The sequence below is a fragment of the Streptomyces deserti genome, assembly GCF_054782695.1.
Genome location: NZ_BAAGRZ010000001.1, coordinates 681461 through 737752, shown reverse-complemented (window position 1 = coordinate 737752; position 56292 = coordinate 681461). Strand labels below are relative to the sequence as shown.

Here is a 56292-nt window from a genome sequence, read left to right as displayed (position 1 = left end):
GGTTCCGCGACGGACGGCTGCTGCTGCGCGGCAACAACGGCACCGGCAAGTCCAAGGTCCTCGCCCTCACGCTCCCGTTCCTGCTGGACGGTGACCTGTCCGCGCGCCGCGTGGAGCCGGACGCCGACCCGAACAAGCGCATGGAGTGGAATCTGCTGCTCGGCGGGGAGCATCCGCACCCCGAACGGCTCGGCTACACCTGGATCGAGTTCGGCCGCGTCGACGTCGACACCGGGCAGGCCCGCTTCCGCACGCTCGCCTGCGGGCTGAAGGCGGTGGCGGGCCGGGGCATCGCCCGTCACTGGTACGCGGTCACCGACCAGCGCATCGGCGAGGAGCTGAGCTTGCTGGACGCCACCGGCACCGCGCTGTCCCGGGACCGGCTCGCGGACTCGATCGCCGGACGCGGGATGGTGTACGACACGGCCACGGCGTACCGCAGGGCGGTCGACGAGGCGCTGTTCGGACTCGGCGAGCGGCGCTACGCCGCCCTGGTCGACCTGCTGATCCAGTTGCGCCAGCCGCAGCTGTCGAAACGGCCCAACGAGGCCGCGCTGTCCCGGGCGCTGACCGAGGCGCTGCCGCCGATGGACCAGGCGGTGGTCGCGGACGTGGCCGAGGCGTTCCGGTCCCTGGACGAGGAGAAGGAGGAGCTGCGGGCCGCCGCCGAGGCAGAGCGGGCCGCCTCCGCGTTCCTGGACCACTACCGCCGTTACGCCCGCGTCGCGACGCGGCGCCGGTCCCGGCTGCCCCGCAGCGAGCACGCCCGCTACGAGCAACTGCACCGCGACCTGGCCCAGGCCCGTGCCCAGCGGGAGGACGCCGAACGGGACCGGGCAGCGGCCGCCGAGCGGATCGCCGAGCTGGAGGAGACCGCCACCCGTCTGAAGGCGCGGGAGGCGGCCCTGCGCGAGGGCCCCGAGATGCGCAGCGCCCGGGAGCTGGAGCAGGCGGCGGCCGACGCCCGCCGCACCGCCGGAGAGCTGGCCCGCGCCCAGGCCGACCGGGACGAGGCGGCCCAGGCGCACACCCGGGCGCTCGGCCGTCTGGAGACGGCGCGGCGACGCCTCGACGCGGCCGAGCAGCGGGTCGCCGACACGCTCACCCGCGAGCGGGAGGCGGCAGCCGCGGCCCGGCTCGACGGCGAGCTGCGCACCGACGGCGTACCGGAGAGCCAACTGCGGCGTGCGGCCGAGGAGTCCGTGGCGCGCAGGCGCCGCACCGTCGAGCACGTGGAGGAGCTGGCGGCCCGCGCCGACGAGGCCGCCGCCGAACGGCGGGCCGCCGTCCGCCGCCTGGACGAGGCCGAGACCGAGGTCGGCCACACCGTGGGGCGACAGGCCGAGGCCGAGCGGCTGGCCGCCGAGGCGGGCCGGGACCTCGTGGCCCGCGTCCGCGCGCATCTGGACGCCTGCCGGGAACTGGCCGTCGCCGACTCCGCCGGGCTGCTGGACGAGCTCCAGGACTGGGTGACGCACTGTCAGGGGCAATACTCCGCACGGGCATACGCGGCTCACACCCATCGCGAACGGGCGGCACAGCTGGCCGACCGGACGGCGGCCCTCGGGCAGGAACTCGCCGGGCTCCGGGCCCGGTCCGCCGAGGCCGAGAGGGAACTGGCCGAGCTGGACGCGGGCGGCCAGCGCGGCCCCACGGCACCGCACACCCGTACGCCCGGCGTCCGCGACCAGGCGCCCGGGGCGCCGCTGTGGCGGCTGGTCGACTTCCGCGAGCATGTGCCGGCCGGTGAACGGGCGGGCCTGGAGGCCGCGTTGGAGGCCTCGGGTCTGCTGGACGCCTGGGTGTATCCGGACGGCACCGCTGTGCACGCGGACGGGCACGACGTTCTGCTGTCGCCGGGTGCTCCCTTGAGCGGGCCGACTCTCGCCGACGTGCTCCGCGTGGCCGTCGACCACGGCGACGCCCGGGCCCTGGCAGTGGGCGAGGACACCGTCTCCCGCCTGCTGGCGGCCGTGGGCCTCGGCTCCGGCGGCCCGGGTGACACCTGGGTGGCGGCCGACGGCCGTTTCGGCGTCGGCGCGCTGACCGGCAGCTGGTCGAAACCGGCGGCCGGGTACGTCGGCGAGGGCGCGCGGGAGGAGGCGCGCCGGGCCCGGATCGCTGCCCTGCGTGACGAACTCGGTGCCTTGGCCGGCGAGATGGACCGGTTCGACGCCGAGCGCGCCGACGTGGACCGGCGCCGCAGCACCCTCGATACCGAGCTGGCCGCCCTTCCCGACGACGCGGCCCTGCGGCACGCGCACGCGCTCGCCGCCGCCGCTGCCGATGCCGCCCACCGGGCCCGTGCCCGCCGCGACGGACACGCGGCCGAACTGGCGGCCGTGTCCCGGCAGGAAGCCGAGGCCGCCACCGAACTCGCCGAGACCGCGGCGGCGGTCGACCTTCCTGCGGACCGGGGCGGCCTGGCCGTCGTCCGCCAGGCTTTGGCCGACTACGGTGCCGTCCTCGCCGCGCTGTGGCCCGAACTGCGTGAGCGCGCCGACGCGGCGCGCGCCCTGGCCGACCAGCGGACCGAGACCGAGCGGGCCGGCGCCCGAGTGGCCGAACTGTCCCTGCGCAGCGAGGACTCGGCCCGGCTCGCCGCCGCCGCCGACACACGCCACGCCACGTTGCGCTCCACCGTCGGCACCGCCGTGGCGGAGCTTCAGCGGCGCCTCGCCGAGACCGCCGACGCGCTGGCGGCCTGCGAGGCCGGCCAGCGGCGGGCCCGCGAGGACCACACGGCCGCCGACCGGCGCGCCCACCTCGCTCAGGGCCACACCGAACGCCTGGAGGTGGACGTCCGTGAGGCGACCGCGGCCCGCGCCGAGGCCATCGCCGCCCTCCAGCGGTTCGCGGCCACCGGTCTGCTGTCCGTCGCCCTGCCCGAGGCCGCCGTACCCCCGCTCGACGCCGGGCCGTGGGCAGCCACCCCGGCCGTCGCCCTCGCCCGCTCCGTCGAGGCCGAATTGTCCGGCACCGACGATTCCGACGGAGCCTGGGAGCGGGTGCAGAAGCGGCTCAGCGAGGAGTACAAGAAGCTCCAGGACGCCCTCTCCCGCGGCGGCCACAGCGCCTCGGCCCGGATGGCCGAGGAGGGCATGGTCGTCGAGATCGTCTACCAGGGCCGTCAGCGGGCCGTCCCCGAGCTCGCCGAGGCCCTCGCCGCGGAAGTCGCCGAGCTGACCCGCATCCTGTCCGCGCACGAACGCGAGGTCCTCGAAACGCACCTCCTCACCGAGGTCGCCGGCACCCTGCAGGAGCTGATCGGCGCCGCTGAGCGTCAGGTGCGGGCCATGAACGACGAGCTCGAGGAGCGGCCCACCTCCACCGGCATGAGGCTGCGCCTGGTCTGGCGACCCTCGCGCAAGGCCCCGGCCGGGCTCGCCCAGGCCCGCGAGCGGCTGCGCCAGTCCGCCGACGCCTGGACGCCCGGGGACCGGGCCGCGGTCGGCGAGTTCCTGCAGGCCGAGATCGCCCGCAGGCAGGCCGACGACACCGCGGGCAGCTGGCTGGAGGTGCTTACCGCGGCCCTCGACTACCGCGCCTGGCACGAGTTCGGCATCGAACGCCACCAGCACGGCAAGTGGGTCCCGGCCACCGGGCCCGCCTCCGGCGGCGAACGCGTCCTGGCCGTGAGTGTCCCGCTGTTCGCGGCGGCCTCCTCGCACTACGCCACGGCCGCCCCGCACGCCCCGCGCCTGGTCACCCTGGACGAGGCGTTCGCCGGCGTGGACGACGACTCCCGCGCCAAGTGCCTGGGCCTGCTGCACGCCTTCGACCTCGACGTGGTGATGACCAGCGAACGCGAATGGGCCTGCTACCCGCAGGTTCCCGGCATCGCCATCGCCCAGCTCTCCCGCGTCGACGAGATTCCGGCGGTCCTGGTGACCCGATGGGAATGGGACGGGGCCGAACGGATGCGGGGTACGGAACCGGGCCATGCGCTCGTGTCCCTCCCGGCGCAGGCCACCGCCTCCGCCTCGGAGCACGAGGACGCCCTGTGGCCGTGAACGACGGGCGGCCCCCGGCGCCCGTCGACCGCGACCGCCTGGTCCGCCTGCTCGGCGGTCCTGATCTGGCCTGGCTGGTCGACCGCGTACGCCGCCGCATGGCACGGGAGGAGCCCCTGACCAACCCGGTCACCCTGACCGACCCCACCCCCGCGCAGCGCGCCGCCGTCGAACGGCTGCTGGGCCGTGGCCCCGGCGCCGGACGCTCGCTCAGCGTGCGCCTCGACGCGGTGGACGCCGTCCTGCGCCGCTCCGGCGTCAGCCCCGGTGGCCTGGGCGCCGCCGTCACCGCCCTCACCGGACCCGTCGCCCGGGTCGCCGACGTCCGCGAGCGGGAGGAGCAGGCCTGGCGCGACGCGTACGAACCCCTTGAGACCCTGATCCGCACCAGTCGGCCCCAACTGGCCGACTGGGCCGATCGGTTGCGCCGCGACGGCCTCGTACGCCGCCTCGCCCGCACCCCGCACCAGGCGAACAGACTGCTGGGCGACACCGCCGAGGTCCTGCGCAGGCTGCCCGCGGACCCGGCCGTCTCCCTGCCCGCCTTCGCCGCCGCCACGGTCGGCGACGCCCACGCCCTCGACGACGGCACCCCGCTCGCCACCCTCGTCCTGTCCGGCGTCCGCACGCTGACCGGCTTCCCGGACGGCAGCGGAGCCGAGTGGCGCCGCGAGGCCTGGGCCGCAGCCGGGCTCCTCAAGGACGCCCTGTCCGCCACGGTCCTGACCCTGGGCCTGCGCGGCACCCCCGCCCTCGACTGGGCGGCTGACGAGGGCGAACCCGCGGTCCTGACGCTACGGCAGCTCACCCGGCACCCGCCGCGCACGGCACCCCCTGTCGTCCGCGTCTGCGAGAACCCGGCCGTCCTGGCCACCGCGGCCGACACCCTGGGCGCCGCCTGCCCGCCGCTGGTCTGCCTCCAGGGCCAGCCCTCGGCCGCCGCCCTCACCCTGCTGCGCCACCTGCACGCCCGGGGAACCACGCTGCGCTATCACGGCGACTTCGACTGGGGCGGTCTGCGCATCGCCTCCGCCCTGCTGCGACGCGTCCCCTGGCACCCCTGGCGCTACACGGCCGCCGACTACCGCGCCGCCGTCGCCGCCACCCCCCTGGCCCCGCCTCTGACCGGCACGCCGACCACCGCCGCGTGGGACCCGGACCTGCCCGCGGCCCTCACCGAACTCGGTGTGCGCATCGAGGAGGAGACGGTACTCGATGACGTGCTGGCCGACCTCGAGCACTGAGACGGCACCGTGGCCGTCTCACGGGGTGTGCAGCTCCTCCCGAGCTGAGCTGCCGCGGCACTGGCGCGATCGGCCGCGATCAGCCTCATTCGGGTGAAGTGGGCCCGCGTGTCGTGGGACAGCGACTGCATCTGGTGATCCTCACGTACGTCGGTCGGTGACATCGAGAGGACTGGGGACCGTTCATGAGTCCGGATGCGCGGGGTGCCGAAGGGGCGGACACAGCTGACTTCCGGCGACGCGGGCTGACGATCGCCGGCGGACTCATGCTCGGGGGTTTCCTTCTCAATGTCATTCTGACCGCGGCACTGCATCCTTCAGGGGAGGAAGACGACCACCCCGCGATCTTCACCGAGTACGCGGAGAGCAGCAGCTGGGTCGCCGTTCATCTCGGCCAGTTCATCGGGGTCCTGGTGACGCTGAGCGGCCTGCTCGTGCTGTACCGCGTGCTGCGCGGGGCGGGCGGGCCTTTCCTGGTCGCGCAGCTCGGGGCGGCAGCAGCTGTCGCGACTGCTGCGATCTGGGCTGTGCTGCAGGGGCTGGATGGTGTGGGGCTGAAGCAGGCCGTCGACTCGTGGGTCAGCGCGTCGGGCACAGAGAAGGAGATCCGCTTCGCCAACGCCGAGACGGTCCGCTGGCTGGAATGGGGGTTCCAGAGCTACTTCCGGATCATGCTCGGGCTGACCCTTGCGCTCTTCGGGGCTGCGATTCTCGTCAGTCGCCGGATCCCTGGCTGGCTTGGCTGGACGGCCCTTGTCGCGGGCGTGTGCTCTGTGATCTTCGGCGTCGACGTGGGCTACAGCGGCCTGGCCAGTGGACTTCAGGACGTCCTCGGTATCGCCACCTTCATCCTCGTCCTGGTCTTCGCGGTGGGAGTGCTCGCCACCGGAATGCGCGAGCACGGCCGGAATCACCGCTGATCGAAAGCATGCGCGGCAGCGGCCGCTGCGCACATGAATGAATCCCTGATCGATCGGCACTGCAAAGACCCGGCCGGCTGAGGGGTGGCTGAGTCCCTTACAACCGGCTGTTCTCGACGCCGCCGGTGTTCGTGGCTGCGCCGTGAGCTGGAGCGGCGTTTTGAAGGTGGCGCCCTCGACGCTCCTGCGCGCGCCGCTGAGGGCGTTCTGGGCAGCGCCCGATCCGGCCGTAGGTGGGCCGTAGGTGCGAGCGAGGAACCAGAGGGGGCTCGCGGTCGTAGCCGGATGTCCCTGTCTCCACCCTCTTACATACCCCCCATGGGTATGTTACCGTGCAGCCGTCAGATACCCCCAGGGGGTATGTATGGAAGGGGATGGAACCAATGTCAGCCATCAATCCCAGGCGTTGGTGGGCGCTGGTAGTGCTCGCCGCCGCCCAGTTCATGGTGATCATGGACACGTCCATCATCGGGGTGGCGCTCCCCGAGATGCAGAAGGACCTGGGCTTCTCGCAGGGCGAGCTGCAGTGGGTCTTCAACGCCTACGTCATCGCTTTCGGCGGACTGCTCCTGCTCGGCGGACGCCTCTCCGACCTGCTGGGAGCGCGCAAGGTCTTCAACACCGGCTGGGTCGTACTGATCGCCGGCTCGATCGTCGCGGCCGCCGCGCAGACCGCGTGGGTGGAGGTCCTCGGCCGTGCCGTCCAGGGCGTGGGCGGTGCGCTGATCGCTCCCTCGGCCATGACCCTGCTGATGATGCTCTTCGCACACGACCCGAAGGAGCTCGGCAAGGCCATGGCGCTCTACGGCGCAGCCGCACCCGCGGGAGGTACAGCCGGTGTCTTCCTCGGCGGTGTGTTCACCGAGTGGCTGAGCTGGCCGTGGATCTTCATCATCTACGTCCCGATCGGCGTCGCCACCCTGGCGGCCACCAAGCTGCTGCCCGCCGTCGGCAGTCGCCGCGGTGCCGTCGACGTGCTCGGAGCCGCCGCGGTCACGGCAGGCCTGGCGCTCGCCGTCTTCGCCATCGTCCGGGCGCCGGAGGTCGGCTGGGCCTCCACCGGCACCGTGCTCCAGCTGACCGGTGCCGCCGCGCTGCTCGTGCTCTTCTTCGTGATCCAGAAGACCGTGCGCGAGCCGCTGATGCCGCTCGGCATCTGGCGTGTCCCGCGGCTCGGCTCGGCCAATCTGGCGATGACCCTGCTCGGTGCCGCGTGGATCCCCATGTGGTACTTCCTCAACCTGTACCTCCAGCAGGTCCTCGGCTACGGGGCCTTCGCGTCCGGCGCCGCCCTGTTGCCGATGACCGGCCTGCTGATGATCTTCATGACGGCGATCACGGCCAGGCTGATGGCAAAGTTCGGCGCCAAGCCGATGATCGGCGGCGGTCTGCTGGTTCTCGCGGCAGGGCTGCTGTGGCTGTCCGCTGTCGGGCCCACGGGCACCTTCGTGGTCGACGTCCTGCCCGCCTCGCTGGTCGCGGCGCTCGGCATGTCGCTCGCCTACATCCCGGCGATGATGGCCGCGATGTCCGGGGCGCCGCAGGAGCAGGCCGGTCTGGCGTCCGGCATCGTCAACACCACCTACCAGGTGGGGTCGGCGCTGGGTCTCGCGGCGCTGACCGCGGTGGCCACGTCGCAGGGCGCGGGTCAGCTGGGCAACCTGCCCGCGCTGACGGACGGGTTCAGTGCGGCCTTCGTCTGGGCCGCAGTGATCGCCGCAGCCGGCGGACTCATCACCCTGCTGGTGATGCGGAGCGACCAGGCGGCGGCCGCCCCGCAGACCGACGCCACTTCGACGGCACAGGGCGAGCGGGCCGGCGTCTGAAATGCGGTGTCCGCGCCTGGTGCGCAGGTGGAGCAATTGCCGCGACGCCGCATTTCACCAGGACAAGCAGGGAAAGAGAACCGTCGAAGGGCCGTCCGGCACCGGGCAACCGGTGCCGGACGGCCCTTTGTGCTCAAGCCGGACGCCCGTCCGTTCTCAAGCAGGCCGTGGTTGAGCCGAGCCGCTGTCGATTCCGCCTGTCCACCCCTACGGCCGGCTGGTACCTGAACCCCTCGTTCACCGGACGGGGGCTTCCTCTTGTCGGTCGTCTGCTGTTCCGGCTCGTCGCCCAACGGCATGCTGAGCTTCAGGGCGCAGGCCCGCGACGCGGGCGCAGGTCGCCTGGCCAGTGTCGTAGGTGAGCATGGTCACCTCGCACCCGACAGCGGCTTGATGGCAAGTGCCCTGTCCACGATCTCATCGTCGTTGATCGGCAGGCGCACATGCTCTGGCGGGTCGAACATGAGCTGTACCGTCACCTCACCGCGTCGGAGGCCGGTTCTTCGCAGCTCCTCGTCACTGGGGGCGCGCAGCACGGCCTGCTCGGCAAGCGATTCAACGGGCTTCGTGAACGCCGTGGTTCGCTGTCGAAGCTCAGCATTGACCAGCTGGTTGACGAGGCGTTGAGTCGTCCCGATGGTGAAGTTGTCCAGCCCGGCGAGCATCCCCGTTCTGTCGCACTTCGTAGTAGTCGGGCTTACGAGCATCCCCGTTCTGTCGCACCTCATGGTCGTTACCCGCACGTGGATTCGGCCGGCCATCGGGCCCGGGCCGGCTGGTGACCGACCCCCACGGAATCCACAAGGGCGATGAAACAGCGAACCGGGCCCGAGCGGAATGATCCGCTCGGGCCCGGAAGTTCGGTGGTCAGGCCCGTACGAGCCGGGCTATCGCCTGGGATGCTTCACTGACCTTTGCCTGGGCTTGCTCGCCGCCCTCCACGATCGCCTCTGTGACGCAGCCGTTGAGGTGCTCCTCCAGCAGGGCCAGGGCGCAGGACTGGAGCGCGGCGTTGGTTGCGGCGACCTGGGTGAGGACGTTGATGCAGTAGGCGTCCTCTTCGACCATGCGCTGCAGTCCTCGCACCTGGCCCTCGATCCGGCGCAGCCGTCGGACTATGTCGTCCCGTTGGGCGTGGTGTCCGGGCACGGTGGTCTCCCGTTCCTCGTCGGCGGTTCAGCGGTCGGTGGGCTGGAAGCCGCGCAGTCGGAGGCTGTTGCCGACCACGAAGACCGAGGAGAAGGCCATCGCGGCGCCAGCGATCATCGGGTTGAGCAGGCCGGCGGCGGCGAGCGGCAGGGCGGCGACGTTGTAGGCGAAGGCCCAGAAGAGGTTGGATCGGATGGTGCCCAGCGTCTTGCGGGAGAGGCGGATGGCGTCCGCCGCGACCCTCAGGTCACCCCGCACCAGCGTCAGGTCGCCCGCCTCGATCGCGGCGTCCGTGCCCGTTCCCATCGCGAGACCCAGGTCGGCCTGGGCGAGTGCGGCGGCGTCGTTGACGCCGTCGCCGACCATGGCGACCGAACGGCCCTGGCTCTGCAGGCGCTTGACGGCGTCGACCTTGTCCTGCGGCATGACCTCGGCGATCACGTGCTCGGAGGCGATGCCCACCTCCGCGGCGACCGCTTCGGCGACCGCCGTGTTGTCGCCGGTCAGCAGGATCGGGGTCAGGCCGAGGGCGCGCAGGCGCTTGATGGCCTCCGGGCTGGTCTCCTTGACGGCGTCGGCGACCTCCAGGACCGCGCGGGCCTCGCCGTCCCAGGCGACCGCGATGGCGGTACGACCTGCCGCCTCGGCCTCGGCCTTGGCGCGCTGCAGCTCCTCCGGCAGGGACATGGCCCATTCGGCGAGCAGCTTCTCGCGTCCGACCAGGACCGCGTGGCCCTCGACGATGCCTTGGACGCCGAGTCCGGCGATGTTCGCGAAGTCCTCCGGAGTGGGGAGCGTGCCGACGCGTGCGGCGGCGCCGGAGGCGACGGCCTGGGCGATGGGGTGCTCGGAGGAGTGCTCCAGGGCGCCGGCGAGACGCAGGACGTCGTCCTCGTCGGTGCCGTCGGCGGTGTGCACGGCGAGCAGGGTCATCTTGCCGGTGGTGACGGTGCCGGTCTTGTCCAGGACGATGGTGTCGACCTTGCGCGTCGTCTCCAGGACCTCCGGGCCCTTGATGAGGATGCCGAGTTGGGCGCCGCGCCCGGTGCCGACCATGAGTGCGGTCGGCGTGGCCAGGCCCAGGGCGCACGGGCAGGCGATGATCAGGACGGCGACGGCTGCGGTGAAGGCGGCGGTCAGCCCCGCGCCGTTGCCGAGCCAGAAGCCCAGAGTGCCGAGCGCCAGGGCGATCACGACCGGGACGAAGACCGCGGAGATCTTGTCGGCGAGCCGCTGGGCGGCGGCCTTGCCGTTCTGCGCGTCCTCCACCAGCTTGGCCATGCGGGCGAGCTGGGTGTCGGCGCCGACGCGGGTGGCTTCGACCACGAGGCGGCCACCGGCGTTGAGTGTGGCGCCGGTGACGGCGTCTCCGGTGCCGACCTCGACCGGCACGGACTCGCCGGTGAGCATGGAGGCGTCGACGGCGGACGAGCCCTCGACGACCACGCCGTCGGTGGCGATCTTCTCGCCCGGCCGGACCAGGAACCGGTCGCCGACCTTCAGATCACCGACGGGGATGAGTTCTTCGCGTCCGTCACGCAGGACGGTGACTTCCTTGGCGCCCAGCTCCAGCAGGGCCTTCAGCGCCGCTCCCGCCTTCCGCTTCGACCGGGCCTCGAAGTACCGGCCGGCCAGGATGAAGGCGGTGACACCGGCCGCGGCCTCGAGGTAGATGTTCCCGGCGCCGTCGGTGCGGGCGATGGTGAGCTCGAAGGGGTGGGTCATGCCGGGCGTTCCGGCCGTGCCGAAGAACAGCGCCCACAGCGACCACAGGAACGCCGCCGACGTGCCGACCGAGATCAGTGTGTCCATGGTGGCGGCGCCGTGCTTGGCGTTGGTCCATGCGGCCTTGTGGAAGGGCCAGGCGGCGTACGTCACCACAGGTGCCGCCAGCGTGAGCGAGAGCCACTGCCAGTACTCGAACTGGAGCGCCGGAATCATGGCCATCGCGATCACGGGGATGGCGAGTGCGACCGCGGCGGTCAACCGCTGCCGCAGGGGCCGCAGTTCGTCGCTCTCGTCCTGTGCGGGGCCGCTGTCGGCTTCTGGGTCGGTGCGTACCGGCTCGGGCTGGTGCGCGGTGTAGCCGGTGGCCTCGACCGCAGCTATCAGGTCCGAGACGGCGACGTCCTCGCGGTAGGTGACCTTGGCCTTCTCGGTGGCGTAGTTGACGGTGGCCTCGACCCCGTCCAGGCGGTTGAGCTTCTTCTCGATCCGGGCGGCGCACGAGGCGCAGGTCATGCCGCCGATGGCGAGTTCGACCTCGGCGGCGCCGGGCGTGGTGGTGGTCATGTCTGCTCCTCGGAGCTCACGGACGCGATGTGCGAAAGAGGACAGGGAGAACGGGGGCCGCGAGGATGTGCGGCCCCCGCCCGGCTCATGGGTCGTTCAGGCGGCCACGCGGCCGGCGAAGTCGTAGCCGGCCTCGTCGACGGTCTTGGCGATCAGCGCGTCGAGCGCCTCGTCGGGCTCGGCCGCGGTCGTCACCGTGACCAGGCCGGTGCCGATCTCGATGTCGACCGCGGTGACCTCGTCCAGGCCGCCCACCGCATGGGCGACGACGCCCTGGCAGTGGGCACTGCCGATGCCGTCGACCTTGTACGTGGTCTTGATCTCCGCGGTGGTGTGGCAGCTTCCGTTGGGGGTGCAGCAGTTCGACATGGGATCCTCCACAGCTAGCGACTTATACCCCTCGGGGGTATTTGCAACGGCTCCATGTATACCCCTGGTGGGTATGCGGTCGCAAGGGGTGGTCCGGCTTGACTTTATACCCCCTAGGGGTATTTTGAGCTGTGTCGGTCGCACGCCCAGCGGCCCATGGGATGAGGAGCTGGCCATGAATACCGGACTGCGGATCACCGTCTTCGCCGCCGCGCTCGCCACGACCTTCGGCGCCGCCTACGGCGTGGGCGGAGCGGTCGACGCGATCTCGCCCGAGCCGGAGAGCGGCACCCACAATGGATCTGAAGGGCACGCCGCCGGGCACGGCGAAGAAAAGGCGCCCGGGCACCACGAGGCGAAGGGAGGAGGGCACGAGGCGGCACCGCCGGGAGGCCTGGAGATCTCCAGGAACGGCTACACGCTCGACTTGAAGACCCCGCGCATCGAGGCCGGCAAGAAGAGCGAGCTGCGCTTCGCTGTCGTACAGGACGGGACCGGCCGCAATGTCACCGCGTACCAGCGCGAGCACGACAAGGAACTGCACCTGATCCTCGCCTCGCGCGACCTGACCGTCTACCGCCATCTGCACCCCGCACGGGCCGCCGACGGCACCTGGTCCGCCCCCGTGAACCTGCCCAAGGCCGGCGGCTACCGCGTCTTCGCCGACTTCAAGCCGAAGGGCGGCGAGGCGCTCACCCTCGGCGCGGACCTCGCGGCGTCCGGCACGTACGAGCCCGCCGAGCTGCCCGAGCACAACACCACCGCGACGATCGACGGTTACGAGGTGAAGCTCGACGGCGACCTGACCCCCGGCAAGGCCGGTGAACTGACGCTGACGGTGACCAAGGAGGGCACGCCGGTCCGTGACCTTCAGCCGTACCTGGGTGCCTACGGCCACCTGGTCGCCCTGCGCTCCGGTGATCTCGCCTACCTCCACGTCCACCCGAACGGCGAGCCCGGCGACGGTAAGACCCGGCCCGGCCCTGAGATCTCCTTCACGGCTACGGCGCCCAGCGCCGGCCCGTACCGCCTGTTCCTGGACTTCCGGCACGCAGGCGAGGTGCGCACGGCGGCCTTCACGGTGCACGCGGGCGGCGTGGGCGACGAGCCCGAGCAGCCCTCGCAGACCAAGCCCGCCGAGGAGGAAGAGGCCGGGCACGCACACTGAGGCCCCCGGTCCGGCACCGGACTCCGGTGCCGGACCGCGCCCGGCGCTCTGAGTGGGCACCCTTGGGGTGGCCTGCACACTCGCCGCAGCAAACCAGCCATTCACCTGACGAGTTGATCCGGTGTTTCGGGAGTGGTGGTCGAGCACTGCCGAGGAGCCACTAGGATCACGGCATGGTTACGGCTTGGTCGCCCTGGCGCACAGCGAGGACCCGCTCCGGTGTGGGTCCGCTGCCGCGCGTGCTGGCCTTGGCCGTGCTTCTGTTCGGGATCCTCGTGACACACGGCGTGCATGTCGAGAGTGTCAAAGGACACCTCTTCGCCAGCGCGGCGGCACCCGCGGCTTTCTCGGGCGATGACGTTCGCCATCCAGCCGTCGGGCCTGCGCCGCTGTTCGCCGCGGAACCGGACGATCACCACGGCGGTCATGACCCGTCACATCCTGGCGAGCAGTGCGTATCCGGGCAGCCTCAGCAGGGCCCTGGTCCGGCATCGCCCTGCTTCGCAGCGTCGGTTCGCGAATCGACCAGTGCCGACGACGCCTCGATCGGGCGAGCGCCTGTCTCTGGTAGGCCCGGGGACGGTGCCTCACCCGCGGCGCTCAGAGCAGCCTCCGTGGTGCAGCAGGTCTAGAAGTACGGCGTCCCCCAACCGGCCTGCCGATCGTCACCGGTTCGGCTGATGCCGCGCGACGAGCGTCGTGTCCCGTGCTCATGATGGGTCGTCACGTTCGTCGATGCCGTCCTGCCCCCACCCTTGCCTGTGCCTTGCTCCGTACTCGTCGGAGACGTGGCAGCAGCGCGGAGGACCTGTGCCGACACATTCCCGTATGCCTACGCACGCCCCATGGGCCCCATGCGGCTCATCAAGGCGGCGCCGACTCGTCTCGGCGGTCCGCGGCGCCCTGCTGATGGCGCTCATGCTGTGCGCCGTCATCCACGGCCTGTCCGAGGAGACGCACGGGCCGGTGTCCGTCCCCGCCGTCTCGTCGGCGATGGCCGCGGGCGGGGAGCCTCATGAGCCCCACGGCCCTCACCAGGCCGAGGACTGTGCGGCGGACATGATCGTCCGTACCGGGACCCAGTCGGTGGAGGATCTTCCCCTCGGCGCGATGGCCGTGGTCGTACTCATCGCCGTGTCCGTGGTGCTGGGAAGACCCCTCGTACGGCATGAATCTCGCAGACGTCGCAGCGCACGCACCGGCCGCGCGGCGCTTGTCCGCACGTCGCGGTGGCGGATCTAGACCACTCGCTCGCAGCCGAACCGACCCCGTCGGCTGCCGCGCGCCCCTGCTCTGAACGCGGACCCACGGTCCGTCCTGTCGACGTGGCGCGCGAGATGAACCCTCACCGTGCATTCATCGAGCGAGAGTGACAACACAGACATGCAGTCATTGACCAAGGCCGCGGTCAACTCGGGCCAGTCGGCCCTGTCCGGGCTGGTGGGCAACACCCCGCTGCTGCGGGTGTCGGAGCCGCTGGCCCCGGCCGGGCGTGGCTTCTGGGCGAAGCTTGAAGGGTTCAACCCCGGAGGTATCAAGGACCGTCCGGGCCTGCACATGGTGGAGCGGGCCCGGGCCCGTGGTGACCTGCGGCCCGGCGGACGGATCATCGAGTCGACGAGCGGCACCCTGGGCCTGGGGCTGGCTCTGGCCGGAATGGTGTACGGCCACCCGGTCACCCTGGTCACCGACCCGGGGCTGGAGCTGTCCATGACCCGGCTGCTGACCGCGTACGGCGCCCAGGTCAACGTCGTCTCCGAGCCGCATCCCACGGGCGGCTGGCAGCAGGCCCGCCGCGAGCGCGTCCAGCGGCTGCTGGAGCAGCACCCCGGCTCCTGGTGCCCTGACCAGTACAACAACCCCGACAATGTCGCCGCCTATACCCCACTGGCCCTTGAACTCGCCTCCGAGATGGGCCACATCGACGTACTGGTGTGCAGCGTCGGCACCGGCGGCCACTCGGCCGGCGTCTCCCGGGTCCTGCGCCAGCTCTACCCGGAGCTGACCGTCGTAGGCGTGGACACGACCGGCTCGACGATCTTCGGCCAGCCCGCCCGGCCCCGGCTGATGCGCGGGCTCGGCTCCAGCATCTACCCCCGCAACGTCGCCTACGAGAACTTCTCCGAGGTGCACTGGGTCGCCCCGCACGAGTCGGTGTGGACGTGCCGCCAACTGGCCGCCTCCCACTACGCCACCGGCGGGTGGAGTGTCGGCGCGGTCGCGTTGGTGGCCGGCTGGCTGGCCCGGACGATGCCCGCGGACGCGCGGATCGTCACGATCTTCCCCGATGGCCCGCAGCGTTACCTGGGAACGGTCTACGACGACGACTACTGCGCCGCCCACGGCCTTCTGGACTCCCCACCGGCGCCCGAACCGGAGCTGATCGGCCGCCTGGACGAGAAGGAGGTCACCCGCTGGACCCGGTGCACCACCGTGGTCGATCCCCTCACCCTGCCAGGCACGGAGCAGGACGTCGCCGAGGGCGTTCCCGCCGTCGAGTCCGACTCTGCGGAGGAGGACCGGTGAAGGGGCTGCTCACCCAGGTTCGGTCGTACGAACGCAGCGTCCAGCTGTTGATGGTGAACCAGTTCACCATCAACCTCGGGTTCTACATGCTCATGCCCTACCTGGCCGCCCACCTCTCCGGCACCCTCGGGATGGCCGGCTGGATCGTCGGACTCGTCCTCGGCGTACGGAACTTCAGCCAGCAGGGCATGTTCCTGGTCGGCGGCACGCTCGCCGACCGGCTCGGCTACAAGCCGATGATCGTCGCCGGGTGCGTGCTGCGCACCCTCGGCTTCGCGACGCTCGGACTGGTGGACTCACTGGCCGCGCTGCTCGCCGCGTCCGCGGCCACCGGGCTGGCCGGTGCGCTGTTCAACCCCGCCGTACGGGCCTACCTCGCGGCCGACGCGGGGGAGCGCAGGGTCGAGGCGTTCGCGTTGTTCAACGTGTTCTACCAGGCAGGCATCCTGCTGGGCCCGCTGGTGGGCATGGTGCTGACCGGGGTGGACTTCCGCGTCACCTGCCTGGTGGCGGCTGGAATCTTCGCACTGCTGAGCGTCGTACAGATCCGCGCGCTGCCCGCCCGGCGGGCCGAGGACGCCAAGCTGAAGAACGGTGACGGCGGCCAGGGCATGCTCGCCCAGTGGCGCGGCATCCTCGCCAACCGGCCGTTCCTGCTCTTCTCCGTCGCCATGATCGGTTCGTACGTCCTGACCTTCCAGGTCTATCTGGCGCTGCCGCTGGAGGTGCGCCGGCTCGGCGGTGACGGGGAGTTCGGCACGGCGGCGGTGGCGGTGCTCTTCGCGGTCTCCGGGCTGAGCACGATCCTCGGTCAGACGCGGGTGACGGCGTGGTGCAAGGCGCGGTACGAGCCCGGGCAGGCGCTCGTGCGCGGGCTGGCGGCCATGGGCCTGGCCTTCGTCCCGCTGCTGCCGGCCACCGCCGTGCCGGTACCGGAGTCCGGGATCGGCCTGTGGCTGCTCGCGGCGGTTCCGCCGACGCTCGCCGCGCTGCTGCTGGCCATCGGCACGATGATCGCGTATCCGTTCGAGATGGACACCATCGTCCGCCTCTCCGGTGACCGCCTCGTCGCCACCCACTACGGGCTGTACAACACGATCTGCGGCATCGGCATCACCGTCGGGAACCTCGGCACGGGCGCCGCGCTCGACGCCGCGCGGGCGGCCGGGATGCCCGAGCTGCCGTGGATCACGCTGATCGCGCTCGGCCTGGCGTGCGCGGCCGCTCTGTACGGGCTGCATCGCACCGGCCGACTGGCGGCGCAGCCCGCTTCCGAGCCGCTCGCCGCGACCGTCTGACCCACCGGTCCTCAGGCCCGGGGGCGGGGCACCGCATGGTGTCCCGCCCCTGCTGGGTCCTGCCTTTTCCAGGAGATTCGATGCCCGCCCCTGCTGTTCCCTCTCCCGAGCGGACCCCGTTGCAGCTCCGACCCTTCCGGGCGGTGCGCTACGACGCGGACCGTTTCGGTGACCCGTCCGAGCTCCTCGGCCCGCCCTACGACGACCTTGATGCCTTCCAGCAACGCGACGACGCCATGGCCACACCCCCCGCGAAAGGGGCGAAATGAGAAGATTGTCGTGGGGCCGTTTCGCCGTCGAGGTGAGATGCCAAAGCGGCTTACCGAGAGGAAAAGGGGCGGTGAAGATGCGCGGCCTTTCCGCTCCTGGAGACCGGCCGGATGATCCGCTCGACGCCGTCCATCCGGCAACGGCGACCGTCGATGAGCGGGGCGTCGTAACCGGGTGGAGCCAGGGCGCCTCGCGCCTGCTCGGCTACAGCCGCGAAGAGGTGGTGGGGCGGGCGGCGGCCCGCCTGCTCGCGGAGGATGTCACCGAGACGGCCACGCGGCCCCTGTCCGGTCGTGAGACCTGGAAGGGCCGGATAACGCTGCGTCACCGCGATGGCCACTGTGTGGAGGCGGACCTGCTCGCGCACCGTCGGGCGGCGGCGGACCGGGCCGATTGGCTCGTGGTGTGGACGGCCGCACGCCGACCGGCCTCGCCTGTGAGTGACGCGCTGGTGCGGTCGGGGTTCGACCAGTCGCCGTGCATTCTGGCGATCTACGACACCGATCTGCGGTCCGTACGGGCGAACGCCGAAATGCAGAGAACAGTGGCTCTCACCGACGAACAGATGCGCGGGATGCGCATGCCGGAGATCGTGCCGGACAGTCCGGAAGCCGAGAACACCGAGCGGGCCATGCGGCTGGTGCTGGAGACGGGCGAACGGCAGCACCTGGAGCACGTCCTGCGAGTCCCGGGCGAGAGTCGCGAGCATGCCTGGTCGGTGTCCCTGGCCCCGCTGAAAGACTCCTCCGGCCGGCTGTGCGCAGTGGGCTTCGCCGCACGTGACATCACGGAGCAGTACGAGGCCCGGCAGCGGCTGTTGCTGCTCAACGAGGCCAGCAGCCGCATCGGCAGCACCCTGGACATGGCGCGCAGCGCACAGGAGCTGGCCGATGTGGCGGTTCCCCGGCTCGCGGACTTCGTCACCGTGGATCTGCTCCTCTCCGTGGAGGGCGGCGGGGAGCCGCCCACCGGCCCGCTGACCGGCCCGATCACCATGCGCCGCGTCGCTCTGCGGTCCGTCCTCGAAGGTGCCCCGGAGGCCGTGGTCGAGCTGGGAGGCGCAGCTACCTGCCGGGGTTCAACCCCTGTCGGACGCCGTGATGTGGGCGGTCAGCGCCATTTCCACGGCAAGGGGCTCTTCCACGGCGAGGTGTCCGGTGCTGACGACCTTCAAGGTGGCCCCTGGTATGCCGCTCGCGAGTTCCTGGGCGTGGTGCACAGGAGTGGCCAGGTCGTGGGCGCCGCCGATGACGAGGGTGGGGGCCTTTATCCGCGCCAGGCCGGGCCGGATGTCGTAGGCGGCGAGGGCGTCACAGCAGGCCGCGTAGCCGGCGGGGTCGGCGTCGGCGAGGCCCTTCAGCAGGGCACGGCCCCTGGGGGTGGTGGCGGTGCGGGGATCGGCGAACCATCGGTCGGGGCTGGTCGCGAGCAGAGGTGCGGTGCCCTTGAGGCGTACGAGTGCGGCACGCTGCCGCCAGGGCTCCGGTGCGCCGAAGTGGGCGGAGGAGCAGACCAGGCTGAGGGAAGCGACGCGTCCGGGGTGGTGGACCGCGAGGTGAGCGCCGATGGCCCCGCCCAGGGAGATGCCCGCGTAGTGGAACCGGTGGTGGCCGTGGTGGTCGACGAGGTCGAGGACGAGTGCGGCGAGGTCCTCCACCGTGGTACCGCCGGGCTCCGGGTCGCGCAGCAGATCGGCCGGGCTGCCGCCGTGGCCGGGCAGGTCGAAGCGCAGCACGTGGAAGGTGTCGGCCAGAGCATGCAGGTGGGGTCCCCAGACGGTCATCGAGGTGCCCAGCGAGGGACCGAGGACCAGCAGGGGCGCTTCGGGCCGGCCTGTCAGGTGGTGGTGCAGCAGTCGGGCGGGGGGCACGGCGGCTCCTACGGCGGTGGAGAAGACGGGGACGGGGCGGGGACGGGGCGCGGACGGGTGTGAGGATGCGGGCCGGCGGGGCGCGGACGGGGCGCGGACGGGTGTGAGGATGCGGGCCGGCGGGGCGCGGACGGGGCGCGGACGGGCGTGAGGATGCGGGCCGGCGGGGCGCGGGCCCGGGCGCGTCAGCGTTCCAGGACGAGGGCGAGGCCCTGGCCGACGCCGATGCACAAGGTGGCCACGCCGGTGCCCGAACCGGCGGCCTTGAGCTGGTGGGCCACGGCGCCGGCGAGGCGGGCGCCGGACGCGCCCAGCGGATGGCCGATGGCGATCGCGCCCCCGCGCGGGTTGAGGATCGCCGGGTCGAACGCGGGCCACTCGGCGACGCAGCCGAGGACTTGGGCGGCGAACGCCTCGTTGAGTTCGAGGGTGGTGAGATCGGCGAAGGTCCTGCCCGCCTTGGCGAGCGCCCGGTTGACCGCCTCCACGGGCCCGAGGCCGAAGTAGTGCGGTTCGATGGCGGTGACGGCGGAGGCGCGGATGCGGGCGAGTGGTTCGCGGCCGCAGGCCTTCAGACCGTCGGCGTCGACCAGCAGCAGCGCCGCGGCGCCGTCGTTGAGGGGGGAGGCGTTGCCCGCGGTGACCGTTCCCCTCTCCGTACGGAACGACGGCTTCAGTTGGGCCATCGCGTCCTGGGAGGCGTGGTCGCGTACGCACTCGTCACGGTCCAGGACCAGCGGATCGCCCTTGCGCTGCGGGATCTCGACGGGCACGACCTCCGCGTCGTACAGGCCGTCCTTCCAGGCGCGTGACGCCTTGGCGTGGGAGGCGAGTGCGAAGGCGTCCTGCTGCTCGCGCGTGATGCCGTGCTTCTCGGCGATCAGCTCGGCGCTCTCACCGAGCGGGACGGTCCACTGCGGCTCCATCGCCGGGTTGACCATGCGCCAGCCGAGCGTGGTGGAGTACAGCTCGGTGTGCCCGGCCGGGAAGGGCCGGTCACTCTTGGGCAGGACGTAGGGGGCGCGGGTCATCGACTCGACGCCGCCGGCCAGGGCGATGGAGACGTCGCCGAGTGCGATGGCCCGCGCGGCTTGGACGACCGCCTCCAGTCCGGAGGCGCACAGCCGGTTGACCGTGACGCCGGGCACGCTCACCGGCAGGCCCGCCAGCAGTGCCGCCATGCGGGCCACGTTCCGGTTCTCCTCACCGGCGCCGTTGGCGTTGCCGAAGAAGACGTCGCCGATGCGGGCCGGGTCGAGGCCGGGTGTCCGGGCGAGCAGGGCCCGGATGGTGTGGGCGGCCAGGTCGTCCGGACGGACGGAGGCGAGAGTGCCGTTGTACTTGCCGACCGGGGTACGGACGGCGTCCACGATGTAGACGTCACGCAGGCTCATCGGGCGACCTCCTCCGGTGTCAGGACCTTGGCGGCCGTGTTGTCGGTGATGTCCCCCGCGGTGACGCCCGGGGCGGTCTCGACCAGGACCAGGCCGTCATCGGTGACGTCGAGCACGCCGAGGTCGGTGATGATCCGGTGGACGCATCCTCGGCCGGTGAGCGGCAGGGTGCACTCCTCGACGATCTTCGGGCTGCCGTCCTTGGCGGTGTGCGTCATCGTGACCAGGACGCGGCCGGCGCCGTGCACCAGGTCCATGGCGCCGCCGATGCCGGTGACGAGCTTGCCCGGCACGGCCCAGTTCGCCAGGTCCCCGCGCGCGGAGACCTGCATGGCGCCCAGGACGGCAACATCGATGTGGCCGCCGCGGATCATCGCGAAGGAGAGCGCCGAGTCGAAGAACGACGCCCCGGGAAGGACGGTGACCGTCTCCTTGCCCGCGTTGATCAGATCGGGATCGACCTCGTCCTCGTACGGGTAGGGGCCCGTACCCAGGATGCCGTTCTCCGACTCCAGGACCACCTGCACTCCCTCGGGCAGGTGCCCGGGGATCAGGGTCGGCAGACCGATGCCGAGGTTGACGTACTCGCCGTCGCGCAGTTCGGCGGCCGCACGCGCGGCCATCTCCTCACGTGTCCAGGCCATCAGCCGCGCACCGTCCTCTTCTCGATCCTCTTGTCGGCGGCCTGCTCCGGGGTGAGGGCCACCACCCGCTGGACGAAGATGCCCGGCAGGTGCACCTGGTCGGGGTCGATGCCGCCGGGTTCGACCAGCTCCTCGACCTCGGCGATCGTGATGCGTCCGGCCATGGCGGCCAGCGGGTTGAAGTTGCGGGCGGACTTGGCGAAGACGAGGTTGCCGTGGCGGTCGCCCTTGACGGCCCGTACGAGCGCGAAGTCGGTACGGATGCCGTGCTCCAGAACGTACGGCGTGCCGCCGAAGTCACGGACCTCCTTGGGCGGCGAGGCCACCGCCACACCGCCCGCCCCGTCGTACCGCCACGGCAGCCCGCCCTCGGCCACCAGCGTGCCGACCCCGGCCGGCGTGTAGAAGGCGGGGATGCCCGCGCCGCCGGCGCGCAGCCGCTCGGCGAGGGTGCCCTGCGGGATCAGCTCCACCTCCAGCTCGCCGGCGAGGTACTGCCGGGCGAACTCCTTGTTGGCGCCGATGTACGAGCCCGTCACCCGGGCGATCCGGCCGGCTGCCAGCAGGACCGCAAGGCCCGAATCCAGCGCCCCACAGTTGTTGGACACCACCTTGAGCCCCGTGACACCCGCCGCGTACACGGCCTGGATGAGGGTGTTCGGTACGCCGCTGAGACCGAAGCCGCCGACCGCGAGCGACGCACCGTCGTGCACATCGGCCACCGCTTCCCCGGCCGTGGCCACCACCTTGTCCGTCGCCATCAGCCCGCCGCCCCCGCGGTGGCGTCGAGGGCGGACGGGTGGCTCGACAGGGGTGTGACGGTGATCGTCATATAGGGGAAGAGCGGCAGGTTCCACAGGACGCGGTGCAGTTCCTCGTTGTCCGCGACATCGAAGACGCTGAGGTTGGCGTACTGCCCGGCGCAGCGCCAGATGTGGGCCCAGACACCGGCCTTCTGGAGCTCCTGGCAGTAGCTCTTCTCCCGGGCTATCAGGTCCTCGCGGACCTCGGGGTCGAGGTCGTGCGGGATCCCGACGTCCATCTTCACTGCGAACAACATGGTGCTTCCTCCGCCGGTGGAGATCGTGGTGGTGCGGTACGTCAGGCCTTTGCGGCGTCAGGCCTTGTCGAGCACGAAGTCGTAGGTGACTTCGTTGCCGACACCGGACGCCGCGGGCGCCGGGTCGAGGACGAGCTCGGGCTTGACGGCCGAGGCGATGTCGTCCTCGACGTGGCTGCCGCCCCGGAAGTACAGCTGGGTGGTGATGAGCCGGTGGCCGGGCGCGGAGACCTTCAGGTGCAGGTGGGCGGGGCGCCAGGCGTGCCAGCCGGCCGCGGCGATCAGCTTGCCGCAGGAGCCGTCGGTGGGGATCTGGTACGGAGCGGGCTCCACCGTGTGAATCCTGAAGCGGCCCTCGCCGTCGGCGATGACGGTGCCGCGCAGGTTCCACTCGGGCAGCCCGGGGGCGAACTGCGAGTAGAAGCCGTCCGCGTCGGCGTGCCACATCTCGACCCTGGCGCCGGCCAGCGGGGTGCCGTCCACGCCGGTCACCTGGCCCTGGAACAGCAGCGGTGTGCCGGGTTCGTCGTCGCGCATGGGCAGGGTGGCCTCGGCGGTGAACGTCGGCGAGCCGGGGACGTAGTACGGACCCTCGATGGTGCCCTTGCTGCCCTGGCGGTCCTCGTTGGCGACCTCTTCGACGACGTGCTCGATCCACACGTCGAGGAACAGGGGCCACTCGCCGTCGAGGCCGACCTGGATCAGCCAGGCCTTCAGCGCGTTGAACTCGGCGTAGGTGACCTTGTGGCGGCGGATGATGTCGTGTACGGCGGCGAGGACTTCGGACGCCAGGGTGTCGACGCGCTTGGTGTCGGCGACGACGCCGTCCGTGCGCTGCAGGGCGCGGAACTTCTCGGTGGCGGCGGCACCGGAGGCGGCGGCGGTGGCCCCCTCAGCGGACGTGGGCGTGGTGATGTCGGTCATGTCTCGTTCCTGTTCCTGGTGGTGGTCACATTTCCTGGGGCGGTCCCGCGGCTCAGGTGTCCTGGCGATAGCGGGCCAGCTTGTCGGGGTCGATCTCGATGCCCAGCCCGGCGCCTTCCCGGATGCGCAGGGTGCCGTCCTCGATGGAGAGCGGCTCGGCGAGCAGGTCGTCGGTCATGTCGAGGAAGTTGGACAGTTCACCGGCCCGCCGGGCGGCCGACCGGTGGGCCGCGCCGAAGGCGACGGTGCACAGCGTGCCGATCTGCCCGTCGATCTGATTGCCCATCACGACCTCGACGCCGAGGGCCTCGCACTGGTGCAGCACGCGCTGGGAGGCGGTGAAGCCGGTGCGGGCGGTCTTGATGCTGATGGCGGTCGCGGATCCGCCGAGCAGCTCTCGGGTCACCTCCGCCGGCCGGGTGGCGCTCTCGTCCGCGATGAAGGGGATGGGGCTCTGCCCGACCAGCCAGCGACGTCCCAGTACGTCGTCGGCGGGGCAGAGTTCCTCGGCGAAGGTCAGGCCCAGGTCGGCCATCTCGCGCAGGGCGCGGGCGGCCTCGGAGGCGGTCCAGCCGCGGTTGCCGTCGATGTAGAGCTCCACGTCCGGCCCGAGGGCCTCCCGGAGGGCTCGGCAGGCCTCGACGTCGTCGGTGTAGGGCCGCTGGCCGACCTTGACCTTGAACGTGGTGATGCCGTGGGTGTCCCGGACCCGCTCGGCTTCGGCGACCATCCGGTCGGCCGGTGCGAAGCCCACCATGTGGCTCACCCGCATCCGGTCGGTGTAGCCGCCGAGCAGGCCGGACACCGGCATGCCGGCCGCCTGGCCGAGCAGGTCCCACAGGGCCATGTCGATGGCGGCCTTGGCGGTGGGGTTGCCGACGGTCCGGTCCAGTTTCTCGTGGACGGCTTCCCGCTCCAGCGCCGAAAGGCCCAGGACCTGCGGGGCGAAGATCTTCTCGATCACCGCCACGATGGATGCCTGCGTCTCGCCGTAGGTGTAGGGGCGGGGCGGGGCCTCGGCGACACCGGTCAGGCCGTCGTCGGTGTGCACCCGTACCAGCACATGGTCGGCGGTGCGCACTTCACCGCTGGCGAATACGAGCGGCTTTCTGTAGGGAATCGCGAAAGGGATTGCCTCAACCTTGGTGATCTTCATGCGGCCCCTCAATGCTTTCGGGCGCGATAAACACGCGGTTCTTTTCGAGAATGTGCAGCAGATTCCTCAGGAGGGGAGATTCGTCGCCCTCGCGCCAGGCGATTGCGAGCCGGACGGGCGGGGCGTCCTCGACGCGTTTGCACAGCACGCCTTCGCGGGGCGCCGAACGGATGGACTCCGGCAGCACGGCGACGCCCAGGCCCGCGGCGACCAGGGCCAGCGCCGCGGAGGTCTCCGTGACCTCGTAGGCGCGGCGCGGGTAGAAACCGGACGCCAGGCAGCTGCGGATCACCGCGTCGTTGACGACGGAGCTCAGCGTGGCCGCGTACATGATGAAGCTCTCGTGCCGCAGCTGCTCGACGCGTACGACGTCCGCCTCGCCCAGCCAGTGGTCCTCCGGCACGGCGACGACCAGCGGCTCGTCGGCAAGGGCGCGGTGGGCTATCCCTTCCCGGCGCACCGGCGGGCGCAGCACGCCGACGTCGAGGCGCCTTTCGAGCAGGCCCGACTCCTGAGCGGGCGTGAGCATCTCGGTGTGCACCTCCAGCAGCACTCCCGGCATCTCGTGTTTCACCAGCCGCGCCAGGGCGGGCAGCTGCCGGTACGAGGCGGATCCCGTCAGGCCGATACGCAGCACCCCCTCAGCCCCCGACGCGAAGCGCCCGACCCTGTCCACCGCCTCGGAGACGGCCTGGAGGATGCGCCGCACGTCGGCGTGGAACACCTCGCCGGCACCGGTCAGCGCGACGTGCCGGGTCGTGCGGGCGAACAGCTCGACCCCCAGCTCGGCCTCCAGCCGGCGGATCGCCTGGGACAGCGGGGGCTGGGCCATGTGCAGCCGCTGCGCCGCCCTGCCGAAATGGCGGGTGTCGGCGACGGCCGCGAAATACCGGAGGTGCCTGAGCTCCATCGGGCTCCTCCTTCTCGTTTCGGGGCCCTCGATTGCGCCTCAGCGTAGGAAGCGAAATCCGGTACGGAGAAATACTTGTTCGCAGCGTATTGATACGGGGGCGATATCAATACCCCCCTGGGTCAACCCTGGGGGAATTACCTAGGGCCCCGGACTTCATCGCGGTGTCATGGTGCTGAAAAGCAGTCGTAACTCATGGCACCCCTGGCTGCCGGCCGGGTGACAGACACGATTCGGAGGGACGGACCATGGCCGAAGCACACAGCCGTGCGCGGACCATCCTCGAAGACGCCCTGGTGGAGGACCCTGCGAGCGGCGTGTACCGCGTCCGCCGGAGCGTCTTCACCGACGAGGAGCTCTTCGAGCTGGAGATGAAGTACATCTTCGAGGGGAACTGGGTCTATCTCGCGCACGAGAGCCAGATCCCGGAGGTCGGCGACTACTTCACCACCTACATCGGCCGACAGCCCGTGGTCATCTCCCGCGACAAGCAGGGGGAACTGCACGCCCTGATCAACGCCTGCACCCACCGGGGCGCGATGCTGTGCCGCCGCAAGACGGACAACCGCACGACCTTCACCTGCCCGTTCCACGGCTGGACGTTCAGCAACGCCGGCAAGCTCCTCAAGGTCAAGGACCCGCGCGGCGCCGGCTACCCGGAGCAGTTCAACACCGGCGGCTCGCACGACCTGACCAGGGTCGCCCGCTTCGAGAGCTACCGCGGTTTCCTCTTCGGCAGCCTGAACCCGGACGTCAAGCCGCTCCACGAGCACCTCGGTGACGCGGCCAAGGTCATCGACATGATCGTCGACCAGTCCCCGGAGGGGCTGGAGGTGCTGCGCGGCTCATCGACGTACACCTACGACGGCAACTGGAAGCTGCAGGCGGAAAACGGCGCCGACGGCTACCACGTGTCGGCCACCCACTGGAACTACGCCGCGACCCAGGCCCGCCGCGCCACGGGCGAGTCGGCCAACGACACCAAGACGATGGACGCCGGTGGCTGGGCCAAGCAGCGAGGCGGCTTCTACTCCTTCGACCACGGCCACCTGCTGCTGTGGACGAAGTGGCTCGACCCCACCAACCGGCCCCTGTACGAGCGGCGCGACGAACTGGTCGCGGCCTACGGCGAGGACAAGGCCGACTGGATGATCGGCGTCTCCCGCAATCTGTGCCTCTACCCCAACGTCTATCTGATGGACCAGTTCGGCTCCCAGATCCGGCACTTCCGGCCCGTGTCGGTCGACAAGACCGAGGTCACGATCTACTGCATCGCCCCCAAAGGCGAGTCGGCCGCCGCGCGCGCCCAACGCATCCGGCAGTACGAGGACTTCTTCAACGCCACCGGCATGGCGACCCCGGACGATCTGGAGGAGTTCCGCTCCTGCCAGAAGACCTACCTGGCCACCGCCGCCCCGTGGAACGACCTCAGCCGCGGTGCCGTGCACCAGATCCAGGGCCCCGACGAGGACGCCAAGCGCATCGGGCTCAACCCGCTCGCCAGCGGTGTGCGCACCGAGGACGAAGGCCTCTACCCCATCCAGCACGGCTACTGGCAGGAAGTGATCCGCCGCGCGCTGGACGAGGAAGCCCGGACCGCCCGGCGCAGCGACGACGTCCCGGCCTGACCGCAGACCCACGGCGCTCACGAAAGGAGCAGCATCATGACGACGACCACCGCGGGGACGGGCACCGTCACGCTGGAAGCGGTCCGCCAGTTCCTCTACCGGGAGGCGCGCCACCTCGACGACCGCCAGTTCGAGCAGTGGCTGGAGTGCTACCACCCGGACGTCGAGTTCTGGATGCCGGCCTGGGCGGACGACGACGAGCTCACGCGCGACCCGCAGAGCGAGATCTCGCTCATGTACTACCCGAACCGCGGCGGACTGGAGGACCGGGTCTTCCGCATCCGCACCGACCGCTCCAGCGCCACCAGCCTGCCCGAGCCGCGCACCGGCCACAACATCACCAACGTGGAGATCACCGGTGAGAACGGCGGCCTGGTGGACGTGCGGTTCAACTGGTTCACGCTCTACTACCGCTACCAGAACGTCGACACCTACTTCGGCACGTCCTTCTACCGCATCGACTTCACCGGCCCGAGCCCGCTGATCAGGGCCAAGAAGGTCGTGCTGAAGAACGACTACATCCACCACGTGGTCGACATCTACCACGTCTGAACCGAGTGGGCCCTTCCCCTGCCCCGCAACCCGAAATGAGCACCACCATGGCATTCCAGGTCGCCTTGAGCTTCGAGGACGGCATCACCCGGTTCATCGACTGCGGACCGGACGAGACCGTCGCCGACGCCTCGTACAAAGCCCGGATCAACATCCCGCTCGACTGCCGTGACGGCGCGTGCGGTACCTGCAAGTCGCTCTGCGAGTCCGGGAGTTACGACGGCGGCGACTACATCGACGAGGCCCTGACCGAGGACGAAGCGGCGCTCGGCTACTGCCTGCCGTGCCAGATGACCCCGCGGAGCGACCTCGTGCTGCGCATCCCGTCCACGTCGGCCGCCGCCAAGACGGCCGCGGCCACGCACACCGCCACCCTCACCGAGATCGCCCGGTACTCCGCGAGCACCGTCGGTTTCACCCTCGACGTCGACGACCGCCGGGCCCTGGACTTCCTGCCCGGCCAGTACGTCAACGTCCGTGTCCCGGGGACGGAGCTGACCCGTTCGTACTCCTTCAGCTCCGGCCCGCACCAGCGCCAGGTCTCCTTCCTGGTCCGCGTCACCGAGGGCGGCGCGATGTCCGGCTATCTCACCGACCGGGCCGAGGTCGGCGACCGCATCGAGTTCACCGGCCCGATGGGCAGCTTCTACCTTCGCGAACTCACCCGTCCCGCCCTGTTCCTGGCGGGCGGCACCGGACTCGCACCGCTGCTGTCGATGCTGGAACGGCTGGCCCAGGCCCCGGCCCCGCACCCCGTCCACCTCCTCTACGGCGTGAGCAACGAACCGGACCTCGTCCACCTGGACACGCTCGAGGACTACGCCGACGTCATCCCGGGCTTCACCTTCGACCACTGCGTCGCCGACCCGGCCAGCAGCGCCCGCAACAAGGGCTACGTCACCGGCCTGATCGACGAGAAGACCCTGCACGACGGCGACGCCGACGTCTATCTGTGCGGACCGCCGGCCATGGTCGAGGCGGTACGCGGCCACATCACCGCCCTGGGCATCACCCCCGCGAGCTTCCACTACGAGAAGTTCGCGGTGACCGCGGGGGCGGCGAGGTGACCCGGTTCACGCCCCACCCGGGCCGGTTCGCGGGCAAGAAGACCGTGGTCACCGGCGCCGCCCAGGGCATCGGCCTGGCGGTCGCCCGCCGTCTGGCGGCGGAGTCGGCCGATGTCGTCCTGGTCGACCGCTCCGAGCTCGTCCGGGAGGCCGCCGCCGAGCTCGAGGCGGAGGCCGTCATCGCCGACCTGGAGCGGTACGAGGGAGCCGAGACCGCCATCGCCGAGGCCCACGCGCGGCACGGGCGGATCGACTGCCTCATCAACAACGTGGGCGGCACGATCTGGGCCAAACCGTACGAGCACTACACGCCCGACCAGATCCAGGCCGAGATCCAGCGTTCCCTGTTCCCGACCCTGTGGACCTGCCGCGCCGTCCTGCCCCACCTCATCGAGCAACGCTCCGGCACCATCGTCAACGTCTCGTCCGTGGCAACCCGCGGCGTCAACCGCGTTCCCTACGCGGCGGCCAAGGGCGGGGTCAACGCCGTCACCGCCTCGCTGGCCCTGGAGGCGGCACCGTACGGCGTCCGCGTCGTGGCCACCGCGCCCGGCGGCACCGACGCCCCGCCCCGGCGTGTGGCCCGCGGCCCGTCGGCGCGGACCGGCCAGGAGCAGGCCTGGTACCAGCAGATCGTCGACCAGACCCTCGCCTCCTCCCTGATGAAGCGGTACGGCTCGCTGGACGAGCAGGCCGCGGCGATCGTCTTCCTCGCCTCCGACGAGGCGTCCTACATCACCGGAACGGTGCTCCCCGTCGCCGGCGGCGACCTCGGGTAACCGCACGCCGGACCCACCGCTCAGGCCTGCCCGGCCACCACGATCAGGGGGCAACCACGATGAACGCTCAGCCGCACGGACGGACCGTTCCACAGCAGCGCAGCGAACTGCGCTGGATCATCGGCATAGCCGCCGTGACCCTCCTCTTCGACGGATACGACCTCGTCGTCTACGGCACCGTCGTGCCCAGCCTGCTGCGCGACCCGGGCCAACTCGGCGCTCTCACCCCCGGCCGGGCCGGGGCACTCGGCAGCTACGCCCTCATGGGCGTCATGGTCGGCGCACTGCTCGCGGGCGCCGTCGGCGACCACATCGGCCGACGCCGCGTCATGCTGGTCAACATCGCGTGGTTCTCCATCGGCATGGGGCTGACCGCGCTGGCCACCAGCGTCACCGCCTTCGGCATCCTCCGCTTCCTCACCGGCATCGGCGTAGGGGCCCTGGTGGCCACCGTCGGCGCCCTCGTCGCCGAATTCGCCCCGCCGGACCGGCGCAACTTCTACAACGCGATCGTCTACAGCGGCGTCCCGGCCGGCGGGGTACTGGCGGCCCTGCTGGCGCTGCTGACCGCCGACGCCATCGGCTGGCGCGGACTGTTCCTGGTCGGGGCACTGCCGATCCTGCTGCTGCCCGTGGCGATGTTGCGGCTGCCGAGTCGCCCAAGTGGCTGCTGGCCCACGGCCGGAAGGAACGCGCACGCCAGACCCTGCCCGCCGCCGGGAAGCCCGCCGAACCCGCCGACGCGGCACGGGGCGCGGGCAAGGAGAAGGTCGGCTTCGTGGCGCTCGCGACCCGCCGCTACGCGCTCGCCACCTTCTTCCTCGGCCTGATGAGCTTCTCCGCCCTGCTCCTGACGTACGGCTTGAACACCTGGCTTCCGGAGATCATGGGCCGCAACGGCTACGGAAAGTCGTACTCCCTGGCCTTCCTGCTGACCCTCAACGGCGGTGCCATCGTCGGCGGCCTGATCGCCTCACGGGCCGCCGACCTGCTCGGACCGAAACGCGTGATCGCCGCCACCTTCGGCCTCGCCGCCGTGTCGCTGGCCCTGCTGACGCTCAAGCTCCCGCTCGGAGTGCTGCTCGGCGCCGTCGCCGTCGCGGGGGTGGGCACACTGGGCACCCAGGTCCTCATCTACGGCTTCGTGTCCAACTACTACGACACCGTGGCGCGCGCCGCCGGTGTTGCCTGGTGCGCCGGGTTCGGCCGGCTCGGCGGCATCGGCGGCCCGGTCGTCGGCGGGGCCCTCGTGGGTGCCGGAGTCCCGCCCCTGTACGCCTTCTACGTGTTCGCCGGCGTCGCCGTCGCCGGCATGCTCGTGACCGGCTTCGTCCCACGTCAGGCCGGTGCGCGTGTCCTCGCCACGGCCGCTGCCGAGCAGGAGTCCCTGCCCGGCACCAGTGCTAGCGTGCTGAGACATGGACAAACGTCCTGAGCGGCACCGGAGCCTGATCGGACGGGCCGGCGAAGCCGCCGCGCTGGCCCGCAGGCTCGGCGCCGCACGCACGGGCCACCCGTCGATGGTGCTGGTCGCCGGCCCCTCGGGCAGCGGCAAAACGGCCCTGGTCGAGCAGATCCTCTCGGAGGCGGAGGAACCCCTGCGCGTCCTGCGCGCCACGGGCGTGTCCTGGGAGTCGGGCGTGGCGCTGGGAGTCTCCGAACAGCTGGCCCGAGCCTGCGACGCGGAACCGGACGTTCAGGGCGCGGCGCGCCCCGCGACGCCGGACGTGATCCTCGCAGCGGCACAGCGCCTCCACCGGCTCTGGACGACCGCGCAGCGGCACGGTCCCCTCGTGGTCGTCGTCGACAACGCCCACTGGGCCGATGTGGAAAGCCTGCGGGCGATCCGCTCCGCGGTACGCAGGATGTCGACGGAGCGGGTGCTCGTCGTCCTGATGGCCCGGGACGATCCGCACGAGCTCTACCCCCCGCTGGAGACCGCGGGGACCCGGGAGACGCTCGAAGCCCTGCGGATCCTGGAGTTCCTGGAGGACTGCCGCGAAGACGCCGTACGGCTCGGCCCGCTCGGGCCGGAGGAGGTCAAGGCACTGGCGTACGAGGCCTGCGGCATCACCCTCGCGCTCCCCACCGCCCGGCATCTGTGCCGGCACACCCTGGGCAACCCACGGCACATCACCGAGCTGCTGCGCGAGATGCCGCCCGACACCTGGCGGGAGTGGCAGCCCGTTCTGCCGGCTCCGGCCCGCTACGCGTTGACCGTACGCCACCGGCTCGCCCAGTGCGGCGAAGCCGCCCGGGCCCTGGTGGAGGCGTGCTCCGTCCTCACCGACGACGCTCCCGTCGCCGAGGCCGCCGCACTCGCGGACCTCGAGGACCCGCTTCCCGCGGCGGACGAGGCACAGGCGGCCGGACTGCTGACGGTGACCGCCGAACCCGGGCAAGCGACGCTGTCCTTCCCCCACCCGCTGGTCAGAGCCGCCGTCCTCACCGGCATCGGACTGACGAGGCGCGGCACCCTCCACCGTCGCGCGGCGGCGATCACCGAGGACCACGGCCGGCGACTGACGCACCGCGTCGCCGCCGCGACCACGGCGGACGCGGAACTGGCCGACGAACTCGATCAGTACGCGGCCGGGCGCGCGGCCGCGGGAGAGTGGGCCGCGGTGGCCGACACCCTGGTCAAGGCCAGCCGCCTGAGCCAGGACCGCGCCACACGCCAGGACCGGCTGCTGCGCGCCGTCGACGCCATGATCGGCGCCGGAGACATCCCCCAGGCCTCGGTCTTCGCCGCGGAACTGGAGAGCTTCCCGGCCGGCACACTGCGCGACGTCGTCCTCGGCTACCTGGCCATCATGCGCGGCCGCGCATCGGAGGCCGAAACGTTCCTGACCCAGGCCTGGGAGCGGTGTGACCCTCGGCGCCGTCCCGATCTGATGGCGAAGATCTGCCAGCGGCGGGTGCTGCACGCCCTCGGACGCTGGGACATGCCTGATCTCGTCGCCTGGGCCCGCCGGGCGCTCGAACTGGCGGACCCGAACGACCCCTCGGCCATCGAGTCCGAAGCCATCATGGGACTGGGGCTCGCCGCGATGGGCCGACCGGACGAGGCCACGGCCGCCTATGAGGCAGCCGCTGCCAAGCTGCCCGGCGGCGCCCACCCCCAACGCTTTCAGCTCGGCCGCGGCTGGGTGGACCTTGCCCTGGACGCCCCCGAAGCCGCACGCCGGGAACTCGAAGAGGCGGTCCCCACCGGCTACCGCATGGGCTCCACCCGGATCTCGCTGTGGGCACAGGGATGGCTGGCCCGTACCCAGTTCGCTCTTGGGGCATGGCAGGAGGCCCTGGAAACCGTGGAGCGGGCAGCCGCCCACCTCGCCGACGTCAGGATCGAACTCGTCCGCCCCCTGGTGCACTGGACCGGGGCCCAGATCCACGCACTGCGCGGTGACTGGGAGGCGGCCGACCACCACGTCAGGGAAGCCGCCGCCGACATGCACCACTACGAGGCCATGCTCGTTCCCGCCTGCCTGGCACGCGCCCAAGTCGCCGAAGCCCGCGGCGACTACGAAAGGACCGTCGAGGCGCTCGCTCCCCTGCTTCGGCTGCCGTCCCGGGAGCGCCTCGACGAGCCGGGATTCTGGCCCTGGCACGACGTCTACGCCCACGCCCTGGTGATGAACAACCGCATCGACGAGGCCGACGCCTTCCTCGTCCCGTACGAGCAGCTCGCCGCACGCCGCGGTCACCACTCCACCCTGGCCCGGCTCGGCATGGTACGGGGGCGCATCACCGGTGCCCGAGGCGACATCGAGACGGCCCGCAAGGAATTCGAGCGGGCCCTCGCTCATCTCGAACGGCTTCCCCTGCCCTACGACCGGGCCTGCGTGAACCTCGCCTACGGCCAGACACTGCGTCGCGCGGGAAAGCGCCGGGAAGCCGACACGGTCCTCAAGAACGCTCGGGACACCTACCTCACCCTCGGCGCCCGCACCTGCGCCGAACGGTGCGAGCGAGAGCTCAAGGCAGGCGGGCTGAACACAGCCCGTGGCGCACCGGGCCTGCCCCGCCTCACCGCCCAGGAAGAAGCCGTCGCCCGGCGTGTCGCCGCCGGTGCGAGCAACAAGCAAACAGCCCAGGAGCTGTTCATCTCCGTGAAGACGGTGCAATACCACCTCACCCATGTCTACACAAAGCTCGGCATCCGCTCCCGCGGCGAGCTCGCCGCACGCTTCCGCGAGATTTCGGCGCCCGATGCGTCGACGTGAGGGTGCCGCCTGAAGGCGGTCCACCCGCGATGACGGCGCATCCTGGTGGCGATGTCTCGGGCACGGGTGAAGTCGCGGCTGCTTTGGCGACCATGTGTTCCGCGGTAAGTCCCGTGACGCGCAGGCGGTGGAATATCACGAGACGTGCACAAGCCCGGCGGTGCCAGGATTCACGATCGCCACACCGAAGGGCGCAGCACGGAGAGCTGGTATCCACTCACATTCTGTAACGTCGATGGAGTGCGAACCGAACGAACACTCACGCGTCTGGACCGGCTGTTCGCCAGGCTGGACCGTGAGCCGGAGCGGCCGGCACACATCGATGTGCAGAAGACGAGCCGGCACCGCGTCGTGCTGCTCGCCGCGACGCTGCTCTTCTACCTGGCGATCGTCTGGGCCGTGGCGACCACCTCGTGGCTGGTGCGGCTCGACTGGCGACTGATGTTCTTCCGGCCGTATCAGCAGTGGCCCGAGGTGCATGCCTTCGCCGACTACTACGTGGTGCTCGGCCAGCGCGGCCCGACCGCGGTGATGGTTGCCGCGTGGCTGGGCTGGCGCTCGTGGCGGCAGCACCTCTTCCGGCCGCTGCTGGTGCTCGGCGTCTCACTGCTGCTGTTGAACGGCACCGTCGGCGCCGCCAAGATCGGTATGGGCCGCCTCGGCCCGCACTACGCGACCGTGATCGGCTCGAGCGGGATGGGTCTGGGCGGCGACATCTTCCCCAGCGGCCACACGGCGAACGCCGTGGTGACCTGGGGCGTCCTGGCGTATCTGGCCTCCACCCCGAGAGCGCGCCGCTGGCTGTCCGCACTGTCGGCGGCGATGGCGCTCGGCGTCGGTCTCACCACCGTCTACCTCGGTACGCACTGGCTGAGCGATGTCCTGCTCGGCTGGGCCGCGGGGCTGCTGATCCTGCTGGCGCTGCCGTGGTTCGAGCCGCTGATCGCCCGGGCCGAGGCGTGGGTCCTCGACCGGCGCGACCGGCCGCGCGCCCGGTGGCGTGCCCGGGACGGTCACGGCGCGCCCGTCCCGGCCGGTTCGCCCGTGGTGCTGGTTCGGCGTCCCTCGGTAGCGGGGGAGGCCCTGGCGCGCGACACGGTCTGACAGGCGGCCGATCGGGAGGGCACACGCCAACGGGACGGTATGCGGCATCCGGTCACTGCTGCGACGCAGACTCATTGACGGATGTCTTGCCGGTGCCGGTACGGCCGGCCGGGGTCAGTTCCTCGGATCGATCGGGGTCCAGCAGCGGGGAGCGGCTCACCCGGATCTTCGACTGGCCGTGGGGCCGCTTCTCCCAGTCGTCCATGAAACGACCGTGCAGGCCGTGCTTGCGGGCCAGGGTCAGGAGGGTCTCGGTGCGGTAGTAGAAGTCCTCGCGCAGCACCTGGTGTTCGGTGCCTTCGGTGCGGTCGAAGGTGAAGTCGAAGAACCCCTTGTCGGTCAGGACGCGGCCGACGTGGGCGAGGCACTCCTCGATCACCTCCAGCGGCGAGTGGGAGAAGACGCTGTGCGCGTGCACGACGTCGAAGTGGTCGTCGGGCAGGAAGTCCAGGGTGAGGTCGCCGGTGATGGTCAGGTGCGGCAGTTTGTCCTGGAGCCCGCGTTCGACGAGGGTCTTCTTGGCGGCGATCAGGATGTCCGGCGAGATGTCGATGCCGTAATAGTTGCCGGTGCCGAGGTAGTCGATGAAGCGCCAGCCGCCGCGCAGGTTGCCGCAGCCGATGTCCAGCATCCGGTGCTCGGGTCGCAGCCCGTGCTCGATGAGGTAGTCGAACTGCATCTGCCCGAGTGCCAGCCAGCGTTCGTGGGTCTGGCTGCCGACCGCTGCCTCCGGGTTGCGGCGGGTGTCGGAGGCCATGACCGCGCGGTAGTAGCTGACGTGGTCGGGGTGCTTCAGGCGCAGCCAGGTGTCGCGGGTGACGCGGCGGAGATACGGGGCGACGCGTCCGGGGTGGGTGAGGGCGTAGCCGACCTTGTGAGTGAGGGTGGAGCGGTTGCGCTGCAGCTTCTTCTGGGACTTCGCATCCTGGGCCATGGCGGTGACCTCCGTACGAGGGGCGTCCCCGATGCGGGGAGCGGCCTCTGACAAGGGATGGGGACAAGGGGTGAGGACGAGCGGTGAGGACGAGGGATGAAAGCGTGCGGGTGACCGACCGGGCCTGACCAGCGCACCGGCCCGTCCCGGACGGGCCGCGGGCCAATGTAGTGGGCCGTCGCACGCGACACATGCCACTGAACGGGCGATGGCAGCCCGGGGCCGGGTGTCGGTCTTCCGTGTCACCTCGTGGCCGCGGCTTCGGCACGCGCTGCGCAGCGTCGACGGCCGGTCGGCTACCCCGTGATCGAACCTACTTGCGCCGGGGCAGTCCCCTTTGTCCTTGCTTGACAGGTATCGCCCGGAGGGTGACGGGTGGCCTCACCCACGAAGCAGAGCGGCGGGGTGTTCGGCGAGGGGCGGCCTCAGCAGGCGGACGGATTCGCCGGCATGGCGCGGCGGTTCACCGGCCAGGTCGAGCGCGGTGGACGTTCGTAGCGCACCCCCGCGACCCGGCGCCCGCTTCCGGTTGCCGGGACATCACTCGGGGCCGGTCCGTTCGCGGACCGGGGCGGGGGCCGAGGTGCGGTGGCGGTGCGGGCGGCGGGGTGCGGCCGTGCGGCCCACCGTCGCCGCCAGCTTGCGCAAGCGGCGCCAGTCCAGGCGGAGTTGGGGTGGTGGGACGCCCGGGCGCTTGCGGGGTACGCGGACGCGGAGTGCGCCGGGGGCGATGCGGCAGTGGACCGGGGTGGGCAGGACCAGGGCCTCGCCGTCGACGCCGGCCTCGATCTCCGTGCGGTCCGCCTCGATGACGACGTCGGGCGCGGTCAGGATGGTCAGGCCGTCCGGCTCGGGGTCCAGGAGCAGGGCCGCGGCCTCGGCCGCGCTGTCCACGCGGACGCCCAGGACGCCGAGCGCGCCGGAGTCCAGGCGTTCGCGGCGGCCGAACCCGAGCGGGTCGCCGGTGCGGTACGGGTTGTTGCTGACCAGGATCGCCTGCGGGTCGGTGAGCGTGGTGGCTCCGGCGTGGGCGGTGAGCCGGGGGCCCTGCTGGCGGGTGAGCAGGTCGGGCAGCAGGGCCAGGCTGGTGCCGATCTTGTCGTCGCGGTAGGCGGGACTCTGCACGATGGCCGCGTAGGCGCCGAAGGACGCGTTGTTGACGAAGGGGTGCCCGCCGGCGAAGCCCAGGTCGACGCGGAGTTCCACGCCGTCGGTGAGGGCTTCGAGGCAGGCGGCGGGGTCCTCGCGGTCCAGGCCGAGGTCCATCGCGAAGTGGTTGCGGGTGCCGGCGCTGATGACCAGGAACGGGACGTCGTGCTCGGCGGCGACGGCCGCGACCAGCGCCTGTGTGCCGTCGCCGCCCGCCACGCCCAGCAGGTCCGCGCCGTCCGCGACGGCGGCCCGGGCCAGGGCGGTGACGTCCTGGGGGTGGTCGGGATCGAGCAGGACGACGCGTGCGCCGAGCTGTTCGGCCCGCTCCCGCAGGGCGAACCGTGTCACCTTCCCGCCGCCCGAGCGCGGGTTCATGATCAGGAAGGGGCGCCGCGGTGGCGGCGTGCGGCGTTCCCGTACGAGCACCCGGGTGCTGTCGGCACCGCGCAGGGCGTACCGGCCGCTCCACACGGCCACGCCCCACAGCGCCACCGACAGCAGCAGCGCCCAGAACAGGGTGACGGCGAACAGGGCGACGGCGGCGGCGGGCACGGACACGGCGAGTACCGCCGCCGCCCACCGCTCCGGTCCGCGCAGAGTCAGCGTCCACCACACCGCCGCCGCGCTCAGGCCCAGTCCCGCCACCCCGGCCACGAGCAGCAGGGCACCGCCGACACCGCCGTAGGCGAGGGGGACGAGGACCGCGAGCGCCGCCGCGGCCAGCGCCGTCCTCGCCGCCCACCGCTGCCTGCGATAGGCGTGCCTGTCCAACAAGTCCACGGCCATGCTTCCTCCACTCGCCGGCGGTCATCGTAGGCGTGGGGAGTTACGGCCGTCTTTCTGCTGGGGGTGAGGGCTGCGTACGAGGGGGGCGGGCGGCTAGGCGCCGAGGCCCTGGGTGTCGTTCGGAGCGGGTGTCTCCTCGCGTTCACCCTCCGCCTGGGACGGGGTCGAGTGGGGTGGGGCCGGGCGGTCGGCCGGGTTCATCGGGTCGTCCTCGGGTTCGCCCTCGGCCTGCGAAGGGGTGGGGTAGCTCATGGTGGTGCCTCCTGCTGGCGGGGCCGGTCGGCGGTCTGCCGGAGGAGCGGGGGAGTGATCCGCCCCGCCGACGTGGCACCGGGTACCCCGTCGGGCCCGGCGGCATCGCGGTCGGGGCGGATCGCCGCCCGCCGGGCGAGGGCCCGCCCCTGTGCCCGGTACCACTGGGTGGCCAGCAGCACGGCCAGGACGATCTCGACGAGGTCGCCGCCGTAGTACATGACCTGGGATGCCAGGTGAAGGTCGGCCGGTGCGTACTCCTGGCCCGGCGGGCCCGTCGCCCACAGGCTCTTGGCGAGGACGGCGTGGGCCGCGGCGGCGGCCAGCAGGGTGGCGGCCCGCAGGGCGAACCCCGGCCGGTGCCGCACGGGGTCGAGGGCGAGCAGGGCGAACGTGAACAGGGACCCGGCGGCGAAGAGGTGGACGTACAGCAGGGGGCTGTGGTGGACGGCGGACGGCAGCGGGGCGCGGTACAGCAGCCACAGGCCGCCGATGTCGACGGCCGCCGCGACCGGGGGCAGGACCAGTGCGGTGACGGGCCGGGAGCGCGTCAGCGACACCAGCGCGCGGCGGCCCGGCACCGGCAGGGTGCGCAGGGCCAGCGTGACCGGCCGGGCGAGCACGACCGGCACCGGGGCCGCCATGCCGGCCGTCAGATGGGCGGCCATGTGCGCGGTGAACGGCGGCAGCCACGCCTCCCACCGCACGGCGAACGCGGCGACGAGCGTGCCGCCGCCCAGCCAGAAACCCGCGTCCCGCCCCCACGGCCACCGGTCCCCGCGCCGGCGCAGCCGGCCGGCTGCCGCCGTGTAGAGGAGGCAGCAGAGCAGGACGAGGACGGGCAGGGGAGCGGGGGTGGTGACGCCGTGGCCCATCACACCTCCCTCGTCATCTGCCGCCCGAGGTCATCCGCGCAGCCCCGTGAAGCGCCCGCGCCGCCGGACCGCATCCGCGCGCCGTGCCCTGCGCCACAGCAGCAGGCCCGCCACCAGGAACAGGACCGCGATGATGTTCCACGTCCAGTCGTACGGCGCCGGATCGACGTGGTAGCGGATCTGGTGCAGGCGCAGCAGCTTGTGCTGGACCGTGCCGTCGTACAGCTGGAAGCCGCCGATGCCCAGGCACACCCCGGACCACCAGGCCGGGCGCAGCGGGCCGTTCCTGCGGCGCAGGTCCGCGTAGAGGAACAGGCCCGCCACCATCGCCAGCCAGCCCCCGGCGTGGAAGAAGCCGTCGGAGACGAGGCCCACGTCCGGGGTGGACCTGTCGTAGAAGTGGTGCCAGTGCAGCAGCTGGTGGAAGACGGTCTCGTCGACGAACGCGGCGATGCCGACCCCGGTCAGAGCCCCACCGGCCAGCGAGCGCCTCGTCATCCGTCCTTGCCCAGGGCCTTGCGCACGGCGTCCCGGGTGCGGTCGACGACGGCGGCGATCGGGCCCAGGGCCAGGTTCTTCGCCGCGGACTCGATGCCGGGGTGCGGATGGGTCGGGGCCAGGGCCTCGGCGGCCTTCAACGCCGAGGCCATGGAGGCCAGGCGGGCCTTGTCGGCGTTGCGGCGGATGTGGTTGAACTCGTAGCGCTCCTCGGCGCGGGCGTGTGCCATCACGTCCAGCCGCAGGGACAGCAGCCCGGGCAGGAACTTGGGGTCGTCGGGGTCCATCCCGTCCAGGCGGGACAGGACCTCCTTCGCCTCCCGTTCCTCGGTGAGGCGGTCGTCCACCACCTTCTCGCCGTCCGGTACGGAGGTACGCGTGAAGGGGTGGATCACCTCCTCCTCAGCCGTCTCGTGCACGGCCAGCAGCTGGACCAGGCTGCGGAAGGCCGCGCGGCGCTCGTCCCCGGTGGTCTTCTCGACCTCGTCGAACAGGTTGCGGATGTCGCCGTGCTGGCGCATGAGCAGGGCGACGACGTCGGCGTCGGATGCTGCGGTACCGGCCATGGCGCGGCTCACCTCTCCCGGGACGCGACGTCGGGGTGCGGGCCCTCGGTCTCCATGCGGTACTCGCGGCCGAACTGCTCCCGGTGCTGGGCCATCACCCGCTCGCTGGGCGGCTCCTCGCCGCCGTGGATCTGCTCCTGCATCCGCTCGAACCGCTCGTGCGCGTCCCGGACGTAGCCCGCGCCCAGGGTGGTCAGGTCGATCTGGGTGTCGAGGAGGCCGCGGACGAACTGCTTGTTCTCCTCGAAGGTGAGCACGTTCGGCAGCTCCGGCGCGAGGATCTCCTGCGGCTCGCGGCCGTCATGTCGGCGCATCAGATCGCAGGCGATCCGCAGGTGTTCGAGCTCCATGTTGAGGTGCAGCTCCCAGATGGCCTTCACCTTCGGGTCGGACTCCTGCTGCAGGAAGGAGTGGTACAGGTAGCACTCGTTGTACTCGTGGTTGACGAGCTGCTCCCACCACGTCTCGCCCGGGTCGACCAGCGACTCGTAGTGCGTGACGTGCTCCTCCTCGATCAGGCCGATCTCCTGGTAGAGCTGACGGGCGATCGGCTCCATGTACTGGGGGCCGACGTTCATGTAGAAGTTCATGGTCTGCTGCTCCGCCGACATGATCGTCAGCGCGTGCAGCTTGGACAGCGGGTTCACGGTCGTGCGGTCGTAGGGGTCGCGCACGTTGTCGGCCGCGTGGCGGTGGTGGAACTTCGTGGGCCGGCCCGGCATCACCTCGGTCAGCCCGTCGACGATCGACTCGGCCTTGCGGTGCTCGATCATCTCGTACAGGTTGGCGTACCGGTACAGGTGGTCGAAGTCCTCCAGGACGCCGAACTCGTAGGCCTGCCTCAGGTACGGGTCCGGTTCGTGGCGGGCCACCCAGCCGGTGAGGTCGACCGCGACCTGCTCGTAGGCGATGGTCGTCTCCAGGACGGAAGCGAGGCCGGGCAGCAGCCAGTTGACGGCCTTCTGCTGCTGGTGCTCGACGTACCGGACCTCCGCCAGCTGCCGTTTGACGTCGGGGTCGGGGCAGTGGCGGGCGAGCTGGTGGCTGAAGAGGATCGCCTCGACCTCGATGCCGTTCATCGTGATGATCCGGCAGCGGGTGTAGGGGTCGGTGTGGTCGGGATCGATCGGTTCGACGTCCAGCTCGCGCCAGCTGCGCAGCTGACGGTCCAGGGGGATGCCTTGGTGCTCAAGAGGGTTGAAGCCCATGGGGGTCTCCTCGTGGCGGTCGGCCAGAGCGGGCCGCTGCCGGGTACCCACCGCGTCCCGCCGGAAACGACGGGGGCCGCGGGCGGACGCGGTGCGGGGGTCCCCCCGGGCACGGGTACCGGTACCCCCGGCCGTATTGGGCGAGGTGGGTTGCGCGGGTGGGCGTGGTGGGGGGCGGCGTGGTCGCGGGGGTGTTCCGGCTCGGGGTTCGCATGTGCGAGAGGCGGGTCGTGGACGGGCGTGGTGGCGGTGGTGTTCCCGTCCGGGTCCTCATGTACGGCGCGGGTTGCGGGCGGGCGCGGGCGCGGTGGTGGCCCGGGGCCGGTGGTGTACCCCCCCCCGGGGGGGCAGGGGGCCGGTGTCGGTGCCGGGCCAGTGCCCGCTGGGGGGCGTACGGAGATCGGGCGGCGGGGGTGGGCCGTGATTGCGCGAGGTGGGTCGGGCGGGCGCGGCTGCGGTGGTGTACCCCCGGGCCGGTGGGGTGCCTCCGGACCAGGGGTGTCCTTCCGGGCCGGTGGTGTCTTTGCGGGCCGGTGGGTGTCCCTGCGGCCGCGGTGGTTTACCCCGGGCCAGTGGTGTACGCCCGCGCCAGGGGTGTCCCTCCGGACCCGTGGCGTACCCGGGGTCGGCTGTGTATCCCCCGGTGGGCCTCAGTGTCGGCGCCGGGTCAGTGCTCGCTGCAGGGCCGTGCTGAGCTCGGGAGGCAGGGGCGGGCCGTCGGCCTGGGCGCTGGTGGTGACCGCCTCGGCGACCGTGCGCAGCTTGGTGTTGGAGAGCTGGGACGTCTCCCGCAGAATGTGCCAGGCCTCGTCGGAGGCGCAGCCGTGGGTGGCCATGATGATGCCGCGTGCCTGGTCGATGACCGGGCGGGAGACGATCGCCTGGCGGAGCTGCTCGACCTCTTCCTGCAGGACGTGCAGCTGCTCAGCACGCTCCAGGGCCACCGCCGACGACGCCGGCGCCGACGGCGGGCCGGGCTGCGCTTCGGGGTAGTGGGGTGTGGCGTTCAGGGGGTCGGTGGTGTCCAGGCCGGCCAGCTCCAGGATCCGGCGCGGCTGGCCGTTCCAGTTCGTGGCCGTGACCGGCAGCGACCGCTGCCGGCCGTAGTCGCCCAGGACGTCCAGGAACTGCAGTCCGGCCGTGTCCATGAAGTGCACGCCGCCCATGTCCAGGTCCACCCGGCTGGTGGCGGCGGGAAGGTCGGCCAGCGTCTTGGCCAGGGTGTCCGCGCATCCGTGGACGAGCTCCCCGCGTGCCGCGAGCAGGGCCCGGTCCGCGTCCACGCGGCCATCGATGACCACGGTGTTCAGCCTTCCTGAGAGAGGTAGGGGTGCCGCGGAGGTCATGTCACCGCCTTGTCGGTCCTTGTCGGTCCTCGTCGGTCGTCACTGCTCGGCAATGCGTGCATTCCTCTGCCCGGCCTGCCGTCGGCCGTGGATACTGAAGTGCGCCTGCCCGCCGTACGGCGCACTACACACTGACTTCTGGCATGGGCCGGGCCCGGCCGGGTATGCGGGCTGTGGTCCAGAGCGTGGGGAGACGGGCGGTGGGGAGACGGCGTGGGTACTCAACAGCAGGCGCGGTCCGGGCCCGGCCCGGCACCGTGCCTGACGGTGGCCCCGTTGACCGGGCGCAGCGGCGTCCGGGCGGCGGGGGAGGTCTGTCTGACGACACGCGTGGTATGGCACCGCGTGCTGGAACAGGCGGTGCGTGAGGGTGAGGACGTGTACTACCTGGAGCTGTCCGACGTGACGTTCGTCGACGTCGCGGGCGCCGACGCGCTCGCGGCCGCCGCCGAACGGCTCCGGGACGGACGGCGGCTGGTCGTGCACCGGCCGCCGCCCGCACTGCGACGGGTACTGGAGATGTTCTGGCCCGACCTTCCGGCGATCGAGGTGTCGATGTCATGAGTGCCGTGGCCGAACCTTTCGGGTCCGTGGACCCCTTCGTCCATCCCGCCCTGTTCTACCGGGACCAGGACGAGTACCTCGACGGCACCGTCACCTTCGTACGCGACGGACTGAAGGCCGGCGACCCCGTGGCGGTGGCCGTGCCCGGGGAGAACCTCCGGCTGATCCGGGACGCGCTGGGCGAGGACGCCGGCGCCGTACGGCTCCTGGACATGCGGGAGGCCGGGCGCAATCCGGGCCGGATCATCCCCGGCGTGCTGCGCGCCTTCGCCGACGCCCAGCCGTCCGGCCGGCGGGTACGGATCATCGGCGAACCCATCTGGGCCGGACGCAGCGACACCGAGTACCCCGCCTGCGTCCAGCACGAGGCGCTGATCAACGCCGCCTTCCAGGGCCGGGAGGCGACCATCCTGTGTCCCTACGACGTCCGGCGCCTGCCCGAACAGGTCCTCGCCGACGCGTACGCCACCCACCCCACCGTCATCCCCACCGGCGCCCGCGACGAGCAGGGCAGCGGCGCCTACGCACCCGACGACATCGTCGCCCGCTACAACCAGCCGCTCCCGCTCGTCCCGGACGCCCTCACCTTCCCCTTCGACTCCGACAGCCTGTCCCAGGCCCGGCACGTCGCCACCGGCGAGGGCGCGCGGCTCGGGCTCGCGGGCGTCAAACTGGAGGACCTGGCGATCGTCGCGGCCGAGCTGACCACCAACAGCGTGGTGCACGGCGGCGGTTCGGGGACGCTGCGGGTGTGGCCCGAGGACGGGTACGTGGTGTGCGAGGTCCGTGACCGGGGCCGGCTCGCGGACCCGCTGGTGGGGCGCCGGCCCGTCCCCCGAGACCAGCGCGGCGGCCGCGGGCTGCTGCTGGTCAACCTCGTCGCGGACCTGGTCCGGATCCATACCGGGGACGACGGGACGACGGTGCGCTGCTGGTTCGTCCGCTGAGCCCGGCGGCGGGGCCCATGAGACCGGGGCCCCGGTCGCCGGTCTCATGGCGCCAGCGGATCCAGCGCCAGCGGCTCGATCTTGCCCTCCAGCATGTAGCCCAGGCCCTGCACGGCGCACACGTCGGGCCGATCGGCGATGTGCACCGGCATGCCGGTGGCCTGCCGCAGCATCTGGTCCAGCCCCGGCAGCAGCGCACTGCCGCCGACCATCATGATCCCGCGGTCGGCGAGATCGGCGACCAGGTCGGGCGGGCAGTCGCGGAGCACCTTGCCGATGCCGTCGAGGACGGTGGTCAGCGGCGCCTGGATGGCGTCCCGTACGGCGGCGGTGTCGACCTGCACGGAGCGGGCCAGGCCGGTGGCGACGTCCCGCCCGTGGATCTCCGTCGACGCCGGGCCGTGCGGGGTGAGTCCGTTGCCGGACAGGGCGAGCTGCAGCGGCCGTACGGACTGGCTGGGCAGCATGAGCTCGTGCTCGTGCCGCAGGTGCTGCACGATCGCGTGGTCCACGGCCTCGCCGCCCACCGGAATCCGCTCGGCGGTCACGATCGACCCGAGGGAGAGCACGGCGACCTGTGTGGCCGCCGCCCCGCACACCATGATCATGGTGGCCTCGGGCTGCTCCACGGGCAGTCCGCAGCCGACTGCGGCGGCGATGAGGGTGTCGACGAGTTCGACCTTGCGGGCCCCGAGTCCGACGAGCGTCTCGATGGTGGCGCGCTGGGCCAGCGGGCCGGCGCCGTGCGGGGTGCAGGCGGCGGCCCGCAGGAAGGGCTTGCGGCGCAGGGTGCGGCGCATCTTGTCGCCGAGCAGCTGCCGCAGCATGCGCTGCGCCATCTCGATGTCGACGACGGTGCCGCCCGAGACGGGCCGTACGACGCGGATGTAGTCAGGCGTACGGCCCGTCATCTTCTCCGCGAACTCGCCGACCGCGATCAGCGCGCCGGTCCGGGTGTTCACGCCGGCGGCGGACGGCTGGTCGACGACGAGTCCGGCGCCCTTGACGTACACACGGGTGCGGGCCGCCCCCAGGTCGACGGCGAAGTGGCAGCGGCGCAACTGCTCCAGACTGGCGGTCACGGCAGATCCTCCCGAGTGCGCAGACCGTGGGGGCCGCGCCGGCCGGCGGGCCTCCCTCCTTGGCATCGTCCGGCCGGGGGGACGCGGGTGCCTCCTGGAGGGGGCCGGGCGGGGTGCGGCTGAACGGGGGTTTCTCACAGGGCCCGGGCGGCGTCGAGGAGGGGACGGAGGGTGCTGAGGGTGAGGCGGGGGCCACTCCCGGGACTCAGCCGACAACCCCCGGACTCAGCCGACGACTCCCCTGACCACCCCCAGTTCCACCAGGTCCTGCGGCCGGATGCGCAGCTGGTCCGCCGTCGCCCGCACCTCCCGCGGCGGCCGCTTGAGGATCGCGGCGGCGAGTTCCGGTGCGATGACCGAGAAGTAACTGTCGGGTGTGACCCAGGTGTTGCCCGGTGCGGCCAGCGCCAGCGCGCCGCCGGAGCCGCCCTCGCCGATGACGAGGGTGGTCACCGGGGTACGGGCGGCGGCCAGCGCGCCGAACAGGTCGGCTATCGCGGCGCCCGCGCCCTGCCGTTCCGCCTCGGCGTCGCCCGCCGCACCTGGAGTGTCCACCAGGGTCAGCACGGGGATGCCGAGCCGGTCCGCGAGGCGGAGCAGGCGGGCGGCGGTGCGGTAGCCGGCCGGGCGGGTCGCCGTCCCGGTCTGCGCGGCGTAGGCGATCGTACGGCCGTCCCGCGTGCCGAAACCGCACAGCATGCCCTCGTCGGTGCCGCCGCAGCGGTCGCCGCTGAGCGCGACCCGGTGGGTGAAGTACGCGTCCAGGTAGGCGGCGGCGCGGGGGCGTCGCGGCGAGCGGGCGCGGCGGACGGCGTCCCAGCCGGTGGCGGGGAGATCTCGCGCGCCGAGCGGCTCGGGGGGCGGGGCGGGGGCGGAGGACGGGGACGTCAGGAGCCGCAGCCACCGGCCCAGGGTCCGCCGCAGCTCCTCGGGCCGTACGACCGCGTCCGCCGCCCCAGCCGCCACCTGCGCCTCGGCCGTGTACGCCGCCGGGTCCGCGTCCGGCGGCCGGACCCGGGAGCCGGCGAAGCCGACCTGTGCGCCGGGCAGCGCGAGTACGACGTCGGCGCCCGCGCCGAGCGTGGCCCAGCCGCCGCCGGTCGTCGGGTCGCGCAGGACGGCGATCTGCGGCAGCCCGGCCTGACGCGTGAGCGCCGACTGGCGGGCCACGCGCTGGAGTTGCGTCAGGGCGACCATGCCTTCCTGCATCCGGCTGCCGCCGGTCGCGACCAGCGGCACGACTGGCAGTCGGTGCTCACGGGCGTACGAGTACGCCGCCTGCAGCCGGTCGCCGGTGCGCTCGCCGAGCGAGCCGCCGAGGAAGCCGAACTCGAACGCGATCAGTACGGCCCGGGCGCCCTCGACGTGGGCGGTGCCGCAGATCACGGACTCCTCCTCGCCGGTGCGCTCGGCGGCGCGGGCGCGCGAGGCGTCGTAGCCCGGCCAGGCGAGCGGGCCGTCGGGTCCGGACTCCCGTGCCGGGGAGGGGAGTTCGGCGAAAGTGGCGTCGTCGGTGACGAGGGCGAGGATCTCGCGGGCCGAGAGACGGTCAGTCATGGCTGCCCAGCGCCCGCTTCATGATCTTCCCCATGTCGTTGCGCGGCAGGGCGGCCAGGTGGTGGACGACCCGCGGGCGCTTGTGCGGGGCCAGCCGACGGGCCACATGGTCCGCCAACTCCTCCAGCCCGGGCGGGGACTGGGGATCCGCAGGCACGATCCACGCCACGATCCGCTCGCCCAGGTCGGCGTCCGGCTCCCCGGTGACGGCGGCCTCGCGCACCCCCGGGTGTTCGAGCAGCGCGTTCTCGATCTCACCGGCCCCGATCTTGTATCCGCCGCTCTTGATCAGGTCGGTGGCCTTGCGGCCGACGATGCGGACATAGCCGTCCGGGTCGCGCACCGCCATGTCGCCCGTGCGGAACCAGCCGTCGGCGGTGAACGCGGCGGCCGTCGCGTCGGGCCGGTTGAGGTACTCGGTGAAGAGGTTCGGCCCGCGCACCTGGATCTCGCCCACGGTCTCCCCGTCGTACGCCGTGATCGGCGACCCGTCGTCCTCCACGAGCCGCAGCTCCACCCCGGGCAACGGGACGCCGACCGTGCCCGGCCGGGCCTCCCCGTCGGCGCGCACGCTGGTGTTCATCAGCGTCTCCGTCATGCCGTACCGCTCGATCACCCGCCGCCCGGTCGCCGCCGCGATCCGCTCGTGGTCGTGCACGGGCAACGCGGCCGAGCCCGAGACCAGCAGCCGCGCCCCGGTCAGCGCCTTGACCAGCTCCGGGTCGCCGGGCAGCGTCTCCGCGACGCGGTGGTACATCGTCGGCACGCCGAACAGCATGGTCGCGCCGCCGTTCAGCTCGCGGGCGACTCCTTCCGTGCTGAACCGGCCGAGGTGCCGGACCGAACCGCCGCGCCGCAGCGGGCCGAGCGTGCCCAGCACCAGGCCGTGCACATGGAACAGCGGCAGCCCGTGCACCAGGACGTCGTCGCCGGTCCACTGCCAGGCGTCGGCGAGCGCGTCCAGGGTCGCGGCGATCGCCCGGCGCGGGAGGACGGCACCCTTGGGCGGGCCGGTCGTACCGGAGGTGTAGACGATCAGCGCCGGATCGCCCTCGTCGGCGTGGTCCTCGGGGACGGAGCCGGTGCCGTGCACGTCCACGTCATGACGGGGCAAGTCCCTCACCGGGGAAGGGACTTCGTCGCCGGGGGCGGCGAGCACCAGATCCGGCGCGCTGTCGGACAGGATGTGCCCCAGCTCCTTCTCGCCCGACTTCGGGTTGAGCGGTACGGCGGCCACGCCGGCCAGCAGCGCCGCGACGACGGCGACGGCGGTCTCCATCGCCGGAGTCGCCCAGACGGCCACCCGGCGGGCGTCCCGGATCCCCGCCGCGGTCGCACCGGCCGCGGCGGCGAGTTCTCCGTACGTCAGTGAGCGCTCGCCGAACCGCAGGGCGGGCCGGTCGGCCGGGCCGTCGGTCAGGGCCGGGAAGAGGGAGGACACGCTTTGTGCTCCTTGTCTGTTGTCTGTGTCTGTTGTCTGTTGTCTGTGTCTGTGCTTGGGTTGTCTGTCGCTGTCTTGTCTGTCGCTGTCTTGTCTCGCGCTGTCTTGGACTGTTCCGGTACGGGTGTTCCGCGACGGGGCCTGCCTACCCGAAGCCGGGTACGACCATCACGAGCCACACCACCGCCACCACGATCCCCCCCTACACCATCAACTGCCGGAAGAAACGCTCGCGGTCGACGGCCGCGGCGATGCGCCGCCACGTCCGTACGGTGGCGAAGGTGCGGTTGCTGGACTGGGAGCCCGGGGAGGAACGGTAGCGGTCACGGCGTCATGGGTCATGGGTCATGGCGTCAGCGGTCAGGCCGCCGTGTCCACCACGTCCGCCACCACACAGCTGACGTTGTCCGGGCCGCCGGCGTGGTTCGCGGCGGCGACCAGGGCGTGGACCGCCTCGTCAGGGGCGGGCAGGGAGGACAGCAGGGCGTGGATGCGGTCGTCGGGGACGACCGTGGACAGGCCGTCGGAGCAGAGGAGGTACCGGTCGCCGGGGCGGGCCTCGTGGAGGCGGAGGTCGGGGGAAGCGGCAGGCTCGCCGCCCGTCAGGGCCTTCAGCAGGAGCGTGCGCCGGGGGTGGGTCGCGGCCTCCTCCGGGGTCAGGCGGCCCTCGTCGATCATCGACTGGACCATGGTGTGGTCGTGGGTGATCCGCGACAGGCCGCCGTCGCGCAGCAGGTAGGCGCGGGAGTCGCCGATGTGGACCAGGGCGAGGCGGGAGCCCGTCCACAGCAGGGCGGTGAGGGTCGTGCCGGCGTCGGTGCCGTCCGCCACGTCCCGGACCGCCTCGGCGGCGCCGCGCACCGCGTCCTCCAGGACGTTGAGGACCCCGCCCGCCGGGACCTCCTCGGTGTCGAGGAAGCGCAGCGCCTCCACCGCGGCGCTGCTCGCGGGCGCGCCCGCCGCTCCGAAGCCGTCGGCCACGGCGAGCAGCCGGGTGCCCGCGTACGCCGTGTCCTGGTTGGCGGGGCGGACGTGACCGGGGTCCGAGTGGGCGAAGTAGCGCAGTTCCAGCATGGTGGTGTCCTTCCTCGACGCTTCCGTCGACTCGTTCGTCGTCAGGTGATCGACCAGGAACGCGGCGAGGTCCCGCCGTACCGCCGTCTCCGCTTCGACCCGGGCCCAGTAGGCGCGGATCTCGCGGGCGGCGTCCGCCGGTTCGAGGGCGCAGACGTGCCGGATCTCGGCCAGCGGCATCCCGAGCCGCCGCAGCCATGCCACCAGCCGGGCCCGCTCCAACTGCCCGACCGCGTAGTACCGGTATCCGGTGTCCGGGTCCACGCGGGCGGGCCGCAGCAGGTCCAGTTCGTCGTACAGGCGCAGCGCCTTCGGCGAGAGGCGGGACGCCCTGGCGAAGGCGCCGATCGTCAGCATCTCCATGCGCACGTCGCGCTCCCTTCCGGTTCCCGCTCCCGATGCTGGGGCTTCACCGAAGGGGAAGGTCAATTGGGTTGCCCCGGTTGCGGGGGACACGGTTAGCCTGCGGGCGGATCATCCGGTCATTCCGTACGAGGATGGAGCCCGCCGTGCCCCGTATCGCGTTCGTCACCTACGACCCCGGGCCCGAGCCCAGCAAGGACAGTGACCTGCCGGTGCTGGTGCGGGCGCTGCGGGACGCCGGTGCCGAGGCCGTCGCCGTGCCCTGGGACGACCCCGCCGCCGACTGGGGCGGGTTCGACCTCGCCGTCATCCGGTCGACGTGGGACTACAGCTGGCGGGCGGAGGAGTTCGCGGCGTGGGTGGAGCGGTGCGGGAAGCTGACGCGGCTCGCCAATCCGCCCGAGGTCGTCCGGTGGAACAGCGACAAGCGGTACCTCGGGGATCTCGCAGCGGCCTCCGTGCCCGTCGTCCCCACCCGCTACCTCGCGCCCGGCGACCCGGTCGGCCTCCCCGAGGACCACGAGTACGTCGTCAAGCCCACCTCCGGCGCGGGCGCCCGGTTCGCCGCGCGCTACACGCCCGGCGAGCACGACACCGCCGTACGGCACCTGAAGCGGATGCACGCCGAGGGGTTCACCGCCATGATCCAGCCGTACATGCGGGGCATCGACACCGCCGGTGAGCGGGCGCTGCAGTTCTTCGGCGGACGGCTGCTGCACGCCAGCCGCAAGAGGGCCGTCCTCGCGCCCGGCACGCCCTACGACCAGGAGAAGACCGCCCATCCCGGCCTCGTGCCCTGGACCCCGACCCCGGCCGAACTCGCCGTGGCTGAACGGGCGTTGGCGGCCGTACCCGGATCGCCCGAGCTGCTGTACGCCCGCGTCGACCTCGTGGACGGGCAGGACGGGCAGCCGTGCGTGATGGAACTGGAGCTCATCGAGCCCAATCTGTTCCTGTCGCTGCACACGGGGTCGGTGGAGCGGGTCGTCGAGGCGGTCCTGGCGGCGGCTACGCGCTGACCTGGGTCCGCTGCAGCAGCCCCCACGTGAACTCCGCGACCACCTCGTGCCGCACGCCCTGCCGGTCCGGGGCGGTGAAGGCGAGACCCCAGCGGGTCGGGGCCGAGCCCTGGAGGGGGCGGGCCGGGGCGAAGGCGCGGGCCGCCTCGTCGACCGTGCAGGACCAGGGGGTGAGGTCGTCGAGGGTGTTCAGCGCCGGGGCGGGCGCGTCCGGGGCGCGGACCAGCCATTCGTTCCACACGGCGCCGTTCGGGGCCGTCAGGACCTCGAAGCGCAGGTCCGGCCAGAGGGGGAGGGGCCAGTGCCAGGCCTCGCAGTCCAGGTCGCCGATCCTGCGCGGGGTCCTCGACTCCGGTTCGCCGAGGACCGAGCGGTACCTGGACAGGGCCGGGCGGGACCGCGGCGAGCGGACCATCGCCTGCCAGCGCTTGTTGGCCTCGCGCAGGTCCGCGTTCGAGGCGCCGAGCGCCCGGCGGGCGTCCTCCACCAGGCCGGGATTGTGGTCGGCCATGCGGCGCAGCAGCACCAGCTGGAAGTCGCGGGAGGTGAAGGGGCTAGCGGGGGGCTTTCCGGAGGGCATGGGCACCATCGTCCCCGACCGGCTCCGTCGCCGGGCGGCGGCCGTCCGGGAGGAAGAGGACCGAGTTGACGTAGCGCGGGCCCCTGAGGCCGTTGTGGGGCAGGACGCGGCGGAGCAGGCCGTGGGAGACGACGTACGAGGCGTTCGCCTGGTGGGCCTCCAGCGGGAACTCGGACAGCGGGACCCAGGTGTCGCCGGGGAGCACCCAGCCGTCGTAGCCGAGCAGGGACAGGTACGTCACCACCGGGGCGATCGGCTGGATGCGGGACTCCAGCTCGACGAAGAGGGCCGGGCGGTCGCGGGCCAGCAGGCCCGTCGCGCCGCGCAGCACCGCCGGTTCGTTGCCGTCCACGTCGATCTTGATGAAGCCGACGTCGCGCAGGCCGAGCTCGTCCAGCGTGACGCAGGAGACGTCCAGCGCGCGGCCGTGGATGTCGCGGCGGACCAGCGACGACACACCCCGGTCGCCCCCGTCGTCGGACGGCAGCCACAGGCGGGCGATGCCGGGGCGGTCCGAGGCGGCGGCCCGGATCACCCGCACGTTCGGCGGGGCCGCGGCGGCCAGCAGCCGCGCCAGGTGGGGGACCGGTTCGATGGTCACCACCTGCTTCGCCCGGCCGGCCAGCCGGCACGTCCACGGGCCGTACCAGCCGCCGACGTCCACCGCCGTGCCGCAGTCCGGCGGGCACAGCTCGGCGAGCCGGGCCAGCTCGGGCTCGAAGCGCGGGTAGACGGCCCGGGCGGTCGCGGCCACCAGGCGGGTGGGCAGGAGGGACGCCAGGCGGGCGGCCAGCGTGGTCATGGGGCCATCCTCTTGAGGAACTCCTCGTGTTCGTCGTCCGAGACCTGTTCCCCGGAGGACGGCAGCAGCTGCGGAATGCCGTCGACGATCGGGTAGCGGCGGCGCAGGCGCGGGTTGTACAGCGCCTCCTCCTGCTGCTCGGCCTGGGCGGCGAGGAGGTGCAGCGGGCCTTTGTCGAGCGGGCACGCCAGGATCTTCAGCAGCGGGTCGTCGGGTTTCATGGAGGGGTCAACTCCTTGGCCGGGGTGGGGGGTCGGGGAGCGGTGTCGTGCTTCGGCATCGACAGCAGCACGGCGACCGCGAGCGCGGTGCCCGCGACGCGCAGCGCGAGCCTGAGGGGCTCCTCGGGCAGCGCCTCGCCGAACGACAGCGTGCCGAGCACCGCCGTGTACAGACAGGTCACGGTCGTGCACACCGGCACGATCAGCGAGGCCCGGCAGCGCTGCAGCGCCGCCTGCGACATCACCAGGCCGAACGCGCCGGTGAACAGCAGCAGATACGGGTACGGGGAGCGCAGCACGTCGAGGAGCGCGCCGCCCAGGCCGCCGGTCGTCAGGTAGCCGGAGACGCCCTTGATGGCGAGCGAGCTGACCCCGTACAGCAGGCCCACCGCCACGCCGTACTCGACGCCGGTCGTCGGCAGCCGGTGCCGGTGCCGGGCGCGGCGCTCGGCGGAGTTGTACAGCCACACCCCGGCCGCCAGCGACGGCACGCACACCAGCAGGATCAGCGGATACGGCGCCGCACGGCTGACACTGTCCGCGCCCTCGCGCAGGGACAGCACCACCATCAGCAGCGCGAGCAGGATCGCGCCGAGCGCGTACCGCTCCCGGCCCGTGGTCTCCTCGCCCAGCAGCCGCGACGACAGCAGCACGAGCAGCACCAGACCGGAGACGAAGATGCCCTGCGCGGCGGCGATCGGCAGCGTGCGGTAGACGACGAGCTGCGCGGCGAAACCGGCGGCGAGGGAGAGGGACCCGCCGATCCACAGGGGGCTGCCCAGCACCAGCCTCAGCAGCCGCCCCGGCCGGCGGACCGTCACCTCGGGGAGGGAGGTGAGCGCCCGTTTCTCCAGGACGAAACCGAGGCTGTACAGGGTGTTCGCCAACAGGGCCGCGGCCACTCCCCACCACATGGCCTACGTCCTCCGGGCGTGCAGGAGGAGGATCGACGCGAGCGGTGGTCTGGCGCAGGCCAGCCGGTCCAGCGGGCGCAGCGGTCGCGGTACGCCGTGGAAGGGCGCCCCTGCGAGGCGTACGACCTCGAAGCCGGACGCGGCCACGAACTCCCGCAGCGCCCGGGCGGTGTACAGGCGCAGGTGCCCGACGACCTCCCGGCCCGGGCGGCCGTGGATGGCGCGCAGGCTGACCTCGGAGAAGACGGGCTGGACCCCGGCCAGCAGCAGGGCGCGGTTGTACCAGGCGGCCAGGTTCGGGGTGGACAGCATGAGGTGGCCCCCGGGGCGGAGCACGCGGCGGATCTCGTCCAGGGCCGCGTCCGGGTCGACGAGGTGCTCGATGACCTCGCTGAACAGCACGGCGTCCGCGGAGGCGGTGCGGAACGGCAGCCCGCCGCCGGTGAGTTCGCCGCGGACCGCGTACGGGACGTGCGTGCGGGCGCGTGTGAGGGCGTCCTGGGACCAGTCGACGCCGATGATGCGGTGGCCGCGCAGGTAGGGGGCGGCGGTGGCGGCCGCCGTGCCGTCGCCGCAGCCGATGTCGAGGATCATCCGCGGTTCGTCGGCGGCTTCGAGCGCGTCTGCCAGCATGCGGGCCTGGCGGCGGCTGCGGGGGGTGCCGGAGGCCACGGGGACGGCGGGGTTCTCGTAGAAGTCGCGCAGGTCCTTGGGGGGTGCTGCGGTGGTCGTCACGGGGTGGCCTCCGTCGTGTGCAGGTAGTGCTCGAAGAGGTCCCGCAGGTGGGCTCCGTCGCCGTGGCCGAGCAGGGCCCGGGACCAGCGCAGGGCCAGGTGGAGGCGGCCGGCGGTGGAGGCGGTGGTGACGGTGAGACCGCGGGGCATCCGGGCCGGGGCCGAGAACCAGACCGCGTGTGCGCGGCCCGCCTCCTCGCCGAAGTCCAGCGGGTACGGGACGCGGCCGATGTTGCTGAGGAGGGTGGTGGAGGTCCAGGGGGCGGCGGCTCTGCGTAGCGCGCGGGTGAGCGCGGCGCGAGCGGCGACCGGCGCCCAGGGGGCGGTGAGGAGGGCGGCGCCGTGACCGAGCTGGGGGCGGGGCAGGGACTTCAGGGCGCGGGTGCGGGCGGCCGTGCGGCGCAGCAGGGCGGGCATGTCGGTGACATCCAACTCCTCCGGCGAGAAGGGGACTTCGACCAGGCGGGTGCCGTTGCCGATGGGCATGCTGGTGTCGCGGGGGCGGTCGTCCACGGGCATGGTGATGCGCAGGGGGCGGATGGGGGTCCCCCCGCTCGAGCGAAGTCGAGAGTGGGGGAGGGCGCCGTGTTCCCGGTTCCAGTGGGCGATGGTCAGGGCCGTGGTGACCATGAGCTGGTCGTTGACCGTGTAGGGGGAGCCCTTCGGGCGGTGCGGGAGGGGGAGTTCGGTGACGAGCATGCCGTTGCCGGGGGAGGGTTCGGGGGTGCCGGGCGCCACCCGGGCGGGGCGGGACCAGTTGGTGGGAGTGTCCGGGGGTTCTTGGTGGGCTTCGGCCGTACGTGTGGGTGGAGCTGCCGGGGCGTTGTCCTTGCCGCCGTACAGCTCCGCCGCGGTGGCGAGGACGCGGAGGCAGGCGGGGCCGTCGAGGGCGGTGTGGTTGATGGTGAGGAACAGGACGGTCCCTTGTGTTTCCACCACCTCTAACCTGATCGGCGGCGACACCGACAACGGCGGCGCCTGCGTCAGCGCACGCGTCCGCGCATCCCGTAACGCGTCCCTCCCCGGCGGCGGAAAGCTCACCACCTCCACATCCGGCTCCGCCGTCAGCTCCCACTCGTAGCGCCGCCGGTACCACGGCCCCCGTGCCTCCCGCATGAGGATGCGGGGATGCCGGTGCAGGGCCTCCGTGAACGCCTTGCGCAGGCGGGCCGGCTCCAGACGCCCGGGGAGGTGGACCTCGATGTGGACCGTCTCCGGCTCCTCCTCCTGGAGGCAGTGCCGGGCCACTTCGTCCACGACCGGGAACGGGATGCGTGCAGGTACGGGTGCGGTCACTTGGGCTCACCCCCCGGATCCGTCCTGGGCAACTGCCGCGTCGGCGCCTCCGACGCGTAAGGCGGTTCCCGCAGGCTCACCAGGCCCGCGAACAGCCCGATCAGAGCGAGCAGTTGGGCCACGTGCCCGAACGCCCCCTCACCCGCCCCGACCGGCTCCCCGGCGCCCGTCGCCGCGGCGATGCCCGCTCCCGCCAGCGCCAGGAACGCGATCGGCACGAGCAGGGCGTGCCGCCGTGCCGCCAGGAGCGCCAGCGCCGGGACCAGCAGCGCGAGCCACCCCGCGATCACGATCCCGACCAGCGTCAGCGCCACCGTGCCGAGCCACAGGCCGGGCGGCGGCGGGGCCGGCTGCGGCGCGTCGGGGTTGGGGGCGTTGCGGCGCCACAGCACCAGGCCGACCAGGGCGGCGATGCCGACGCCGCTGCCGATCAGCCCGGCGTCGTACGTCGTCGCCGGCTCGTACGACAGCTTGACCGTGCCGCCCGCCCCGGCCGGGATCCGCCAGCCCTGCTGCCAGCCGTCCAGCCGCACGGGGCTGAGCTCCTTGCCGTTCAGCGTGGCCCGCCAGCCCTCGTTGTGGTTCTCGTACGTCGTGAGGTACGACGCCGCGCCCGAGCCGACCGTGACCTCGCGGCGGTCGCCCAGCCAGTCCCGTACGCGCAGCTCACGGCCCGCGGCGACGGCCTCCGTGACCGTCCCCCGGGTGAGCGTGACGTCGGTCAGCGTCAGCGGGCCCGCGTCGCCGCCCTCGAGGCGGTGCGAGCCTGCCGTCAGCTCCAGTTCCGCGTCGGTCCGGCCCTCCTGGCAGAGCGTCACCTGCACCGCGCGCCGCTCCGTCAGGTCCCGGACCGTCCCCCGTACGCCCGTCTGGTACAGCTCCCCGTCCACCGCCAGCACCGGGCCCTTGCCGCACGGCAGCGAGAACTTCCGCGAGTCGGACGGCTGCGGGGTGCGGTACTGGTCGAGAGCCGGGAGGTACGCCTCCGTCAGGCCCACCGGCAGGCTCAGGTCCTCGTCGGCGACGGGGTTGTGCAGGGTCAGCGGGGCGGTCTCGGTGATGGTGATGTCGAGGCGGTCGGTGGTGATCGGCGGGAAGCGGACCCAGCCGTTCTCGTCGACGCCGGCGATGGCCGCTCCGTCCGGGGAGCTGATGTGCACCTCGCTCGCGCGGGTGGACAGGCCCCCCGCCGGGGCCAGGACCAGCTCGCCGACCGGCTGCTTCCCGGTCCAGCGCAGGTGGATGGTCGGGCGGTCGCCCGCGATCCACGCCGTGGTCAGGTCGCCGTCGGTGAGGTTGCGCGCCGACAGGCCGGGGCCGAGGCTCGCCGTGGAGTCGGCGGTGGCGACGATGCGGGTCTGCTGGTCGGGCGCGACCTCGTACAGCAGCCGGTCCAGTTCCTCGCCGGGGACCGGCACCGCGCTCGCCGTCACCTCGTACGTCCCGGCCGTGGTGGTCGTGAAGCGGCGGTGCAGGCCCGCCTCGGTGCCCGTCGGGGACAGGCCCGTGGGGTCGGGTGCGCGGTGCAGGGAGACGACCGTGGCCGACGCGTCGGAGTCATCGGCGTCCGTCGGCAGCCGCAGCATCCGTGTCACCTGCACGTCCGGCAGATCGATCTCGGAGAAGCCCGCGCCGGTCAGGCCGGAGCGACGCGCCACCGAGTCGACGATCGTCAGCTTCATCCAGTCCGTC

51 protein-coding genes and 3 pseudogenes (2 of these 54 only partly in view) are annotated in these 56292 nt (G+C 72.2%); 23 read left to right on the top strand and 31 right to left on the bottom strand.

Going from position 1 to position 56292, the window contains the following annotated elements; genetic code table 11:
• The 4 genes from ACYVMZ_RS03335 to ACYVMZ_RS03320 form a co-directional block, all read left to right on the top strand.
• Positions 1–4013, top strand: partial view of a TIGR02680 family protein gene (locus tag ACYVMZ_RS03335; RefSeq protein ID WP_461075211.1) — the 3' portion only. It extends 91 nt beyond the left edge of the window; 4013 of the gene's 4104 nt are visible here — the last part of the coding sequence; its start codon lies off the left edge, out of view; the stop codon is at positions 4011–4013.
• Positions 4004–5257 carry a TIGR02679 family protein gene (locus ACYVMZ_RS03330; protein WP_461075209.1) on the top strand — a complete coding sequence of 418 codons (1254 nt, stop codon included), beginning with the start codon at positions 4004–4006 and terminating at the stop codon, positions 5255–5257. The genes ACYVMZ_RS03335 and ACYVMZ_RS03330 overlap by 10 nt, the downstream gene beginning before the upstream one ends.
• A gap of 185 nt (positions 5258–5442) precedes the next feature.
• Positions 5443–6177, top strand: a complete 735-nt coding sequence (locus ACYVMZ_RS03325; RefSeq protein ID WP_461075207.1) for a hypothetical protein — start codon at positions 5443–5445, stop codon at positions 6175–6177.
• A 383-nt stretch (positions 6178–6560) separates the two neighbouring features.
• A complete protein-coding gene (locus ACYVMZ_RS03320) occupies positions 6561–8003 on the top strand; it encodes an MFS transporter (protein ID WP_461075205.1) in 1443 nt (480 codons plus the stop codon).
• 368 nt (positions 8004–8371) lie between these two features.
• Here ACYVMZ_RS03320 and ACYVMZ_RS03315 read toward each other — a convergent pair whose 3' ends face one another.
• The 4 genes from ACYVMZ_RS03315 to ACYVMZ_RS03300 form a co-directional block, all read right to left on the bottom strand.
• Positions 8372–8668 (bottom strand): hypothetical protein, encoded by a 297-nt coding sequence (locus ACYVMZ_RS03315; RefSeq protein ID WP_461075203.1) that lies wholly within the window; start codon positions 8666–8668, stop codon positions 8372–8374.
• 202 nt (positions 8669–8870) lie between these two features.
• On the bottom strand, positions 8871–9152 hold the full coding sequence (locus ACYVMZ_RS03310) for a metal-sensitive transcriptional regulator (protein WP_461075201.1): 282 nt from the start codon (positions 9150–9152) through the stop codon (positions 8871–8873).
• Between the two features lie 27 nt (positions 9153–9179).
• Entirely contained in the window at positions 9180–11444 is a 2265-nt protein-coding gene (locus ACYVMZ_RS03305; protein WP_461075199.1) for a heavy metal translocating P-type ATPase, read from the bottom strand.
• A 96-nt stretch (positions 11445–11540) separates the two neighbouring features.
• Entirely contained in the window at positions 11541–11813 is a 273-nt protein-coding gene (locus ACYVMZ_RS03300) for a heavy-metal-associated domain-containing protein (RefSeq protein ID WP_461075197.1), read from the bottom strand.
• 175 nt (positions 11814–11988) lie between these two features.
• Between ACYVMZ_RS03300 and ACYVMZ_RS03295 the strand changes: the two genes are divergently transcribed.
• From ACYVMZ_RS03295 to ACYVMZ_RS03270, 6 genes and pseudogenes are all read left to right on the top strand, one after another.
• Positions 11989–12981, top strand: coding sequence for a hypothetical protein (locus tag ACYVMZ_RS03295; protein WP_461075195.1), 993 nt, complete (start codon positions 11989–11991; stop codon positions 12979–12981).
• An 828-nt stretch (positions 12982–13809) separates the two neighbouring features.
• Positions 13810–14223, top strand: a complete 414-nt coding sequence (locus ACYVMZ_RS03290; RefSeq protein WP_461075193.1) for a hypothetical protein — start codon at positions 13810–13812, stop codon at positions 14221–14223.
• Between the two features lie 141 nt (positions 14224–14364).
• Positions 14365–15507, top strand: coding sequence for a PLP-dependent cysteine synthase family protein (locus tag ACYVMZ_RS03285; protein ID WP_461075191.1), 1143 nt, complete (start codon positions 14365–14367; stop codon positions 15505–15507).
• Positions 15504–16805 (top strand): MFS transporter, encoded by a 1302-nt coding sequence (locus ACYVMZ_RS03280; protein ID WP_461075189.1) that lies wholly within the window; start codon positions 15504–15506, stop codon positions 16803–16805. The genes ACYVMZ_RS03285 and ACYVMZ_RS03280 overlap by 4 nt, the downstream gene beginning before the upstream one ends.
• A gap of 80 nt (positions 16806–16885) precedes the next feature.
• Positions 16886–17074 (top strand): hypothetical protein, encoded by a 189-nt coding sequence (locus ACYVMZ_RS03275; protein WP_461075187.1) that lies wholly within the window; start codon positions 16886–16888, stop codon positions 17072–17074.
• Positions 17071–17880 (top strand): annotated as a pseudogene (locus tag ACYVMZ_RS03270) (PAS domain-containing protein); the annotation flags it as partial. The gene ACYVMZ_RS03275 and the pseudogene ACYVMZ_RS03270, both read left to right, overlap by 4 nt.
• 273 nt (positions 17881–18153) lie before the next feature.
• Here the strand turns inward: ACYVMZ_RS03270 and ACYVMZ_RS03265 are convergent.
• The 8 genes from ACYVMZ_RS03265 to ACYVMZ_RS03230 all read right to left on the bottom strand — a co-directional run bounded on the left by ACYVMZ_RS03265 (position 18154) and on the right by ACYVMZ_RS03230 (position 25033).
• A complete protein-coding gene (locus tag ACYVMZ_RS03265) occupies positions 18154–18945 on the bottom strand; it encodes an alpha/beta fold hydrolase (protein WP_461075185.1) in 792 nt (263 codons plus the stop codon).
• 185 nt (positions 18946–19130) lie between these two features.
• Entirely contained in the window at positions 19131–20333 is a 1203-nt protein-coding gene (locus ACYVMZ_RS03260) for a thiolase family protein (RefSeq protein ID WP_461076321.1), read from the bottom strand.
• A 2-nt stretch (positions 20334–20335) separates the two neighbouring features.
• Positions 20336–20983: a 3-oxoacid CoA-transferase subunit B gene (locus tag ACYVMZ_RS03255; RefSeq protein ID WP_461075183.1), complete on the bottom strand. Its 648-nt coding sequence runs from the start codon at positions 20981–20983 to the stop codon at positions 20336–20338.
• Complete coding sequence (locus ACYVMZ_RS03250) at positions 20983–21744, bottom strand: CoA transferase subunit A (RefSeq protein ID WP_461075181.1); 762 nt, start codon at positions 21742–21744, stop codon at positions 20983–20985. Before ACYVMZ_RS03250 ends, ACYVMZ_RS03255 begins: the two co-directional genes overlap by 1 nt.
• Entirely contained in the window at positions 21744–22043 is a 300-nt protein-coding gene (gene catC, locus ACYVMZ_RS03245; protein ID WP_461075179.1) for a muconolactone Delta-isomerase, read from the bottom strand. Before catC ends, ACYVMZ_RS03250 begins: the two co-directional genes overlap by 1 nt.
• 57 nt (positions 22044–22100) lie before the next feature.
• Positions 22101–22967, bottom strand: a complete 867-nt coding sequence (gene catA, locus ACYVMZ_RS03240) for a catechol 1,2-dioxygenase (RefSeq protein WP_461075177.1) — start codon at positions 22965–22967, stop codon at positions 22101–22103.
• A gap of 52 nt (positions 22968–23019) precedes the next feature.
• A complete protein-coding gene (locus tag ACYVMZ_RS03235; RefSeq protein ID WP_461075175.1) occupies positions 23020–24123 on the bottom strand; it encodes a mandelate racemase/muconate lactonizing enzyme family protein in 1104 nt (367 codons plus the stop codon).
• Entirely contained in the window at positions 24104–25033 is a 930-nt protein-coding gene (locus tag ACYVMZ_RS03230) for a LysR substrate-binding domain-containing protein (RefSeq protein ID WP_461075173.1), read from the bottom strand. The genes ACYVMZ_RS03235 and ACYVMZ_RS03230 overlap by 20 nt, the downstream gene beginning before the upstream one ends.
• A gap of 248 nt (positions 25034–25281) precedes the next feature.
• Between ACYVMZ_RS03230 and benA the strand changes: the two genes are divergently transcribed.
• The 8 genes and pseudogenes from benA to ACYVMZ_RS03190 form a co-directional block, all read left to right on the top strand.
• A complete protein-coding gene (benA, locus tag ACYVMZ_RS03225; protein WP_461075171.1) occupies positions 25282–26661 on the top strand; it encodes a benzoate 1,2-dioxygenase large subunit in 1380 nt (459 codons plus the stop codon).
• A gap of 36 nt (positions 26662–26697) precedes the next feature.
• Positions 26698–27213, top strand: coding sequence for a benzoate 1,2-dioxygenase small subunit (gene benB / locus ACYVMZ_RS03220; RefSeq protein ID WP_461075169.1), 516 nt, complete (start codon positions 26698–26700; stop codon positions 27211–27213).
• A gap of 47 nt (positions 27214–27260) precedes the next feature.
• Positions 27261–28280, top strand: a complete 1020-nt coding sequence (gene benC / locus ACYVMZ_RS03215; protein ID WP_461075167.1) for a benzoate 1,2-dioxygenase electron transfer component BenC — start codon at positions 27261–27263, stop codon at positions 28278–28280.
• On the top strand, positions 28277–29059 hold the full coding sequence (locus ACYVMZ_RS03210) for a 1,6-dihydroxycyclohexa-2,4-diene-1-carboxylate dehydrogenase (RefSeq protein ID WP_461075165.1): 783 nt from the start codon (positions 28277–28279) through the stop codon (positions 29057–29059). Before benC ends, ACYVMZ_RS03210 begins: the two co-directional genes overlap by 4 nt.
• Positions 29060–29118: 59 nt before the next feature.
• Complete coding sequence (locus ACYVMZ_RS03205) at positions 29119–29889, top strand: MFS transporter (RefSeq protein ID WP_461075163.1); 771 nt, start codon at positions 29119–29121, stop codon at positions 29887–29889.
• Positions 29838–30494: an MFS transporter gene (locus ACYVMZ_RS03200; protein WP_461075161.1), complete on the top strand. Its 657-nt coding sequence runs from the start codon at positions 29838–29840 to the stop codon at positions 30492–30494. The genes ACYVMZ_RS03205 and ACYVMZ_RS03200 overlap by 52 nt, the downstream gene beginning before the upstream one ends.
• The gene (locus tag ACYVMZ_RS03195; protein WP_461075159.1) at positions 30478–33285 is read left to right on the top strand and encodes a helix-turn-helix transcriptional regulator; all 2808 of its coding nucleotides are present in this window, start codon (positions 30478–30480) and stop codon (positions 33283–33285) included. Before ACYVMZ_RS03200 ends, ACYVMZ_RS03195 begins: the two co-directional genes overlap by 17 nt.
• A gap of 240 nt (positions 33286–33525) precedes the next feature.
• Positions 33526–34380: pseudogene (locus tag ACYVMZ_RS03190) on the top strand (phosphatase PAP2 family protein); the annotation flags it as partial.
• 61 nt (positions 34381–34441) lie between these two features.
• On the opposite strand, the gene ACYVMZ_RS03185 reads toward ACYVMZ_RS03190, so the two are convergent.
• Positions 34442–35323, bottom strand: a complete 882-nt coding sequence (locus ACYVMZ_RS03185) for a class I SAM-dependent DNA methyltransferase (RefSeq protein ID WP_461075157.1) — start codon at positions 35321–35323, stop codon at positions 34442–34444.
• A 375-nt stretch (positions 35324–35698) separates the two neighbouring features.
• On the opposite strand from ACYVMZ_RS03185, the gene ACYVMZ_RS03180 reads away from it, so the two are divergent.
• The gene (locus ACYVMZ_RS03180; RefSeq protein ID WP_461075155.1) at positions 35699–35821 is read left to right on the top strand and encodes a hypothetical protein; all 123 of its coding nucleotides are present in this window, start codon (positions 35699–35701) and stop codon (positions 35819–35821) included.
• A gap of 42 nt (positions 35822–35863) precedes the next feature.
• Here ACYVMZ_RS03180 and ACYVMZ_RS03175 read toward each other — a convergent pair whose 3' ends face one another.
• From ACYVMZ_RS03175 to ACYVMZ_RS03145, 7 genes are all read right to left on the bottom strand, one after another.
• Positions 35864–37261: a diacylglycerol/lipid kinase family protein gene (locus ACYVMZ_RS03175; RefSeq protein ID WP_461075153.1), complete on the bottom strand. Its 1398-nt coding sequence runs from the start codon at positions 37259–37261 to the stop codon at positions 35864–35866.
• A gap of 93 nt (positions 37262–37354) precedes the next feature.
• Positions 37355–37513 carry a hypothetical protein gene (locus ACYVMZ_RS03170; RefSeq protein ID WP_461075151.1) on the bottom strand — a complete coding sequence of 53 codons (159 nt, stop codon included), beginning with the start codon at positions 37511–37513 and terminating at the stop codon, positions 37355–37357.
• Entirely contained in the window at positions 37510–38388 is an 879-nt protein-coding gene (locus tag ACYVMZ_RS03165) for a cytochrome c oxidase assembly protein (protein WP_461075149.1), read from the bottom strand. The genes ACYVMZ_RS03170 and ACYVMZ_RS03165 overlap by 4 nt, the downstream gene beginning before the upstream one ends.
• A gap of 30 nt (positions 38389–38418) precedes the next feature.
• On the bottom strand, positions 38419–38886 hold the full coding sequence (locus tag ACYVMZ_RS03160) for a DUF2243 domain-containing protein (protein ID WP_461075147.1): 468 nt from the start codon (positions 38884–38886) through the stop codon (positions 38419–38421).
• Positions 38883–39452, bottom strand: a complete 570-nt coding sequence (locus ACYVMZ_RS03155; protein WP_461075145.1) for a hemerythrin domain-containing protein — start codon at positions 39450–39452, stop codon at positions 38883–38885. Before ACYVMZ_RS03155 ends, ACYVMZ_RS03160 begins: the two co-directional genes overlap by 4 nt.
• An 8-nt stretch (positions 39453–39460) precedes the next feature.
• Positions 39461–40660, bottom strand: a complete 1200-nt coding sequence (locus ACYVMZ_RS03150; RefSeq protein WP_461075143.1) for a hypothetical protein — start codon at positions 40658–40660, stop codon at positions 39461–39463.
• Between the two features lie 650 nt (positions 40661–41310).
• On the bottom strand, positions 41311–42006 hold the full coding sequence (locus ACYVMZ_RS03145) for an ANTAR domain-containing protein (protein ID WP_461075141.1): 696 nt from the start codon (positions 42004–42006) through the stop codon (positions 41311–41313).
• 267 nt (positions 42007–42273) lie between these two features.
• On the opposite strand from ACYVMZ_RS03145, the gene ACYVMZ_RS03140 reads away from it, so the two are divergent.
• Entirely contained in the window at positions 42274–42570 is a 297-nt protein-coding gene (locus ACYVMZ_RS03140) for an STAS domain-containing protein (RefSeq protein ID WP_461076319.1), read from the top strand.
• Positions 42567–43517: an anti-sigma factor RsbA family regulatory protein gene (locus ACYVMZ_RS03135; protein WP_461075139.1), complete on the top strand. Its 951-nt coding sequence runs from the start codon at positions 42567–42569 to the stop codon at positions 43515–43517. The genes ACYVMZ_RS03140 and ACYVMZ_RS03135 overlap by 4 nt, the downstream gene beginning before the upstream one ends.
• Positions 43518–43561: 44 nt before the next feature.
• Here the strand turns inward: ACYVMZ_RS03135 and ACYVMZ_RS03130 are convergent, their stop codons facing one another.
• The 3 genes from ACYVMZ_RS03130 to ACYVMZ_RS03120 all read right to left on the bottom strand — a co-directional run bounded on the left by ACYVMZ_RS03130 (position 43562) and on the right by ACYVMZ_RS03120 (position 47597).
• Positions 43562–44599 carry a rod shape-determining protein gene (locus ACYVMZ_RS03130; RefSeq protein ID WP_461075137.1) on the bottom strand — a complete coding sequence of 346 codons (1038 nt, stop codon included), beginning with the start codon at positions 44597–44599 and terminating at the stop codon, positions 43562–43564.
• A 225-nt stretch (positions 44600–44824) separates the two neighbouring features.
• Positions 44825–46156 (bottom strand): carboxyl transferase domain-containing protein, encoded by a 1332-nt coding sequence (locus ACYVMZ_RS03125; RefSeq protein ID WP_461075135.1) that lies wholly within the window; start codon positions 46154–46156, stop codon positions 44825–44827.
• A complete protein-coding gene (locus ACYVMZ_RS03120; protein ID WP_461075133.1) occupies positions 46149–47597 on the bottom strand; it encodes an acyl-CoA synthetase in 1449 nt (482 codons plus the stop codon). The genes ACYVMZ_RS03125 and ACYVMZ_RS03120 overlap by 8 nt, the downstream gene beginning before the upstream one ends.
• 233 nt (positions 47598–47830) lie before the next feature.
• On the opposite strand from ACYVMZ_RS03120, the pseudogene ACYVMZ_RS03115 reads away from it, so the two are divergent.
• A pseudogene (locus ACYVMZ_RS03115) lies at positions 47831–47917 on the top strand (GntR family transcriptional regulator); the annotation flags it as partial.
• Positions 47918–47957: 40 nt separating this feature from the next.
• Here the strand turns inward: ACYVMZ_RS03115 and ACYVMZ_RS03110 are convergent.
• Complete coding sequence (locus ACYVMZ_RS03110) at positions 47958–49034, bottom strand: MerR family transcriptional regulator (RefSeq protein ID WP_461076317.1); 1077 nt, start codon at positions 49032–49034, stop codon at positions 47958–47960.
• 146 nt (positions 49035–49180) lie between these two features.
• Here ACYVMZ_RS03110 and ACYVMZ_RS03105 point away from each other — a divergent pair, with 146 nt between their 5' ends.
• Positions 49181–50053 carry an ATP-grasp domain-containing protein gene (locus tag ACYVMZ_RS03105; protein WP_461075131.1) on the top strand — a complete coding sequence of 291 codons (873 nt, stop codon included), beginning with the start codon at positions 49181–49183 and terminating at the stop codon, positions 50051–50053.
• Here ACYVMZ_RS03105 and ACYVMZ_RS03100 read toward each other — a convergent pair.
• The 7 genes in view from ACYVMZ_RS03100 to ACYVMZ_RS03070 are tightly spaced (at most 15 nt apart) and all read right to left on the bottom strand, a layout consistent with a single transcriptional unit that may run on beyond the window.
• On the bottom strand, positions 50043–50642 hold the full coding sequence (locus ACYVMZ_RS03100; RefSeq protein WP_461075129.1) for a hypothetical protein: 600 nt from the start codon (positions 50640–50642) through the stop codon (positions 50043–50045). The genes ACYVMZ_RS03105 and ACYVMZ_RS03100 overlap by 11 nt on opposite strands.
• Positions 50608–51435 (bottom strand): FkbM family methyltransferase, encoded by an 828-nt coding sequence (locus ACYVMZ_RS03095; RefSeq protein WP_461075127.1) that lies wholly within the window; start codon positions 51433–51435, stop codon positions 50608–50610. The genes ACYVMZ_RS03100 and ACYVMZ_RS03095 overlap by 35 nt, the downstream gene beginning before the upstream one ends.
• On the bottom strand, positions 51432–51656 hold the full coding sequence (locus ACYVMZ_RS03090; RefSeq protein ID WP_461075125.1) for a Trm112 family protein: 225 nt from the start codon (positions 51654–51656) through the stop codon (positions 51432–51434). Before ACYVMZ_RS03090 ends, ACYVMZ_RS03095 begins: the two co-directional genes overlap by 4 nt.
• Positions 51653–52558: a hypothetical protein gene (locus tag ACYVMZ_RS03085; protein WP_461076315.1), complete on the bottom strand. Its 906-nt coding sequence runs from the start codon at positions 52556–52558 to the stop codon at positions 51653–51655. The genes ACYVMZ_RS03090 and ACYVMZ_RS03085 overlap by 4 nt, the downstream gene beginning before the upstream one ends.
• Before the next feature lie 15 nt (positions 52559–52573).
• Positions 52574–53305 (bottom strand): class I SAM-dependent methyltransferase, encoded by a 732-nt coding sequence (locus tag ACYVMZ_RS03080; protein ID WP_461075123.1) that lies wholly within the window; start codon positions 53303–53305, stop codon positions 52574–52576.
• Positions 53302–54600, bottom strand: coding sequence for a condensation protein (locus tag ACYVMZ_RS03075; RefSeq protein WP_461075121.1), 1299 nt, complete (start codon positions 54598–54600; stop codon positions 53302–53304). Before ACYVMZ_RS03075 ends, ACYVMZ_RS03080 begins: the two co-directional genes overlap by 4 nt.
• A protein-coding gene (locus ACYVMZ_RS03070) for a DUF3367 domain-containing protein (protein WP_461075119.1) crosses the window boundary here: on the bottom strand, positions 54597–56292 show its 3' portion. Its footprint extends 2477 nt past the window's final position; only the last 1696 of its 4173 coding nucleotides appear in the window; its start codon lies off the right edge, out of view — the gene reads right to left on this strand; the stop codon is at positions 54597–54599. Before ACYVMZ_RS03070 ends, ACYVMZ_RS03075 begins: the two co-directional genes overlap by 4 nt.

Coding starts and splice junctions, on each gene's coding strand:
- ACYVMZ_RS03290 (WP_461075193.1), top strand. CDS start 13,810: ATGCCTACGCACGCCCCATGGGCCCCATGCGGCTCATCAAGGCGGCGC.
- ACYVMZ_RS03235 (WP_461075175.1), bottom strand. CDS start 24,123: ATGAAGATCACCAAGGTTGAGGCAATCCCTTTCGCGATTCCCTACAGA.
- ACYVMZ_RS03295 (WP_461075195.1), top strand. CDS start 11,989: ATGAATACCGGACTGCGGATCACCGTCTTCGCCGCCGCGCTCGCCACG.
- ACYVMZ_RS03315 (WP_461075203.1), bottom strand. CDS start 8,668: ATGCTCGCCGGGCTGGACAACTTCACCATCGGGACGACTCAACGCCTC.
- ACYVMZ_RS03150 (WP_461075143.1), bottom strand. CDS start 40,660: ATGGGCTTCAACCCTCTTGAGCACCAAGGCATCCCCCTGGACCGTCAG.
- ACYVMZ_RS03305 (WP_461075199.1), bottom strand. CDS start 11,444: ATGACCACCACCACGCCCGGCGCCGCCGAGGTCGAACTCGCCATCGGC.
- benA (WP_461075171.1), top strand. CDS start 25,282: ATGGCCGAAGCACACAGCCGTGCGCGGACCATCCTCGAAGACGCCCTG.
- ACYVMZ_RS03195 (WP_461075159.1), top strand. CDS start 30,478: ATGGACAAACGTCCTGAGCGGCACCGGAGCCTGATCGGACGGGCCGGC.
- ACYVMZ_RS03135 (WP_461075139.1), top strand. CDS start 42,567: ATGAGTGCCGTGGCCGAACCTTTCGGGTCCGTGGACCCCTTCGTCCAT.
- ACYVMZ_RS03325 (WP_461075207.1), top strand. CDS start 5,443: ATGAGTCCGGATGCGCGGGGTGCCGAAGGGGCGGACACAGCTGACTTC.
- ACYVMZ_RS03145 (WP_461075141.1), bottom strand. CDS start 42,006: ATGACCTCCGCGGCACCCCTACCTCTCTCAGGAAGGCTGAACACCGTG.
- ACYVMZ_RS03100 (WP_461075129.1), bottom strand. CDS start 50,642: ATGGTGCCCATGCCCTCCGGAAAGCCCCCCGCTAGCCCCTTCACCTCC.
- ACYVMZ_RS03155 (WP_461075145.1), bottom strand. CDS start 39,452: ATGGCCGGTACCGCAGCATCCGACGCCGACGTCGTCGCCCTGCTCATG.
- catC (WP_461075179.1), bottom strand. CDS start 22,043: ATGTTGTTCGCAGTGAAGATGGACGTCGGGATCCCGCACGACCTCGAC.
- ACYVMZ_RS03170 (WP_461075151.1), bottom strand. CDS start 37,513: ATGAGCTACCCCACCCCTTCGCAGGCCGAGGGCGAACCCGAGGACGAC.
- ACYVMZ_RS03160 (WP_461075147.1), bottom strand. CDS start 38,886: ATGACGAGGCGCTCGCTGGCCGGTGGGGCTCTGACCGGGGTCGGCATC.
- ACYVMZ_RS03110 (WP_461076317.1), bottom strand. CDS start 49,034: ATGGAGATGCTGACGATCGGCGCCTTCGCCAGGGCGTCCCGCCTCTCG.
- benB (WP_461075169.1), top strand. CDS start 26,698: ATGACGACGACCACCGCGGGGACGGGCACCGTCACGCTGGAAGCGGTC.
- benC (WP_461075167.1), top strand. CDS start 27,261: ATGGCATTCCAGGTCGCCTTGAGCTTCGAGGACGGCATCACCCGGTTC.
- ACYVMZ_RS03175 (WP_461075153.1), bottom strand. CDS start 37,261: ATGGCCGTGGACTTGTTGGACAGGCACGCCTATCGCAGGCAGCGGTGG.
- ACYVMZ_RS03230 (WP_461075173.1), bottom strand. CDS start 25,033: ATGGAGCTCAGGCACCTCCGGTATTTCGCGGCCGTCGCCGACACCCGC.
- catA (WP_461075177.1), bottom strand. CDS start 22,967: ATGACCGACATCACCACGCCCACGTCCGCTGAGGGGGCCACCGCCGCC.
- ACYVMZ_RS03300 (WP_461075197.1), bottom strand. CDS start 11,813: ATGTCGAACTGCTGCACCCCCAACGGAAGCTGCCACACCACCGCGGAG.
- ACYVMZ_RS03125 (WP_461075135.1), bottom strand. CDS start 46,156: ATGACTGACCGTCTCTCGGCCCGCGAGATCCTCGCCCTCGTCACCGAC.
- ACYVMZ_RS03205 (WP_461075163.1), top strand. CDS start 29,119: ATGAACGCTCAGCCGCACGGACGGACCGTTCCACAGCAGCGCAGCGAA.
- ACYVMZ_RS03185 (WP_461075157.1), bottom strand. CDS start 35,323: ATGGCCCAGGATGCGAAGTCCCAGAAGAAGCTGCAGCGCAACCGCTCC.
- ACYVMZ_RS03255 (WP_461075183.1), bottom strand. CDS start 20,983: ATGGCCTGGACACGTGAGGAGATGGCCGCGCGTGCGGCCGCCGAACTG.
- ACYVMZ_RS03320 (WP_461075205.1), top strand. CDS start 6,561: ATGTCAGCCATCAATCCCAGGCGTTGGTGGGCGCTGGTAGTGCTCGCC.
- ACYVMZ_RS03275 (WP_461075187.1), top strand. CDS start 16,886: ATGCCCGCCCCTGCTGTTCCCTCTCCCGAGCGGACCCCGTTGCAGCTC.
- ACYVMZ_RS03285 (WP_461075191.1), top strand. CDS start 14,365: ATGCAGTCATTGACCAAGGCCGCGGTCAACTCGGGCCAGTCGGCCCTG.
- ACYVMZ_RS03250 (WP_461075181.1), bottom strand. CDS start 21,744: ATGGCGACGGACAAGGTGGTGGCCACGGCCGGGGAAGCGGTGGCCGAT.
- ACYVMZ_RS03090 (WP_461075125.1), bottom strand. CDS start 51,656: ATGAAACCCGACGACCCGCTGCTGAAGATCCTGGCGTGCCCGCTCGAC.
- ACYVMZ_RS03165 (WP_461075149.1), bottom strand. CDS start 38,388: ATGGGCCACGGCGTCACCACCCCCGCTCCCCTGCCCGTCCTCGTCCTG.
- ACYVMZ_RS03095 (WP_461075127.1), bottom strand. CDS start 51,435: ATGACCACGCTGGCCGCCCGCCTGGCGTCCCTCCTGCCCACCCGCCTG.